The organism is Streptomyces sp. NPDC051320 (genome assembly GCF_040682175.1).
Classification (GTDB): domain Bacteria; phylum Actinomycetota; class Actinomycetes; order Streptomycetales; family Streptomycetaceae; genus Streptomyces.
On record NZ_JBFBAL010000003.1, the window covers coordinates 171,685 to 226,890 of the forward strand.

Below are 55,206 nucleotides of genomic sequence, written 5' to 3' on the forward strand. Positions count from 1 at the left end.
TGTGCGAGGCGAGGGCGAGCACCGGCGCCATCGAGCGGTGGGCGTCGAACAGGCCGTTGATCAGATGCAGATTCCCGGGGCCGCAGGAACCGGCGCAGGCGGCGAGCTTTCCGGTGATCTGGGCCTCGGCGCCGGCCGCGAAGGCGGCGGCCTCCTCGTGTCTCACCTGGATCCAGTCGATGGCGGGGTTACGCCGGATGGCGTCCACGACGGGATTCAGACTGTCACCGACGACTCCGTAGAGGCGCTGCACGCCCGCGCTGACGAGGATGTCGACGAACTGCTCAGCGACGTTCTGTTTGGCCATGGCTCCATCAACCCATATCCGGGGCCGTTGCGCCCGCATTGGTACGCCTCTGCACGAGGTGCGCAGACATGAGGTGCGCAGACATGCGGTGCGTTCCTATCGCTCCCATACCGCGGCGGCCGTCCGGTCGTCCGCGTACCCCTTCACGCGCAGCTGGGTGTCGGCGAGGAACGCGGCGAGGCCGGGGGCCTCGGCGGGTCCCCAGCGCCCGGCCAGTTCGTCGGCCAGCGCGGGCTCACCACGCAGCGGTTCGGCGAGCCCGGCGCTGCACAGCAGCAGGGTGTCCCCGGGACGCGCCACGGACGCACGGAAGCGGAACGGTTCGCTGGGTGGCGGAGGCGGGCTCTCGACGTACGGGGACGAGGGTGTGGTGATGGCGAGGTCCATCGTCAGCCGGTCGCCTTCGGGGGTCTCGGCAGGTTCCGAGCCGAAGCCGACGACGGCCGCCCCGGTGACCGCGGAAGGTGCCGGGAGCTGTGGCTCCAGATCGTGCCAGGCACCGTCACGCAGGCGGAAGAGTCCACCGCCGCCGACCCCGAAGAAGACCCGGGTGCGGCAGTCCGGGTCACCGGAGAGCAACAGGCAGCGCAGCGTGGCGGTGTACTCGTCGGATGCCAGTCCGAGCTCGGCGGCGCGGGCCCGCAGTTTGCCGTAACCGCGTCCGGTGAGGCGGTGCAGACCTGATTTGAGGTCGCCCCTGCGGCCCGCCCTGATGTCCTCGGCGAGACGTAGCCGGCTGCGTCCGACGGCCCCGCCGATCCAGCGGCAGGCGTCGGCCGCCGCCAGATGGGCCCCGTCAAAGACGCGCGCACCGCTGGCCACCGCGATCAGCACCAGCGCGTCGGCGCCGCTGCCGAACCGGGCGGTCAGCAGGGCGTCGCGGCGGGGCTCGCCGCGGTAGCGGGCGGAGTCGCCGCGCACCGATGCGGCCCGCAGGGTGTACGAGCCGTAGCTGGCGCCGTCCAGCACGGTGTCGGCGGTCAGCCCGCCGAGAGTGTCGGGGTGCGCGGCGGGGAGCGCGGTGGGCTCGGCGTCGTAGGTGGGTGGGCCGTCACCCACATGGTCGACCGCCAGCCGTGGGGAGGAAGCGTGCCCGGTGGCCTGCAGCGCGGGTGGGGACACCGCTTCCGGCGCGGGGGGCCGTGGGCGGTCCTGTGCGGTGCGGCGTACGGGCAGGCCCGGCGGGAAGGAGCGGGGTGGCTGTTGCGTACCGGCAGGCGGCTCCCACGGAGCACGCGCCCGGGGCACGGCGGGCGGCAGGGGGACTTCGTCCTCGAAGGCGGATGCTCCTCCGGGCGGCGACTCCGGCGCTGAGTTCACCGTGTCGGCCACGGAGTCGAAACGGTCGTCGAGGCTGTCACCCGTGGCGGCGGCCCCTTGGTCCTCGGCGGTCTCGTCGTACAGCCGGCTCCACCAGTCGTCGTCGGCGGCCGGCCTCTCCCCCTGCTGACTCATGACCCTATTGTCCATCGATGCAGTGGTCCCGGTACAGGGCGCGCGATATTGGCCCCCGCGCCGTGGCGGGTTCTCCGATCACCCCAACGCGACCGTCCATCACGGGAGTTGCACACCGGTGCGGTACGGGAAGGGCGGGACCGGTCGCCACCTGCACTTGCAGCAGGTCGGACGCCGTGCTGCGGGACCCAGCCGCTTCCGGCACGCTGGTCAGATGAGTGGGTGGCAGCTGGTCGCGGTGGGCCTGGTGATGCTGCTGGGACTGATCGGGGTGCTGATTCCCGGGGTGCCGGGCCAGGCGATCGTCTGGGCTGCGGTGGCCTGGTGGGCGCTGACCGACACCACCGGCGTGGCCTGGGCCGTGCTGGCAGGGGCCACCGCCGTACTGCTGCTGAGCCAGGCTCTGCGCCTCCTGCTCGCCCGGCGGCCCCGGCAATCCGGGGCGCCGCGCCGGACCGTCCACATCGGCGGGGCGGCCGGAATCGTCGGCTTCTTCGTGGTGCCGGTGGTGGGCGGCATCGCCGGGTTCGTCGGCGGGATCTACGTGGCGGAACGAGCGCGGCTCGGCAGCCACCGCGCCGGCCGCGCGTCCACCCGGACCATCATGCGGGGCATCGGTACCTCGCTGCTGGTCAGGCTCTTCGCCTCGCTGCTGGTCGTGGGCGGCTGGCTGGGTGCGGTGTTCCGGGGCTACTGAGCCGAGCCCGGCGACTCCGGCGCGTCCTTGCGCGATGCTGGGTCCATGAGCGAATTCACCGAGGCCGAGCGCGACTATCTCGCCACCCAGCGCGTGGGACGGCTGGCCACCGTCGACCCGCGGGGGCAGCCGCAGGCCAATCCGGTCGGTTTCTTCCCACAGCAGGACGGCACCATCCTGATCGGCGGCTACGCCCTGGGGACGACCAAGAAGTGGCGCAACCTGCAGGCCAATCCCAAGGTCGCGCTGGTCGTCGACGATGTGGTGAGTGTGCGGCCGTGGAAGGTGCGCGGGGTGGACATCAGGGGCGAGGCCGAGCTGCTGACCGGACCGCACGATCTGGGCCCGCACTTCAGCGAGGAACTGATCCGTATCAAGCCGCAGAAGATCCACAGCTGGGGGCTCGACCCGGACTGATCGCGGGTCAGGCCGGAACTGAAGACCGGAGAGGGTGCTGCGGGTTGCCCGTCGGCGGCCGGTCGTCCAGCCAGATGTGCCGCACGGCGTACGAACGCCAGGGGCGCCAGCTGTCCGTTTCCGTCTCCCCCACCGGGGCCACATCGGGGTCCCCCAGCGCTCGCATCCGGATCAGCGCCGCCGCGACCGGAGTCATGCCGGGCAGCGCGGCAAGGGCCCGCTCGCTCTCGTCCCGGTCAGCGCCGGGATCGAGCCGTACGCCGGCCACCGCGCCCAGTGAGGGCTCGTCCGCCAGCAGGTCGGCGGGCGCGGGGAAGAGGTGGGTCAGGCCGCCGCACGGCTGGTCGAGCGGCGTCCCGTACCGCTCCGCGAGCCATTCGGACTTCGCCCGGCCGGCCAGCGCCCGTACCGCGAACTCCTCGGGCTCCGCGGCGCCGGGCGAGCGCAGCCCCGGCCGGCGGGAGACCAGGGGGGCGAGCCGGGGATCCGCGGAAAGCCGCTCGTCGATGGCCCGGGGATCGGCGTCGAGGTCGAAGAGGCGCCGCAGACGTTGCACCGCGGTGGTGAGGTCCCGCAGGTCGGTCAGCTGGATCCGGGCGTCCAGCCAGCGACCGGCGGACCGCTCGGCGACGGCGACGATGCCGGAACCGTACGGCAGCCGCAGGGTGCGCCGGTAGGTACGGGCGCCGGACACGCCCAGCATTTCCTCGATGCGCGGGATGGCTTCCCTGGCCAGCAGATCGAAGACCTCACGCGCCGCATAGGGTCCGCGGTAGGCGAGCCGCAGCGGGATACCGGCCGTGGTGCGCGCGACGGGCACCGCGGCTTCGGCGCGGAGTTGGCTGGGGGTACGGGCGTAGATCTGCCGGATGGTGTCGTTGAACTGCCGCACGCTGGCGAAACCGGAGGCGAAGGCGATCTCGGTGACCGGCAGGCCGGTGGTCTGCAGCAGCACGCGTGCGGTGTGCGCGCGCTGGGCCCGCGCGAGAGCCACCGGTCCGGCCCCGAGTTCGGCGGTGAGCTGCCGCTGCACCTGCCGGGTGCTGTATCCGAGCCGGAGGGCAAGACCCGGCACCCCTTCGCGGTCCACCACCCCGTCACTGATCATGCGCATCGCCCGTCCCACCGCGTCGGCACGCACGTTCCAGGCGGACGAGCCGGGCACGGCGTCCGGCCGGCAGCGGCGGCAGGCCCGGAACCCTTGTCCCTGGGCCGCCGCCGCGGTCGGATAGAAGCAGACGTTGTGGCGTTTGGCGGTCACTGCCGGGCAGCTCGGCCGACAGTAGATCCCCGTGGTGCGCACCCCGAAGAAGAACTCGCCGTCGAAGCGCGCATCCCGGCTGCGCACCGCTCGGTAAGCGGTCTCGTCATCCATCACAGGACCAGTGTGCGTCCGGATCCGGTCGTGGACCAGCGGGATTCGGACAACCAGCTGCTCGGCCGGCCGCCGGTTGCTCGTTCGGTCGGCCGGCTGTTCGGACGACTGCCTGTCCGGACCGGTCTCAGGAGCGGCGGGTCCTGCCGCGCTTGGCCTCCATGTTCGCCCGCCCCTCCGCTCCCTTCATCTTCCAGTCCCGCCGGATCTCGGCGCGCAGCCTGGCGTCCGTCTTGGCGATGATGCGCTGGTTCTCGCGCAACAGCTTGCGATAGCTCTCGAGCCGGCGCACCGGCAGCGAACCGTCCTCGATCGCCGCGAGCACCGCGCACCCCGGCTCGGCCTCATGGGCGCAGTCGTGGAAACGGCACTCCCCGGCCAGCGCGTCGATCTCCGAGAAGACCTGGCCGACTCCGCTCGACGCGTCCCAGAGCCCGACGCCGCGTAGTCCCGGCGTGTCGATGAGCACGCCTCCGCCGGGCAGCACCAGCAGATTGCGGGTGGTGGTGGTGTGCCGGCCCTTGCCGTCGACGTCGCGGATGGCCTGCACCTCCATGACGTCCGCTCCGATGAGGGCGTTGGCCAGGGTGGACTTGCCCGCGCCGGAGACACCGAGCAGCACGCTGGTGCCGCCCGCCACGATGGCGGCGAGGACGTCGATGCCCTCGCCGGTGGCCGAACTGACGGGCAGCACCTGAACGCCGGGCGCCGCGCTCTCGGCATCCGCGACCAGGTAGGAGAGCCCGGTGGCGTCCGGGACCAGATCCGCCTTGGAGAGGACGATCAGCGGTTCGGCGCCGGACTCCCACGCTAGCGCGAGGAAGCGCTCGATCCGGCCGAGGTCGAGCTCGACGGACAGCGGCACGGCGATGATCGCGTGATCGACGTTGGCCGCGAGGACCTGGCCCTCGGAGCGCTTCGAGGACGTCGACCGGACGAACGCGGTGCGGCGCGGCAGGAGTGTCCGGACGAACTGCGGATCGCCGGCCGGATCGACAGCCGCCCAGTCACCGGTGCACACCACCCGCATCGGATCGCGCGGAACCACGTACTCGGTATCGGCCCGTACGGTGCCGGCCGGGGTGACGACATCGCAGAGACCGCGGTCGACCCGTACGACCCGGCCGGGCAGCAGTCCCTGCTCGGCGTACGGGAGAAACTCCGCCTCCCAGCGCTCGTCCCAGCCGTAACGGGACAGCGGGTGCAGAGCAGCGGAGGTCGAAGGGGAGGAGGACAGGAACGAGGAAGACAAGGGGGTGACCCTTCGCATGGACGGGCCCCGGCGGCGCGCCGACCGCGCGCGGAAGTTGAGTGAGTGTCAGCCGGAGACCACAGGGGTGGGAACGATGAACTTCTGCATGCGGGCAGCGCCCGTCACCATGACCGTCATCAATGTCCTCACCTCCGGTTTCCTCGACGAACCGACGTGCCTTCCGTCCGGAAGCGGCGCTCGGCCGCGTCCGGGAACGTGCAGACTCTAACCCCGTCCGGCGGCCGGTGCCAGCCATTTATCGGGCGTCCGGCAGCCGTCCACCCTGTTCCCCCTTGCCCTGTGCGGCCTTGCCGTGCGTGGCTTTACCCGGTGCGGCCTTGTCCTGTGGCGTTTTGCCCTGTGCCGCCTTGCTCTGTGTCGCCTTGCCCTGTGCCGCCTTGCCCTGTGGCTTTTTGCCCTGTGGCTTTTTGTCCTGTGCTGCCTTGCCCTTCGCTCCGCCCTTGCTCTGCGCCTTGGCGTGCTTCTCCGCTCCCTGCGCTGCCTTGGCGCCGTGCCCCTGCGATGCCCCCGGTCCGGTCGGCTGGGCGGAGGTACCGGCGGCCGAAAACAGGATGTGGGCGCAGTACGCGTCCACGGAAGCCGGTCCGCCTGCCGCTGCCGCCAGGCGGCCGTAGGCAGCTCCGTGCCGGGTCCGGTTCCCGTGCAGCAACGCCTTGCACAGCCCGGCCTCGGCACGGCCGGGTGCCGTCGTGCGAGGAGCCGTCGGCACGGGTCGGTGCGGACGTGCCGACGGCGCCGGGGTTTCCGAGGTGGTTGCTGCCGGACCGGGACCGGTGGCCTTGGGCACGGGGTCGGGCCGGTGGGCGGGGTCGCTGTGCCGGTGGAAGGGCTGAGGAAGAGATCCCGTTCCGGCGGCCAGTGCCACCCCGCCCACTACGACGCCGGCGAACAGGGCACCGAGGACGGCTCTGGCAGGCAGGCCGACGCCGAGGCGCCGGCGGACCGGGCGCCAGTCGTCGCGTCGGCGTCGCGGGCCCTCGGCGGCGGCCAGGCGGGCCTCCCGGTAGGCGGATACGGCCGCGTCCTCGCCGGGCTGCCCCGCCGCACCCTCGCGTCGCAGCGCGGCGGCGAAAGCTTCCAACTCGGGCACCGGGTAATCCTCCGCAGCCCACCTGTCTTCGCGTCTCATGTCTCGTTCCTCTGCGTCCGGAGCGCCCCGGCCGTCATTCCTGCCGCGCTCGCCCCGAGCTTCGCTGCCAGTTGCTTGAGCCCCCGGTGCGACGCCATTCGTACCGCCCCCGTCCGCTTGCCCAGGACGCGAGCCGTGGCGGGTCCGTCCAGTCCGACCACCACCCGCAGGAGCACCGCCTCGGCCTGGTCCTGGGGCAGCGTGGCGATGGCCGACAGCACCCGGCCGGTTGACAGGTTGTCCAGCGCGTCCGCCGCGGTGTCGTGGCCGCCGGGGAGTTCGAGCACGTCCTGTTCGATGAGCGCGGTGAGCGGTCTGCGCCGGCTGCGGCGGAGATGGTCCAGTGCCCGGTGGCGGGCGATGGTCGCCGTCCAGCCACGGAAGCCCGCTCCGTCACCGCGGAATCGCCACAGGTCGCGTGCGATCTCCAGCCAGGCATCGGACGCCACATCCTCCGCCTCCTCCCCCACGAGTCCTCGTAGGTAACCGAGGAGCCCCGGATGCACCAGCCGGTAGGCGGCAGCGAAGGAGCTCTCATCGCCCCGCTGCGCACACGCGACAGCGAGGGTCAGTTCCGCGTCGCGGTCCGGCGCGTCACGCTGTTCCCCGCCTCGGATCACACTTCCCTCTTCGTGCCCGGCCTTTTTCGTGCCCGGCCTTCTGCCTACCCGGACCTGTGCACCCCGCCCCCACAGCGACGTCCCTGGAGCCTAATCCACCGCCGCCGGGTCCCGCCCCGGTGGGCCGCAGTGACGTTTCGCTCCGGGAACACGCTGGATAGGCCAGAAGCGCCCCCGGAACGGCGCACCGTACGTGAAATCGTCTGAGGGGTGGGGCAATTGAGTCCGCGCACATCATCCGGGCAGTGGTCACTGAGGGGGAATCTCCGGTGAGCCGTGCCTACCATCTGCGATCGGTGTCCGCTGCCGCGCTCACCTATGACCCCGACTGGCTGGCCGCCCAATTCGCGGACGACTGGGACGATTTACAGTCACTGTGCGCGGCGCATCTGGCCGGTGTACTGCAGCAGGACTTCGCCGACGTGGACCGGCTCTACACGGCGCCCGGACAGGACCGTGCGGGCAGCCTGCCGGTGCTCGGCGGCCGCACGGTCCCGCACCACGACGGCCGGCTGCCACCCTTCGCCGTGCTCACCCCGCCGGGGGTGAAGGAGGCCGCTGCCTTTCTGATCGGCGTCTCCTTCGACTCGCTGTGGCAGGCGGTACGCACCGAGCTCACCGCCCCGTACGGCTCGCGGGTCTCCGAGTCGGAGGTGCGCGACCACTTCTCGCGCACCCACGAGGGCCTCGCCGGCTTCTACGCGCGAGCCGCGCACGAGGAGCGTTCCGTCGTGAAGTGGCTGCTGCTCTGAGCTGCGGCGCGGACGCTAGAGAGTCCCCGCCGTCTGCTGGGCCCCCGTCGCGCTGTCCTGGAGCCACTTCGACCAGGTCAGATTGAACGCCGCATAGCCGTTGTCCCCGTCGGCCTTACCGCGCGGCGACCCGGTGATGGTGACGGGGTCGCCCTGCTTGACGAAGTCGTAGAACCACTTGGAGTCGGCCAGCGACAGGTGCACACAGCCGTGTGAACCGTAGCTGTGGCCCGGGTAGGGGTCTCCGGTGGAGTAGTGGATGTAGGTGCCGGAGTTGGTGAGGTGCACGTCCCAGGGCAGGGTCAGATCGTAGAAGTTCGGGCTGCCCTTCGTGCAGCTGATGTGGACGCTGCAGGAGGTCATATGGACCTCACGCGCTTTGTCCATCACTGCCATGGTCCCGTCCCAGGACGGGAAGCTCGGGCTGCCCGCGTCGATGGGCAGAGTGCGCACCAGCTTGCCGTCGCGCAGCACCTTCATGGAGTGACCCGGCACCGAAGCGGTGGCCTCGACATCGTCGCCGATGGTGAAGGTGTGCTGGTAACCATGGGTGCCGTAACGGCCGTTGCCGTTGCTCACGTCCTTCAGGTCGGCGTCCAGTTTCACCTTGGTGCCGGGCTTCCAGTAGTCCTTGGGCCGCCAGTCCACCCGCTGGCTGCTGAACCAGTGCCAGGCTCCGGTGACCGGCACCGAAGAGGTCACCTTGAGGTGCTTCTCGATCGTGGAACGGGCCGATGCGCCCACCGGATTGCTGAACACCACCGAAATCGGCATGGCCACTCCGACGGTGGCACCGGACTTGGGTGCGATCGAATCCAGCAGCATCGGCGGCCCCGCCGGGTGCGTCGGCGTGGGATGCGCGGTCGCCTTCGCATTCACGGAAGCTTTCGCGCCGGTAGGCGTCCCGGTGGCCGCTGCGTTCCCCCCGCAGGCGCTCGTGGCCGCCAGCAGGGCGCCGACCACCCATGCGATTCCTATGCTTCCCCTGACCCCGCCCATGCCCATGCTCCGCTCAATCACTTCCGAAAGCCGACATCCCTAGAGACAAGGGCGCCGCGGTGACGGTTGCACCGCTTGTGCAAAGCGCAGACCAAGTCTGCAGTTCCAGGGAACGGAATCTGAGAGCCCGGCCCCCTGACAGACATCACTCTCGAGGAATCGGACACACGCATGGATATGACCACGCCAGAGACCGAACCAGCCGAAAACGCAGAGCCGGCCGAGGACGACCGGGTGGGTACCCGCTACCGCTCGGAGGTCGAGGCGGCCTACCGGAAGTCGGCGGCATCGGCCGAGGAGCCGGCTCGGCAGACCCAGCTCGCCCGCGGTCTGCTGACCGGCTACCGCTGGGCTTTGGGCCATTCCGCCGTGGCACCGGTCACCGGTGGCGCGACCAACGGGCCGCCCGGCCTCGGCCAGCTGACCGCGGAGGTGGACGCGGCGACCGTGCAGTTGGAGGGGGCAGCGCAACGCGGCGTTTCCCAAGACCACACCCAGGGGGTGTACGACGCCCTCGCCTGGGTCTGCGGCCAGCTCGAACAGCGCCCGTGACCCGGCGGGTGACCGATTCGTACAAGACCGCGCGTGACCGGTCCGCCTACGGTGCCGTCATGACTCCACGACTCGATGCGATCGGCCTGGTCGTCGCCGATATGGCGGCTTCCCTCGCCTTCTACCGCCGTCTCGGTCTCGACATCCCCGCAGCGGCCGACAACCAGCCGCACGTCGAAGCGGCGATGCCCGGGGGCCTCCGGGTCCTGTGGGACACCGAGGAAGTGGTCCGCTCCTTCGATCCCGACTGGCAGCCGCCGCGGTCGTCCGGGCGGACCGGGCTCTGTTTCGTCTGTGCGTCTCCGGCCGAGGTCGACGCTACCTACGCGGCACTCATCGGGGCGGGTCACCAGGGCCACCTCGAGCCGTGGGACGCGGTGTGGGGGCAGCGCTATGCGACGCTGCTCGACCCCGACGGCTGCGAGGTGTCGCTGTTCGCCGCTGCCACGTAGGCGCTCATCGGCATCCCGGCGAGATCGCGCATCTCACGGGCGAGATGCGCCTGATCGGTACAGCCGGAACGCAGCGCCGCATCGGCGTACGGAGCGCCCCCGGTGACCAGGGCGAGCGCACGCTGCAGGCGGAGGATCCGGCCCAGCGTCTTGGGGCCGTATCCGAAGGCCTCGAGCGAACGTCGGTGCAGCTGCCGTGGGCCGAGACCGACCGCCGCCGCGGTGGCCGCCACCGAGCGGCCCGCACCGAGCTGCCGTGCGACGGACCTGAGCAGTGGATCCGGTGGTTCGGCACCCGCCGCGCGGCGCAGGGCGAGCGCCTCCAGCGCTGCGGCCGGATCGGCGGCCGTGTCGATCCGCTCGGTGTGCCTGCGGGCGTCGGCAGCGGGCCACAGGTCGGTCAGCTCGACGCGTCGGTCGCGCAGCTCGTACGCCGGTACGCCCAGAATCGCCGGCCCGGCCCCCGGTGCGAAGCGCACCCCGGCGTACCGGATGACGGAGGCGGTGTCCGTCGCGTGGGCGTGGGTGTCGGGGCCCGCGACCAACAGGGTGCCGTCGGTCCAGAGCAGATCCATGCACCCGTCGGGCAATACCGGACAGGCGTGAGGCCCCTGCACCGTGCGCGTCCAGACGACGGCACCCTCCAGCCGGGACGGCCACTGTGCGTACACACCGCCAGCCTATCGCCGGCGCTCCAAGTCCGGCCGGCTCAGTCGTGGTCCGGCCTGCTGCGTTCGTCTGTGCGTCTTTCGTCGGGCTTTCTGGTGCGCAACCGGGACGTGACGTCCTCCGGGGGCAGGAAGCGCGACCAGCGCTCGGGGAATTCGGAGGGCATGTCCGACCCGGCGTCGTCCTCGCCCTCGTCGGCTCCGCGGTCCCGGGCGCCCGGGGGGCTCGGTATGCCCAGGCGCCCGGACCCGGGCCGGGGGACATGGGCGGCGCGGGCGGCGGCGGTGGCCACCGAGGGCCAGACCCGGTCGATGGCGGCGTTCACCGCCGCGCCGACCAGCACCGCGAAGGCGGAGATGCCGATCCACAGCAGCACCGCGATGGGCGCGGCGAGTGAGCCGTAGATGGTCGGGCCCTCGACCTCACCGGTCAGATAGATCCGCAGGAGGAAACTGCCCAGGAGCCACATGCCGAGCGCCACCAGGGCGCCGGGGATGTCCTCTATCCAGGGTGACCGTACCGGCACCGAGACGTGATAGAGCGTGGTGAGGAAGATGATCGACAGGACGACGAGCACCGGCCAGTACAGGATCGCGACGACTTCCTCGCCGCCGGGAATGAACTCCACCACCCGGTCGGGGCCGACCACTGCCAGCGGCAGCACCACCGCACCGATCAGCAGCGCGACCATGTAGAGCAGCAGCGAGAGCAGCCTGGTCATGACAATGCCGCGCCGGCCGTCCAGGCCGTACATCACGGTGATGGTGTCGATGAAGACGTTGACCGCGCGGGAGCCGGACCACAGGGCGAGGGCGAATCCGATGGAGACCAGGTCGGGGCGCCTGCCGTGGGTGACGTCCTCCAGCAGCGGTTTCGCGAACTCGTGAACACCCCGGTCGGAGAGGACCGTACTGGCGGCGTTGAGGATGTTCTGCTCGAGGCTCGCGACGGTGTGCGTGTCCGTCCAGCCGTCGACGTAACCGAGCAGGGCGATCAGACTGAGCAGCAGCGGCGGCAGCGAGAGCAGCGTGAAGAACGCCGCCTCCGCCGCGAGTCCCAGAATGCGGTACTCCATGCATGAGTTGACGGTGTCCTTCACCAGCAACCAGGCCATCTGACGCTTGGAGACGTTGCGATAGAGGACTCTCGCGCGGTGGAGCAGGCCTGAATGCCGCTCCCCTGTTTCATTTGCTGCCTGCACGTCCTTACCGTAGCCCTATGGCAGCCATCACCCACACCGTGACCAACCAGCCTCCGCCCCTGGTGGGGCATGACGTCTTCGCCTCCGACCTCGCTCTGGCCGAGGCGGTGCAGCGGCATACCCCGCCGGAGATCCTCGAAGGCGTCCAGGAGGAGCTCGGTGTGCTCGGCCGGGCCGCTGGTTCGGCGCAGGTCCAGGAGTGGGGGGTGCAGGCGAACGATAACCCGCCGAAGCTGCGCACTCACGACCGGTACGGGCACCGGATCGACGAGGTGGAGTTCCATCCCGCGTGGCACCGGCTGATCGGCAAGGCCGTCTCCGCCGGGCTCACGGATGCCTGGGGCAGGCCGGGCGGCCATGTGCGGCGCGCGGCCGGGTTCCTGGTGTGGACTCAGGCCGAGGCGGGGAACGGCTGCCCGCTCTCCATGACGCATGCGGCGGTGCCCGCGCTGCGCGCCGATCCGGCGCTGGCCGCGGAGTGGGAACCGCGGCTCACCTCGCACGTGTACGAACAGGAGCTGCGGCCCGCCGGGCTGAAACCGGGCGCCCTGTTCGGGATGGGCATGACGGAGAAGCAGGGCGGCAGCGATGTGCGTGCCAACACCACGGCCGCGGTGCCGATCGACGGCGAGGGCGAGTATCTGCTCACCGGTCACAAGTGGTTCTGCTCGGCGCCGATGTGCGACGGCTTCCTGGTGCTGGCGCAGGCGCCGGGCGGTCTGACCTGTTTCCTGGTGCCCAGGGTTTTGGCGGACGGCACCCGCAACGTCTTCGCCCTGCAGCGTCTCAAGGACAAGCTGGGCAACAGGTCCAACGCGTCGAGCGAGGTCGAGTTCGACGGGACCTGGGCACGCCGGGTGGGCGAGGAGGGCAGGGGGGTGCGCACCATCATCGGGATGGTGGCGGCGACCCGGCTCGACTGCGCGGTCGGGTCCGCGGCCCTGATGCGGCAGGCGGTGGCGCAGGCGGTGCACCATGCCGGTCACCGCAGCGCGTTCGGTGGGGAGCTGATCGACAAGCCGCTGATGCGCAATGTGCTGGCCGATCTGGCGCTGGAGTCCGAGGCGGCCACCACGCTGGCCCTGCGGCTGGCCGCCGCGTACGACACCGATTCGGACGAGGAGCGGGCGCTGTTGCGGCTTGCGGTGCCTGCCGCGAAGTACTGGGTCACCAAGCGGTGCACCCCGGTGGTCGCGGAGGCCCTCGAATGCCTGGGCGGCAATGGCTATGTCGAGGAGTCGGGGATGCCCGGCTTGCTGCGTGAGTCGCCGCTCAACTCGATCTGGGAGGGCTCGGGGAACATCCAGGCGCTGGACGTGCTGCGGGCTCTGCAGCGGGAGCCGCAGGCGCTCAACGCATTCCTGCAGGAGGTCGGCAAGGCCCGCGGCGCCGACCACCGGCTCGACCGGGCGATCAAGGATCTGCTCACCGACCTCGCCGACCTGGAAGGCGTCGAGGCGCGGGCCCGTCGGCTGGTCGAGCGCATCGCGCTGGTTCTGCAGGGTTCGCTGCTGGTGCGCTGGGCGCCGCCGGCGGTGGCCGACGCGTTCTGTGCGTCGCGGCTGGGCGGTGACTGGGGCACGGCGTTCGGCACCCTGCCGCACACCCTGGATCTGGCGTCGGTCGTCGACCGGGCCGCCCCGTCGCGGGGCGCGTAACAGCCGGGGTCGATGCTGCGCCGACACGGCACCACCCCGGCTGGTGACCCAGGCTCGTCCAACCGGCCGTCCGGGCGCGAGGGTTGCAGACGGTTGCAGACGGTTTCGGACGGCAGGACGCGGACCGGAGCGGACGGAAAACGGCCGGACCGGATCTGCCGAGTGCCGTGCATCGCGGCCGTCGGGGATGCACCATGAACCACGGCACCTCGACGGTCCGCGCACCATCCCCAAGGAAGCCGCCCCGGAAAGAAGCCGCCCGGAAGGAAGCTGTCCAGAAGGAAGCCGGGAGACCTCATGAGGACCGGAGCCGCGAACGCCGCTGGTCCGACCGCCCCGCACACCCGGGAGACGGCGCGCGTCCTGCACGGCCAGTATGAAGCTGCGCTGTCGGGTGACCGCTCCGGTGCGGCGCCGCGTCCCGTCATCGATGCCTCCTGGCAGCGGATGCTGCGGATCGGCGTCGACCCCGACGGGGGCACCAGCAGCGCACTGCTGCGCCGGGAGGATCTGGAGCACCGTCGCAGAGCCACCCCGCTGGGCGAGGTGCTGCCGGCGCTCAGCGAGGGGCTGCGCTCGGCCGCCGACGCCTCGAGGCAGATCGTGGTCGTCACCGACGACGAGGGCCGGGTGCTGTGGCGCGACGGCAACAAGGCGGTCATCCGCCGGGCCAACGGCATCCACTTGCAGGAGGGCGCCGCCTGGAACGAGGAGTCAGCGGGCACCAACGCGATCGGCACCGTGCTGGCGGCCGGCCGACCCGTGCAGGTGCACTCGGCCGAACACTTCATCCGTACCCTGCACCACTGGACCTGTTCGGCCGCGCCCGTCCATGACCCGCGGGACGGGCGGCTGCTCGGCGTGATCGATGTCAGCGGGCCCGACTCGTCGTTCCACCCGTCCTTGCTGGCGCTGGTCGATTCGGTGGCCCGGCTGGCCGCCGCGGAGCTGCGCAACCGGCATCTGGCCTCGGTCGACAGGCTCCGCTCGGTGGCGTCGCCGATCCTGAGCCGGGTGGGCGGCCGGGCCCTCGCGGTGGACGTCTACGGCTGGCCGGCAGCGGTGACCGGGATGCCCCCCGTCGGCCGGCTGCCGTTGCCCAAGTCCTTCGCCGCGGGCCGGATGTGGCTGCCGTCGCTGGGCATGTGCGCGGTGGAGCAGTTGCCCGGCGGCTGGCTGATCCGGGTGGACGACGACAGGGCGGATGACGGGGTACAGGCCGGGCAGGTGGTGCTCGACCTGAGTGGCCGGCGGCGCTGGTCGGTGACCGTCTCGGGGCCGGCGGGTGACTGGACGCAGGAGCTGACACCGCGCCACGCGGAGCTGCTGTACGTATTGAGCCTGCATCCCGAGGGCCGTACGGCCGCCGAGCTGGCCGGCGACCTGTTCGACGATCCGACGCGGACGGTGACGGTGCGCGCTGAGATGTCGCGGGTCCGCCGCCGGCTGGCCGAGGTGCTCGCGCACCGTCCGTACCGTTTCACCGAGGGGGTGGAGGTCCGGGTGATCCGCCCCGAGCACCCGGCGGATCTGCTTCCGCACTCGACCGCCCCCGCAGTACGCAGGCAGGGCCCGCCCCCGGGCTGACGCCGGCCGCCGTGACGTTCCGGGGCCCCGCATGATTGCCTGGCTTCCATGAGCACCGTCACCGTGACCACCTGGTACCTGGAACAGACCTCGCCCGACGATCTGCGGTCGGCCGCCGAGCCGGATGGCGACATCCGGATCGTCCGGGCCGAGGTCGCGTCGCCCGAGTTCAGCCGGTTCCTCTACGCCTCGGTCGGCGGTGACATCCGCTGGACCGACCGGCTCGGATGGTCGTACGCGCAGTGGCAGGAACTGCTGGACCTGCCGGGCACGGAGACCTGGGTGGCCTACGACCGGGGCACTCCGGCCGGCTTCGTGGAGCTCGCACCGCACGATGACGGCGCCGTGGAGATCATGTACTTCGGGCTGCTCCCTGCCTTCCGGGGCCGCCGGATCGGCGGCCACCTGCTGACCTACGGTGTCCAGCGGGCCTGGGACCTGGCCGACCGCACGCCGGCACGGCCCGCGACGAAGCGGGTCTGGGTGCACACCTGCAGCAAGGACGGGCGCTACGCGATGGACAACTACCTGCGCCGCGGCTTCCGGCTCTTCAGGACCGAGACGGAAGAAGAAGCGGAGGTCGAGACTCCGGGCCCCTGGCCGGGGTCAGGGGTGTGACGCGGAGGCGGCCCCCGCCCGCTTCCCGCGTGACCAAGACCACACCGTCTCGCGATTCGGGACCATCTCGTCCATATAGTGGATAGTGGTGGACTGGCACGAGACCGTCGTGACACGCTTCCGTCATGTCTGGAACTGGAATTGCCTTGATTAGTCGACGCCACGTCGACCTCGGCCGCATGTCCAGCGCCATCTGTCCGGCGCGCTGATCCACACCAGCCACGTCGTTCCACCGCCGTCCCCGTCGTTGCGGACGCGCGAAGTATCCCACTGGGTCCACGCACCCCGCAGCCGCCGTGTCCTGCCATGAACGGGCAGGTCACAGGGGTACCTTCCGCCTGATCCGTTGCCCCCATGAGCCGCCACAGAAGGACCAACCACCATGGCCGCCAGTCCGGAAACACCTGCTTCAGCCACGCCGCGCCGCAAGGTGAGCCGTCACCGTGGTGAAGGCCAGTGGGCCCTGGGGCACTTCACCCCGCTGAACGGCAACGAGCAGACCAAGAAGGACGACGACGGTCTCAATGTGCGGACACGCATTGAGACGATCTACTCCAAGCGCGGCTTCGACTCGATCGACGGTGCGGATCTGCGCGGCCGGATGCGCTGGTGGGGTCTGTACACCCAGCGCAAGCCCGGGATCGACGGAGGCCGTACCGGCTTCCTGGAGCCCGAGGAGCTGGACGACGAGTACTTCATGCTCCGGGTCCGGATCACCGGTGGCCGGCTCACCACCGAGCAGCTGCGCGTCATAGGCGAGGTCTCCGAGACGTACGCGCGCGGCACCGCGGACATCACCGACCGGCAGAACATCCAGCTGCACTGGATCCGGATCGAGGACGTGCCGGCGATCTGGCAGAAGCTGGAGGCGGTGGGGCTCTCCACCACGGAGGCCTGCGGTGACACCCCGCGAGGCATGCTGGGCTCTCCGGTGGCGGGGGTGGCCGAGGACGAGATCATCGACGGCAGCCACGCACTGGACGAGATCGCCCGCCGCTACATCGGCGACCCGCAGTTCTCGAATCTGCCGCGGAAGTTCAAGACCGCGGTCTCCGGGTCGCCCCGGCTGGACGTGGCGCACGAGATCAACGACGTCTCCTTCGTGGGTGTCGTCCACCCCGACCACGGCCCCGGCTTCGACCTGTGGGTCGGCGGCGGCCTGTCCACCAACCCGAAGTTCGGCGTGCGGCTCGGCGCCTGGGTTCCGGAGGCCGACGTCCCCGACGTGTGGGCCGGTGTCTGCTCCATCTTCCGCGACTACGGTTACCGCCGGCTCCGCAACCGCGCGCGGCTGAAGTTCCTGGTCGCCGACTGGGGACCGGAGAAGTTCCGTCAGGTGCTCGAGGAGGAGTACCTGCACCGCAAGCTGCTCGACGGTCCGGCCCCCGAGCAGCCCACCCAGCAGTGGCGCGACCACATCGGCGTGCACCGGCAGAAGGACGGCCGGTTCTACGTCGGGTTCGCCCCGCGGGTCGGCCGGCTCGACGGCTCGCAGCTCGCCAAGGTCGCGGAGATCGCCGAGGTGCACGGCTCCGGCCGGGTGTCCACCACGGTCGAGCAGAAGCTGATCATTCTGGACGTTCCGGAGGACCGGGTCACCTCGCTGGTCGACCGCCTCGAGGCGATGGACCTGCGGGTCACCCCGTCGCCGTTCCGGCGCGGCACCATGGCGTGCACCGGGATCGAGTTCTGCAAGCTGGCGATCGTCGAGACCAAGGAGCGCGGCAGCGACCTCATCGACGAACTGGAGCGCCGCCTGCCGGAGTTCGAAGAGCCGATCACCATCAACATCAACGGCTGCCCCAACGCCTGCGCCCGGATCCAGACCGCCGACATCGGTCTCAAGGGCCAGCTGGTCACCGACGCCGACGGCAATCAGGTGGGCGGCTACCAGATCCACCTCGGTGGTTCCCTCGGTCTCGAAGCGTCCTTCGGCCGCAAGGTCCGCGGACTGAAGGTCACATCGGCAGAGCTGCCGGACTACATCGAGCGGGTGCTGAGGCGTTTCCAGGCCGAGCGTGCGGACGGCGAGCGGTTCGCCGCCTGGGCGGCGCGCGCCTCCGCCGAGGCGCTCTCGTGAGCGAGCGTGCCGCGCCGTTCTTCTGCCCGTACTGCGGGGACGAAGATCTGCGCCCCCACGAAAGCGGTCCCGGCGCCTGGGAATGCGCGGCATGCAATCGCGCATTCCAGTTGAAGTTCCTCGGGCTGCTGGCCCGTGGGCTCCAGCGCAACTCCGCGGAAGACGTTGAAGGGGACGGGATATGACGAACACTCTGGAGACCGACGATCCGAAAACGCTCGCCGAGCGGGCCGGCCGCGAGCTCGAGGGCGCGTCCCCGCTGGAGATCATCAAGTGGGCCGCGGACACCTTCGGCAAGCGTTTCTGCGTGACGTCCTCCATGGAGGACGCGGTCGTCGCACACCTCGCGTCCCGCGTCGTCCCCGGTGTCGACGTCGTCTTCCTCGACACCGGCTACCACTTCCCCGAGACGATCGGCACCAGGGACGCCGTGGCGGCGGTGATGGACGTCAACGTCATCACCCTGCTGCCCTGGCAGACCGTCGAGGAGCAGGACGCCGAGTACGGGCCGAAGCTGCACGACCGCGACCCCGACCTCTGCTGCGCCCTGCGCAAGGTCAAGCCGCTCGAGGACGGGCTGAAGAACTACGGCGCGTGGGCCACCGGCCTGCGCCGCGACGAGTCCTCGACCCGGGCGAACACCCCCGTGGTCGGCTGGGACGAGAAGCGGCAGAAGGTCAAGATCTCGCCCATCGCCCGCTGGACGCAGGACGACGTCGACGCGTACGTCGCCGAGCACGGGGTCCTCACCAACCCGCTGCTGATGGACGGCTACCCGTCGATCGGCTGCGCGCCCTGCACCCGCCGGGTCGAGGAGGGCGAGGACGCCCGGGCCGGCCGCTGGGCGGGACGGAACAAGACCGAGTGCGGACTGCACGGCTGATGACCACGGCTCAGAAGGACGAGGAGAACGAGATGACGACGGACCAGGGAGCCACCATCTGGCTCACCGGTCTGCCGAGCGCGGGCAAGACCACCATCGCCTACGGACTCGCGGACCGGCTGCGCGGCCAGGGCCACCGGGTGGAGGTGCTCGACGGCGACGAGATCCGCGCATTCCTCTCGGCCGGTCTCGGTTTCACCCGCGAGGACCGGCACACCAACGTCCAGCGGATCGGCTTCGTCGCCGAACTGCTGGCGTCCCACGGCGTCAAGGCGCTGGTCCCGGTGATCGCCCCCTACGCGGACAGCCGCGAGGCGGTCCGCAAGCGCCACCAGCAGGCGGGCACCGCCTACCTGGAGGTCCATGTCGCCACTCCGGTCGAGGTGTGCTCGGAGCGTGACGTGAAGGGTCTGTACGCCAAGCAGGCGGCGGGTGAGATCTCCGGGCTCACCGGGGTCGACGACCCGTACGAGGCGCCGGAGAACCCGGACCTGCGGATCGAGTCGCACCAGCAGACCGTGCAGGAGTCCGCCGCCGCGCTCCATGCGCTGCTCACCGAGAGGGGCCTCGCCCGATGACGACCGTTCCCGCCGCCACCACTGCCACTGACGGCACCGCAGGCGCCGAAGGCACCGACAGCCCGTACGCGCTCAGCCATCTGGACGCGCTCGAGTCCGAGGCGGTGCACATCTTCCGCGAGGTCGCGGGCGAGTTCGAGCGGCCGGTGATCCTCTTCTCCGGCGGCAAGGACTCCATCCTGATGCTGCACCTCGCGCTGAAGGCGTTCGCGCCCGCGGCCGTGCCCTTCTCGCTGCTGCATGTCGACACCGGGCACAACTTCCCCGAGGTGCTCGCCATCCGCGACCGTCTCGTCGAGCGGCACGGACTGCGGCTGCACGTCGCCTCGGTGCAGGAGTACATCGACGCCGGGAAGCTCCGCGAGCGGCCCGACGGGCTCCGCAACCCGCTGCAGACCCTGCCGCTCACCGAGAAGATCCAGTCCGAGCGCTTCGACGCGGTCTTCGGCGGCGGACGCCGCGACGAGGAGAAGGCCCGCGCCAAGGAGCGGGTGTTCTCGCTCCGCGACGAGTTCTCCCAGTGGGACCCCCGCCGGCAGCGCCCCGAGCTGTGGCAGCTCTACAACGGCCGCCACGCGCCCGGCGAGCACGTGCGGGTCTTCCCGATCTCCAACTGGACCGAGCTGGACGTCTGGCAGTACATCGAGCGCGAGCAGATCGAGCTTCCCGAGATCTACTTCGCCCATGAGCGCGAGGTCTTCAAGCGCTCCGGGATGTGGCTGACCGCAGGCGAGTGGGGCGGCCCGAAGGACACGGAGAGCGTCGAGACCCGCCAGGTCCGTTACCGCACCGTCGGCGACATGTCCTGCACCGGTGCCGTCGACTCCCGGGCCACCACCCTGGACGCCGTGATCACCGAAATCACCGCCTCCCGCCTCACCGAGCGGGGTGCGACACGCGCCGACGACAAGATGTCCGAGGCCGCCATGGAAGACCGTAAGCGCGAGGGGTACTTCTAAATGACCACACGTACCGTCCAGTCGGCCGAGGAGTCCTCGGCCACCACGCTGCTGCGATTCGCCACTGCGGGCTCCGTCGACGACGGCAAGTCCACCCTGGTCGGGCGGCTGCTGCACGACTCGAAGTCGATCCTCACGGATCAGCTCGAGGCGGTGGAGCTGGCCTCGGCGGGCCGCGGTCAGGAGACCCCCGACCTGGCTCTGCTCACCGACGGGCTGCGTGCCGAGCGCGAGCAGGGCATCACCATCGATGTCGCCTACCGCTACTTCGCCACCCCCCGCCGCCGGTTCATCCTCGCCGACACCCCCGGCCATGTGCAGTACACCCGCAACATGGTGACCGGTGCCTCCACCGCCGAGCTCGCCGTGGTGCTGGTCGACGCCCGCAACGGGGTCGTCGAGCAGACCCGCCGCCACGCCGCGGTCGCCGCGCTGCTGCGGGTCCCGCACGTCGTACTCGCCGTCAACAAGATGGACCTCGTCGACTACGCGGAGCCCGTCTTCGCCGCGATCGCCGAGGAGTTCACCGCGTACGCCGCCTCGCTGGGCGTTCCGGAGATCACCGCCATCCCGATCTCGGCGCTGGCCGGGGACAACGTCGTGACGCCGTCCGGCCGGATGGACTGGTACGGCGGTCCGACCGTCCTGGAGCACCTGGAGACGGTGCCCTCCAGCCACGATCTCAGCCACTGCCATGCGCGGTTCCCCGTCCAGTACGTCATCCGCCCGCAGACCGCCGAGCACCCCGACTACCGCGGTTACGCGGGCCAGATCGCCTCGGGCGCGCTGCGCGTCGGCGAGGCCGTGACGGTGCTGCCCTCCGGCCGTACGTCCACGATCGCCGCGATCGACGTGCTCGGGAAGAGCGCGGACATCGCCTGGGCCCCGCAGTCGGTGACCGTGCGGCTCACCGACGACCTGGACATCTCGCGCGGCGATCTGATCGCACCCAGCGGCGACGCACCGGTACCGACGCAGGACGTCCTGGCGACCGTCTGCCATGTGGCCGACTCGGCGCTCGCGGTGGGGCAGCGGGTGCTGCTCAAGCACACCACCCGTACGGTCAAGGCGATCGTCAAGGACATTCCCTCGCGGCTGACCCTCGACGACCTCTCCCAGCACCCGGACCCCGGGCAGTTGATCGCCAACGACATCGGCCGGGTCGTCATCCGCACCGCGGAGCCGCTCGCGCTCGACGCCTACGCCGACTCCCGCCGTACCGGTTCCTTCCTGCTGATCGACCCGGCCGACGGCACCACGCTGGCGGCCGGCATGGCGGGCGACGCCTTCGCCGTCACGGCCGAGGCTGTGGCCGAAGCGGTGTCGGTGCAGGACGAAGCGGGATGGGACTTCTAGTCGTGTCCCTCGACATTTTCGACATCTACGGCACCTTCGCGAAGGAGGGCGGCCGCATCGGCAGTGGCGCCTTGGGCTGCGGGCAGGGCGGGGTGGCGCGATGTGCGTGCTGACGTACGCGCACTGCCCGCGCGCCCGGAAGCCCCGCTCGCCGTACCCGTACCGACGAAGACCTGCCGACTGCCCGGACGCGCCCTGACGGACGCCCCGCCCCGGGCCACCGAGAGGAAGACCTCCCGTGCCTGCCACTCTCCCGCCACGCCCTGGCCGGCTGCGCCGCAGCCTCGCCGTCGCCGCCGCCCTCCCGCTGCTGGCCGTGGCGCTGACCGCCTGCGGTTACGGATCCCAGGCCGCCAAGGACGAGACGGGGAAGGTGCAGGTCGCCGCCGGGGCGAAGAAGCTCTCCGCCGACACGGTGCGGGTCGGCTACTTCCCGAACCTCACGCACGCCACCGCGCTGGTCGGCGACCAAGAGGGTCTGCTGCAGAAGGAACTGGGCGGAACACAACTCAGGGCATCGACCTTCAGCGCGGGCCCTTCCGAGATCGAGGCGCTCAACTCGGGCTCGATCGACATCGGCTGGATCGGCCCCTCCCCGGCCATCAACGCCTACACGCAGTCCAAGGGCAAGAGCCTGCGGATCATCGGCGGTTCCGCGTCCGGCGGGGTGAAGCTGGTCGTCAACCCGAAGAAGATCAAGACCCTGGCCGACGTCAAGGGCAAGAGGATCGCCACCCCGCAGCTCGGCAACACGCAGGACGTCGCGTTCCTCAACTGGATCGCCGACCGGGGCTGGAAGGTCGACGCGAACAGCGGCAAGGGTGACGTCTCCGTGGTCCGTACGGACAACAAGGTGACCCCGGACGCCTACTCCTCGGGTTCCATCGACGGGGCCTGGGTGCCGGAGCCGACCGCTTCGAGGCTGGTCCAGCGGGGCGCGAAGGTGCTGCTCGACGAGAGCAGCCTGTGGCCGGACAAGAAGTTCGTGATCACCAACATCGTGGTGTCGCAGAAGTTCCTCGGTGAGCACCCCGACGTCGTCGAGGCGGTGCTGCGCGGCTCGGTGAAGACCAACGCCTGGATCAAGGCCCATCCGGAGAAGGCGAAGGCGGCGGCCAACGCGGCGCTGAAGAAGCTCTCCGGCAAGGGGCTGCCCGCCGATGTCCTGGACCCGGCGTGGAAGTCCATCGAGACGACCGACGATCCGCTCGCGGCGACCCTCAACACCGAGGCGGCGCACGCGGTCAGGGCCGGTCTGCTCGACAAGCCGGACCTCGAGGGCATCTACGACCTGCAGCCGCTGAACAAGGTGCTCAAGGCCGCCGGACGGCCCGCCGTCCCCGACGCCGGCCTCGGCGTCAAGTAACCCGTATCCCCGTTCTGTTTCCCAGGAGGTGACGACCATGGCAACCGCACTCGCCAAGGCCGACGTCCGCACCGCGGTGACGCACGCGGCCCGTATCGAGCACGTGTCGAAGTCCTTCGGCGGACCCGCAGGGCAGCAGCTCGTCCTGGACGACATCACCCTCGATGTCGCGCCCGGCGAGTTCGTCACGCTGCTGGGGGCGTCGGGATGCGGCAAGTCCACCCTGCTCAACCTGGTCGCCGGTCTTGACCGGCCGACCACGGGGTCCATCGAGACCCCGGGGGGCCGGCCCGCGCTGATGTTCCAGGAGCACGCGCTGTTCCCGTGGCTGACCGCGGGCAAGAACATCGAGCTGGCGCTGCGGCTGCGGGGCACGCCGAAATCCGACCGGCGCGGCGAGGCCGAGCGGCTGCTCGGCCTGGTACGCCTCGACGGGGCGTACGGGAAGCGGGTGCACGAGCTGTCCGGCGGCATGCGGCAGCGGGTCGCGCTGGCCCGCGCGCTGGCACAGGACAGCCAACTGCTGCTGATGGACGAGCCGTTCGCGGCGCTGGACGCCATCACCCGGGACGTGCTGCACGACGAGCTGACCCGCATCTGGAGCGAGACGAGCGTGTCCGTCCTCTTCGTCACCCACAACGTCCGGGAGGCGGTGCGGCTGGCCGAGCGGGTGGTGCTGCTGTCCTCGCGTCCGGGCCGGGTGGCCCACGAGTGGACGGTGGACATTCCGCATCCGCGCCGGATCGAGGACACCGCGGTGGCCGAGCTCTCGGTGGAGATCACTGAACAACTGCGTGGGGAGATCCGCCGCCATGGCCAACACTGACGTCAAGGCCGACGAACTGGCCGGCCTCGAAGCGGGCCTGGACGCCCTGGACACGGTACGGATCGACCGAGTGCCGGTGCGCGAGGTGCTGGTGCGCAAGGTGCTGCCGCCGGTGATCGCGGTGGTGCTGGTCCTGCTGGTGTGGCAGGTCCTCATCTGGGCGCATGTCACCGACGACTACAAGCTGCCGTCGCCGTCCCAGGTGTGGGGCGAAGTGACCGACGCCTGGCTGCAGGGCACCCTGCTCGGTTACATCTGGACCAGCGTCTCGCGCGGTCTGCTCGGCTTCCTGCTGGCCCTGGTCATCGGGACACCGCTGGGCCTGCTGGTGGCACGGGTGAAGTTCGTACGGGCGGCCATCGGCCCGATCCTGTCGGGCCTGCAGTCGCTGCCGTCCGTCGCGTGGGTGCCGCCGGCCGTGATCTGGCTGGGGCTCAATGACACCATGATGTACGCGGTGATCCTGCTGGGGGCGGTCCCCTCCATCGCCAACGGCCTGGTCTCCGGTGTCGATCAGGTGCCGCCGCTCTACCTGCGGGCCGGCCGGACGATGGGCGCCACCGGCCTCCGTGGCACCTGGCATGTGGTGCTTCCCGCCTCGCTGCCGGGCTACCTGGCGGGGCTGAAGCAGGGCTGGGCCTTCTCCTGGCGCTCGCTCATGGCGGCCGAGATCATCGCCTCGTCACCCGATCTGGGCGTGGGCCTCGGCCAGTTGCTCGAACAGGGTCGGGAGACCAGCAGCATGTCGATGGTCTTCCTCGCCATCTTCCTGATCCTGATCGTCGGCATCGCGATCGACCTGCTCATCTTCAGTCCGCTCGAACGGCGGGTGCTGCGTAGCCGCGGCCTGCTGGTCAGGAGCTGAGACACGCCATGTACGACCCCCGTCCGGTGCTGCTGGTCATCGCCCACGGCAGCCGCGATCCCCGGCACGCGGCGACCGTGCACGCGCTCACCCGGCGCGTGCGGTCGCTGCGGCCCGGGGTGCGGGTGGAGACCGGCTTCCTGGAGTTCAACGCCCCCGCGGTCCCGCAGGTACTGGACCGGCTGGCCGCGGAGGGCGTCCGGGACGTGGTGGCGCTGCCGCTGCTGCTGAACCGCGCCTTCCATGCGAAGTCGGACATCCCCGCCGTGCTGCGCCAGGCTCGTCCCCGGCTGCGGATCCGTCAGGCAGAGGTACTCGGCCCCGCACCGCTGCTGCTGACGGCGCTGGAGCGGCGGCTGTACGAGGCGGGGCTCAGCCCCTCCCACAAACGCTCGACCGGGCTGGTACTGGCCTCGGCGGGCTCCACGGACCCGGAGGCGATCGCAGTGATCGCTGAAATTGCGCGGGAGCTGCGGCACACCGGTTGGTGCGCCGTGCGGCCTGCGTTCGCCTCCGCTGCTCTGCCCCGTACCGACGACGTGGTACGGGAGTTGCGGTCGACCGGCGTCGACCGTGTCGCGGTGGCCCCGTACGTCATCGCGCCGGGCCGCCTCCCCGACCGCATCGAAGCGGGCGCGAGGGCGGCGGGCGCCGACGTACTGGCCGCGGTGCTCGGCCCCTCGGCGGAACTGGCGCGGGTCCTGCTCACCCGCTACGACGAGTCGCGCGCGGCGCTGCCGCTCGCGATGACCGCCTGAGACACCGGACCGCGCACCCGCGCGGCCAGTTCCCCGAACGGCATCGAGCCCGCGGGCCGCCGATCACGCGCGAACTCGCCGGCCACCCGTTGCAACTCCGCGTTGACCGGGGTGGGAACACCGTGCGCCCGGCCGATCAGCACGATCTCGCCGTTGAGGTAGTCGGTCTCGATCGTGCCGGTACCCCTGCTGAGGCTCTGCCAGGAGGAGCCGCCGCCACGCGGATGCCCTTCCAGCGGCTGCGGATCGACCTTGTGCCCGCGGGCTTCCCGCTGTTCCTCGTCGCTCACGGCCTCGATACCGGCTGCCGCGAAGGCGGCCCGTCCCTCGGCCACGGCCCGATCCAGGAGCTCTGCCCGGGCGTCGGCTCCGGCCGTCCCGCACACCGCCCCCAGTGCGTTGCCCAGGTTGGCCAGGAGTTTGGCGTACTTCCAGCGCATCACGTCCGGGACGACCGGCGCCTCGAAGGGTGCCTTCTCCAGTGCCCCGGCAATGTTCCGGGCGGTCTCATCCATGCCCGCCGGGTAGCGGCCGATGTGCAGCAGTCCGCTGAGCGGGGCACAGGCGGCCACGACCACCCCCGGTTCCAGGAAGTGCGCGGGCAGCCAGACACACATGCCGTACACCCGGCTGAAGCGCCGCAGGGCCAGCCGTTCGCTCTCGACGCCGTTCTGCGCGCAGACCAGCGGCAGTACCTCACCCGCGGTGGCGCCATCGGTACCGGCCACCTCGCGCGGGGCCCAGGCGTCCAGGGCGGCGATGCTGTCCTGGGTCTTCACGGTGAGGACCAGGACGTCGCCGGCGCGCAGCTCGACCGCTTCCGGGCCCTCGGCCACCGGCAGCCGGTGGGTGCGGGTGCCCTGCGGGGTCACCAGCCGCAGGCCATGGTCGCGCAGTGCCTCGTAGTGGGCGCCACGGGCCACCAGGAGCACGTCGCTGCCACTCTCCGCCAGCCTGCCGCCGATGGCGCCGCCGACGGCTCCCGCTCCGATGATGATGTGGCGCACCGCGACTCCATAGCTGTGTCAGCAGGTCAGGGGAGCCGACCGGGAAGAGACCGGCACGCGTCCAGCATAGGTCGGCCCGGTCAGCGCGAACCCGGCACTCGGAGGGGCGGCGCGAACCTCAGCTGGGCCGAATGGGTCCTTTTCGTGGAAGGTGCGTCCCGCTTCCTTCGCTTTTGGCCGTGCTTATGACATGCAGTCAGATAGCAGTGATTTGTACGACAATCATCTCGGCTTGAAGGAGCCCCGCGTGATCACCACCTCCTCCACCCACTCCCCCGTCATCCGCACGGGCATGGCTGCTCTCGCCGCTCTGGCACTCACGGGGATCTCTCTGGTGGGAGCGACGTCCGCTGCTGCCGCTCCCGGCGACAGCGGTGAGCTACGCATCCACAAGCCAGGTACCAGCGCGTCCGACACCCGGGACGAGACCACGGTCTGCAGATTCAATTTGGCCGCGTCCAACTTCGCACCGGATCTGGCGACGATCCCCTGGACGATCAAGCCGGCCCCGCCGAACCCGAACCTGCCCTCCCTGGTGAGCAGCCTGCCGGTGCTGAACGGCACGGGGACCACCACGAACCTTGCCCTCCCCAACGGCCAGTACCAGCTCACCTGGACCGCCCCCGGCGCCGTCCCGAAGAGCTTCAAGGTCGACTGCCCGCAGACCGGCACCCACGACCCGGGGCACGACGACAGGCCCCAGTGGCAGGCCGGCGGCGACCACGAGTGGCAGGCCGACGACAACGGCCGGCCGTCCGGCGCGGTGCACGCCGGCGGCGGCGGTGTTCCCGACATCCAGAACACCGCTGACAGCGGCTCGCCCGTCGGACCGCTGCTCGTCACAGGTGCGCTCGGAGCAGCCGGACTGATCTTCGTCCGCCGTGCCCGCCGCCGCGCCCATGGTGCGGCGTAACCCGCCCTACCGCCGCCGACGGGGACCGAGTCGCGCCTGCCGCCTCTCCATCACGGTAACGGTGACTCTGACACTGGTGACCGGTATCGTCCGGGGGTGCGGCCATTCGCCCGCCGGTCCGCCGGTCACCAGTGCGGCCGGAGCACCGCACGCCGGGCCGTCCGCGGCGTCGAAACCCGCCCCGCTGCCGCCGACCGCCCCGACGAAGCTGGCCATTCCGGCCCTGGTGATCGAAGCGCCGGTCGTCGGTCTGGAACTCAACCCGCAGGGGCAGCTCAACACCCCGCCGATGAGCAAGCCCCACGAGGTCGGCTGGTACCGGGACGGCCCCAGCCCCGGCGCCGAGGGGACAGCGGTGATCGTCGGGCACCGGGACACCCGGACGGGACCCGCCATCTTCCTGAACCTCAACGCCCTGCATCCGGGCGACCTGATCAACATCACGCGAGCGGATGACCGGACGGCGGTCTTCAGCGTCGACTCGGTGAAGACCTACAAGAAGAAAGACTTCCCCGACGCCAAGGTCTACGGCGACAACGGCCGACCGGAGCTGCGGCTGCTGACCTGCGGCGGTCACTTCGATCCGAAGACCGGTTATGGCGCCAATGTGGTGGTGTTCGCCCATCTCAAGGAGCTCAAGAAGACCTGATGCCCCGCTGCGGAGCCGGTGGCCGTGGCCCCTCAGCCGGATACCCGTCGGCTGAGGGGCTTCCGGCATGAAGGTAGGGTCGACTGCACCGCTCCGCACACCATCCCGCCGACCGGCGGACCTACTGACGTTGCCGCACCGCTCACCTGCTCTGCTGCCGACGCCCGGCAACGACATGAAGGAGCTGAACGGCCTGTGAGCACGGTGGTGATCCGAGCGGACGACGTCGACGTCGTCAGGGACGGCAGTCTGCTGCTCGACTCGGTCTCGATGACCGTACGCAGCGGGGAGCACTGGGCACTGCTCGGAGCGAACGGTGCGGGAAAGTCCACCCTGCTCGGGCTGCTCGGTGCGGTGACCCATCCGACGCGCGGGACCGTACAGATCCTCGGGCGCACGCTGGGCCGGGTCGACCTGCGGGAGCTCCGGTCCCACCTGGGACACATCAACCCCCGCCACCCGCTGCATTCGCCGCTTCGGGTGCGCGAGGTCGTACTGACCGGACTGACCAACTCCATCGAGCCGGTCCCGCGCTGGTCGCCCACGGCGGAGCAGGTCGCGCGGGCCGAGCAGGTGCTGACCATGCTGGGCATGGGCGGCGACAAGACCGAGTCCCGCTGGCCGACCCTGTCCCAGGGCGAGCGCGGCCGGGCGCTCATCGCCCGGGCGCTGATGCCCAGCCCGCGTCTCCTGCTGCTGGACGAGCCGGCCACCGGGCTGGATCTCGCGGCCCGCGAGCAGCTGCTGAGCAGTCTGGACACGCTGCGCGGTGAGCATCCTGAGCTGGTGACGGTGCTGGTCACCCACCACCTGGAGGAACTGCCCGCTTCGACGACGCATGCGATGCTGCTGCGCGGCGGGCAGTGTCTGGGTTCCGGACCGGCCGACGAGGTACTCACCACCGACCACGTCAGCAAGTGCTTCGACCATCCGGTGCTGATCACCCGTACGGAGGGCCGCTGGGCGGCCCGTGCGGAGCGGGTCAGCCCGCGCTGACGCCGGTCATCTCCACCAGCTTGACGACCGTGTTCCAGTTGCGGGAGGTACCGGTGATGCCTCTGTTCACGGCGGGCCTGTTCAGCACCTCCGCAAGCTTGGAGCGCCCCAGACCGTCGGGCGCGTACAGGTAGAGAGCCCGGTCCCCGAGACGGAACTCCTCGGGCAGATAGGCCTCCGGATCGATCGCGGCGAACCTACCGAGGTCGACAGGTCCTGAGAAGTAGGTGACATGCAGCTGCTTCCCCGCCAACTCGGCGGCCGGAAACGGACATGCCTCGGCCACCGCACGCAGATAGCGTCCGTCACGCACCAGACAGGGCACGCTGAATCCGAAGTGGTTCTGGATGGCCTTCTCCAGGCCGGCCGCCAGCTCGTCCTGGTCGGTCGACTCGCTGCTGAAGACGGCATTGCCGCTGTTGAGGTGCGTACGGACATTCTGGTGGCCCAGCTCGGTGAGCAGTGCCCTGAGTTCCGCCATGGGCACCTTGTTGTGCCCGCTCACATTGATGCCGCGCAGCAGTGCCGCGTAGGTGATCGCCATGTGACGAAACATAGTCGGCCGCCGGACGCCAGGGGACCGCTGGAGCAGGCCATGACCCGGTACCGGACCCTTCAAGCGTGAGGGGCCATCATGCGGCTCCCTGGGGAACGCTCCTCCGCCGGGAGGAGGTAACGGTCCGCCGGTTCACCGGACAGCACGACGAGACGCGCTTATCACCGCTGTACCTTCGAGGTGGAGATGGCGGCGGCGCTCTGCCTCCGGTTCAGGGACCGCCTTACCGCCCGGCATGAAGGCCGGGATTTTCTGCGAAGATCAGAGGATGGACGAGGCAAGGGCCAGGGACGTACTGGCCGCGGCAGGGCTGGCGGGGGGCGCCGAGTTGCTGACGCTCGGTGAGAACGCGGTGTTCGCCGCCGGGGACCGCGTCATCAAGGTCGGCCGGGACGCCGAGCTGCTGGAACGGGCCGAGCGCGAACTGGCCGTCGCGGGCTGGCTGGCCGGGGCGGGGGTCCCCGCGGTCCGGGCGGCCGAGCCGACGCCGCGGCTGGTCGAGGGCCACCCGGTCACCCTCTGGCAGCGGTTGCCCGACGCCGTACGCCCCGCGGAGCCTGCCGACCTCGCGGCGCTGCTGCGCGCTGTCCACGCCCTTCCCTCCCCGGGCTTCCCGCTTCCCCGGCGCGAGCTGCTCGGCGGTGTCGAGCGCTGGCTGCGACTGGCAGGGGACGCGATCGACCGGGCCGATGCGGACTTTCTGCGGGCGCGCCGGGACGGTTTCGCCGACACGGCCGCAGCTCTGACGCCGGCTCTGCCACCGGGCCCGATCCACGGCGATGCGCTCCCCCGTAACGTCCATGTCGCATCCGACGGCCCTGTGCTGGTCGATCTGGAGACGTTCTCCTCGGACTTCCGTGAACACGACCTGGTCGTCATGGCCCTCTCCCGCGACCGCTACGGTCTGCCCGCACAGGCGTACGACGCCTTCACCCGCGCTTACGGCTGGGACGTACGCGAGTGGGACGGCTGCGCGATCCTGCGCGGTGCGCGCGAGACGGCAAGCTGCGCCTGGGTGGCGCAGCACGCGCCGAGCAACCCCGCGGCGCTGGCCGAATTCCGCCGCCGGGTGGCCTCACTGCGCGACAGTGATCCCGCGGTGCGGTGGTATTCGTTCTGAGGCGCCCCGCCCGCACTGTCCGTGGCGTCCGGCGTCGCCGGGTCCTTTTTTGCCGCTTACGCCCCCGACCGGGCGGCTGAAGCCACCGCGCGCAGCGGCCAGGCCGTCTCCACCACCGCGTCCGTGTTGCCCTTGCCGCGCAGGAACTCCTGGAAACCGGTGGCCCATTCGGCGTACCACTCGATCTGGTGGCGGTGCAGCTCCGCAGGGACCAGCGCGGCGACCTGTGCGTGCCGCTCGGCTATCGCGATCGCCACCAGGACCGCCGCCAGCGCGTCGGCCGCTGCCTGATGCGCGCTGTCCAGCACCACGCCGTACTCCGCGCAGGCCGCTTCGAGGGTCCGCTTGCCCTTGCGGTACCGGTCGACTCCCCGGTCTATGGTCAGCGGATCGATGACCGGACCGATCGGGCCGCCCAGCCGGTCGCTCAGCGAGGGCAGTCCGTGCCGGTGCAGCTCCGCAGTCAGCAGGGTCAGGTCGAACGCCGCGTTGTACGCGACGACGGGGATGCCCTGCGCCCAGTACCCCGTCAGCGTGTGGGCGATCTCGTCGGCCACTTCGGGCACCGGCCTGCCTTCGGCCACCGCCCGCTCGCTGCTGATGCCGTGAATCGCCGAAGCCTGTGCGGGGATGAGGATCCCCGGATCGGCCAGCCATTCCCGCTGTTCTGACGGATTGCCGTCCTTCCTGCTGACGACCGCTGCCGTCACGATCCGCGCTTCCAGCGGATCCGTGCCCGTCGTCTCCAGGTCGAAGCCGACCAGCGATCCCCGATGCCAGCTCATGGCGGCCCCTCCTTCGTGGTGCGTCCCCCAAGTGATGACCACCTTCGCACGCGCCACTGACAACGCGGGGCGGGGCTCAGGAGACGGGGCGGGAGTCCGTCCACACGGACTCGAATTCGTCCCGGTAGGTCTCGAAGAGTCCGTGCTCGGAATCCTGGCCGTGCCGGACCACCGCCCTGCTGCCACCGCGCAGCACCAGCACCGGTGCCTCCATCCCGCGGGCCTTGCGGAGATACGACTGGACCACCGCGAGGCCGTCGGTGCCGTCACCGTCGACCAGGCAGGCCATGAACCGCGGGGTCTCGTCGAAGACATGGATCTCGAACGCGCCCGGGTCCCGCAGCCGGGACCGCACCCGTCGCATGTGCAGGATGTTCATCTCCACCGTGCGGCTCAGTTCCCCCTTCTTGAGCCCCAGTTCCCGCTCCCGCCGTTTGACGGCGCTGCTCGCCGGGTTGAGGAACAGCAGCCGTACCCGGCAACCCGACTCGGCGAGCCTGACCAGCCGACGGCCGGAGAAGTTCTGCACGAGCAGGTTCAGGCCTATCCCGATGGCGTCGAGCCGGCGTGCGCCACCGAACAGGTCCTCGGCGGGGATCTGTCGCTGCAGGCGTACCCGGTCGGGATGGACGCTGATGACGTCCGCGTACCGGTCGCCCACCAGGTCCTCCACCGCGTCCACCGGGAGCCGGTCCGCGGAGGGGGCACCGGACCCGGCTCCCAGGATGTTCAGCAGCCGTGAGGAGGCCCGCTCGGCCTGGGCCAGTACGGCCTCGGACAGAGCGCGGTTGCGGGAGACGACGTTACGGGTGACCTCCAGCTCGTCCAGGGCGAGCTCCACGTCGCGCCGGTCGTCGTAGTACGGCTCGAAGCACGGCCAGTGCTGCACCATCAGCTCGCGCAGCTGTGGCAGCGTCAGGAAGCTGAGAACGTTGTCGTCCGCCGGGTCCAGCAGATAACCCTTGCGGCGGGAGACCTCGCGCACGGCCACCGCACGCTGCACCCACTCCTGGCCGGCCGGTCCGGCGGCCGCGACCACCCAGTCGTCCCCGTGCACCGGTTCGTAGATCGGACGCAGCACAGCGGCCACCACCGCGCGGAGCCGCTGCTCCACGAGGTTCAGCCAGATGTAGGCCCGCCCGGCCCGCTGGGCGCGCGTACGCACCTCGTTCCAGGCCTCCGCACCCCAGTCCAGCTCGGCCCCTATCTCCATCGGCCGGGCGAGAGAGACCGCTCCGGGTGGGACGTCTGTGGAGCCCCCGTCGTGACCTGAGTCACCTGGGGTCAGCTCCAGCCCTCCCGAGCCCACCCGCGTACCGCCTTTCGGTCCCCCTGCAACGATCAAGGAAGGGTACTCCGAGCGTGGGAGGCGGTGCAGCCGGATGCACAGGCTGATTTCACAACTCGTGCCGTCTTGCGGCCCGTTCCGGGGCGGTGCCTCCTCGCGGGTGAGGCGATTCATAGTGGTTCGCGGCGGGGACGCGCTGAGACGCATCACGGGCGGCCGGATGTGGAAGAGTCATCCCCATGCAGGTCTGGCCGGGACAGACGTACCCCCTCGGCGCCACGTACGACGGCGCCGGGACCAACTTCGCGGTCTTTTCGGAGGCCGCCGACCGAATCGAGTTGTGCCTGCTGCACGACGACGGTTCAGAGACGGCGGTGGAACTCCGGGAGACCGACGCCTTCGTGCGCCATGCCTACCTGCCCGGAATCATGCCCGGTCAGCGGTACGGATTCCGGGTGCACGGGCCCTACGAGCCGGAGAACGGACAACGCTGCAATTCGGCGAAGCTGCTCCTGGACCCGTACGCCAAGGCGGTGAGCGGGCAGATCAAGTGGGACGAATCGGTGTATGGCTACCACTTCGGCAAGCCGAACTCGCGCAACGACCTGGACTCGGCTCCGCACACGATGACCTCAGTGGTGGTCAACCCGTACTTCGACTGGGGCGACGACCGGTTGCCGCGCACGCCGTACCACGAGACGGTGCTCTACGAGGCGCACGTCAAGGGCCTGACGATGCTTCACCCGAGCCTGCCCGACGAGATGCGCGGCACCTATGCCGCGCTCGCCCATCCGGCCATCATCGAACATCTGACCGAGCTCGGCATCACCGCGCTGGAACTGATGCCGGTACACCAGTTCGTCAACGATCACCGGCTGGCCGACGCGGGACTGTCCAACTACTGGGGCTACAACACCATCGGCTTCTTCGCCCCGCACAACGCCTACGCCTCCTGGGGTGACCGCGGCGAGCAGGTGCTCGAATTCAAGCAGGCGGTGCGGGCGCTGCACGAGGCCGGGATCGAGGTCATTCTCGATGTGGTCTACAACCACACCGCGGAGGGCAACCACCTCGGCCCGACGCTCTCCTTCCGGGGCCTGGACAACGCCTCGTACTACCGGCTCACCGACGATCCCCGCTACTACATGGACACCACCGGCACCGGGAACAGCCTGCTGATGCGGTCCCCGCACGTGCTGCAGATGATCATGGACTCGCTGCGTTACTGGGTCACCGAGATGCACGTGGACGGTTTCCGCTTCGACCTCGCGGCCACCCTGGCCCGGCAGTTCCACGAGGTGGACCGGCTGTCGTCCTTCTTCGACCTGGTCCAGCAGGACCCGGTGGTCTCCCAGGTGAAGCTGATCGCCGAGCCGTGGGACGTGGGCGAGGGCGGGTACCAGGTGGGAAACTTCCCCCCGCTGTGGACCGAGTGGAACGGCAAGTACCGCGACACCGTCCGGGACCTCTGGCGCGGCGAGCCCCGCACGCTCGCGGAGTTCGCCGGCCGGCTGACGGGCTCCTCGGACCTCTACCAGGACGACGGACGGCGCCCGCTCGCCTCCATCAACTTCACCACCTGTCACGACGGCTTCACCCTGCACGACCTGGTCGCGTACAACGACAAGCACAACGAGGCGAACGGCGAGAACAACCGGGACGGCGAGAGCCACAACCGGTCGTGGAACTGCGGCGCCGAGGGTGACACCGACGACGCCGGTGTACGGGAACTGCGGAACCGGCAGATGCGCAACTTCATGGCCACCCTGCTGCTCTCGCAGGGAGTGCCGATGCTGAGTCACGGCGACGAGTTCGCCCGCACCCAGCAGGGCAACAACAACGCCTACTGCCAGGACAGCGAGCTGGCCTGGGTCGCCTGGCCGGAACCCGGGCCACGACGGTCGGAACCGGACGGTGAGGGCAGCCTCCTCGACTTCACCCGTGCGATGGTCGCGCTGCGCCGGGAGCATCCGGTCTTCCGGCGCCGGCGCTTCTTCCACGGCCGCCCGGTGGAGGGCACCCACGACGAGCTCTCCGACATCGCGTGGTTCACGCCCGAGGGCGGCGAGATGGGGCAGCGCGACTGGCAGGCCGCGCATGCCAAGGCGCTGACGGTGTTCCTGAACGGGAACGCCATCTCGGAGCCCGGGACCCGTGGTGAGCGGATCGCCGACGACTCGTTCCTGCTGATGTTCAACGCCGGCGCCGACGAGATCGACTTCCTGGTGCCGGTGAACCACGGCCGGCAGTGGGAGGTGGTCGTCGACACGGCTCGCCCGGACGGTGTGCCGCCGGGCCAGGGGCCGAAGGTGGACGCCGGCGACCGGATTGCTCTCATCGGGCGGAGTCTGACCGTGCTGAAACGGCCCGCCTGACGGCGAGTCCGCTTGCGGTGACAGGAGGCCGCCGAAACGGGGTACGTAGGTCCTCATGACGCCCACTGCGACGTACCGGCTCCAGATCCAGCCGGAGTTCCCGTTCTCCGCCGCCGAGAAAGCAGTCCCGTACCTGGCCGCCCTCGGCGTGTCGCACCTCCATCTGTCGCCGGTGCTGGACGCGGTGCCTGGCTCCACACACGGCTACGACGTCGTCGACCATGCGCGGGTACGGGACGAGCTGGGCGGCGAGAGGGGACTGCGGGGGCTGGCCAGGACGGCCCGCACGCACGGCCTGGGCCTGGTCCTGGACATCGTGCCTAACCACATGGCGGCCGCTCCGCGCTTCAACCGGCCGCTGTGGGAGGTGCTGCGTGAGGGACCCGGCTCGCCGTACGCGCGCTGGTTCGACATCGACTGGGAGGCAGGGGGCGGCAAGGTACTGCTGCCGGTACTCGGCCACCGGATCGGTGACGAACTGGAGCAGCTGACCGTCGACGGCGAAGTACTGCGGTACTACCAGCACGCCTTTCCGCTGCGCGAGGGCACCGCGCAACTGCCGTTGCAGGAGCTGCTGGATGCCCAGTGGTACCGGCTCGGCTGGTGGCGGCTGGCCCGCACCGAACTCAACTACCGCCGTTTCTTCACCATCTCCGACCTGATCGGGGTGCGGGTCGAGGACCCGGAGGTCTTCGCAGCGACCCATGCGAAGGTCCTCGAACTGATGGACGACGGCGTGGTCGACGGGCTGCGCGTCGACCACCCGGACGGGCTCGCCGACCCGGGCGCCTATCTGCGCCGGCTGGGCGAGGCGACGGGCGGCCGCTGGACGGTGGTCGAGAAGATCCTCACCGGCGACGAGCCGCTGCCCGCCGACTGGGCGGTGGCCGGGACGACCGGCTACGACGCACTGCACCGGATCGACGGACTCTTCACGGACCCGGCCGGCCTCGACGAACTCGCCCGGCATTACCGGGCCTTCGCCGACCCGCCGGCGGACCGTGGCGGTTACTGGGCGTCGACGGTGCGCCGGGCCGCGTACAAGGTGATCACGCACGAGCTGGCCGCCGAGACGACGTTCCTGGTCCGTACGGCCGAACAGATCTGTGCGGCGGACCCCGCCCTGCGCGACCATGCGCCCTGGGCGCTGCGGGTCGCGCTGCGCGAGCTGCTGGTGCGGGTGCCGGTCTACCGGCCTTACGTGACCGCCGGCGGCCCGACACCCGACGCCGCGGAGGCCACCCTGGACGCGGAGACGGTCCGGCAGGCGGCAGCGTCATTCACCGTCGCCGAAGAGGCGTCCGTGGTGGCCGTCGTGCGGGACCTCGCACTCGGCAAGCGGGGCAGCGGCCCGGCGCACGCCGCCTTCTGCGCACGCTTCGCACAGACCGCCTCCGCGCTGCGCGCCAAATCCGTCGAGGACACCGCCTTCTACCGCTACACCCCGCTGATCTCCGCCGGGGAGGTCGGCGGGGACCCCGGCACACCCGCCGTGAGCCCCCGGGAGTTCCATGCGTTCTGCACCCGGCTCGCCCGTGACTGGCCGGCCACCGGGACCGTACTGACCACCCACGACACCAAACGGAGCGCCGATGTCCGGGCACGGACCGCGGTACTGACCGAATGCCCCGGAGGGTGGGCCGACCTGCTGACGCGGCTGACCACCCCCGCGCCCGATCCGCAGGTGGCCTGGGTCGCCTGGCAGACGGCGTTCGGCTTCGGAGCGCCGGACGGGGAGCGGCTCGGCCCCGCCCTGCTGAAATCCGTACGTGAGGCGGGCCTGCTCACCAGCTGGACCGAGCAGGACCCGGCGTACGAGCAGGCGGTGGCCGATTTCGTCGCGGCGGGACCGGCCGGGCCGCCGCACGCCGCGATCGCCGCGTTCGCGGACGGCCTCGGTCCATACGTCCGCGCCAACGTGCTCGGCGCGACGCTGGTACAGCTGACGATGCCCGGCGTGCCGGACCTCTATCAGGGCACCGAAGGCCTCTATCTGGCCCTCATGGACCCGGACAACCGGCGCCCGATGCCACCACCGGCCGACCCCGGGGGCCGTTCGGGCCTGGAAGGCCTCTCGGCCGAGAAACTGGCCGTGACGACCACCGCGCTCCTGCTGCGCCGCGAATACCCGGAGCTCTTCGGCGAGTCGGGAACTTACGCACCGCTGGCCGCCCAGGGGCCCGCCGCCGACCACTGCCTGGCGTTCTGCCGCTCCGGTGAGGTCGTCACAGCGGTCACCCGGCTGTCGCTGCGACTCGCGGAGGCCGGCGGCTGGCGAGAGACCTCGCTGACCCTGCCGACCGGCCGGTGGAGCGATCTGCTCTCCCCCGAAAGGGAGTTCACCGGTACCGTCCGGCTCGATGAGCTCCTCGACCGCCGGCCGGTGGCGCTGCTCAAGCGGCTCGCACCGGCGGAGCTCCGAAATGCAGGCCTGGCGACCGCTGAGCGCGATCCTCGACCCGAAGCGGGTGCTCGGCCTTGAGCGGGGGCCTCACTCCGACGACAGCCGGAAGCCCATCCGTCCGAAGCTGACCGAGTCCCCGTCTCGCACCACCACCGCTCCGGTCACCCGGCGTCCGTTGACCGTGGTGCCGTTGGTCGAGCCGAGGTCGCGCAGCACCCACACCCCGGCTTGCACACCGAGTTCGGCGTGGACCCGGGAAACCGTCTCGTGGTTCAGCCGCAGGCCGTTGACCGGGTCGCGGCCGATGCGGAGCGGATACGGCCCGGGAGCGGGCAGCAGCAGTTTGGGCAGCCGCTCGGAGGTCCAGGCCCTGCGCAGCCGCTCCGAGAAGGCGGATATCTGGCCCACCGCGCCGAAGAACCGCTGCGACCAGCCGCGCTTGTTCTCCAGGTCGGCGGTGAGCACCGCCAGCTCGGCGGACTGGCGGGCAGCGAGCGCGAGTTCCATGCGGCGCATGAACGTGTCGGGCGACAGTTTGCCCTGTGCGGCGCCCTCCTTGAGTACGCCGAGGACACGGTCGCGCTCGGCGTCGGACAGCCGGGCGGGAGCCGTGTGGGGCTCGTACGCGGGGGACTCGTAAGAGGACGTCACACAGGTGATTGTCGGGCCGGGCGGGCGGAGGTGTCCAGACGGGCCCCGCGGCGCGATATCCACCTGACCGGCCCGGACGGCGATTGTTACGGTCTGCGGACATCACGCCCCCTCAGGAGCCGACAGCGGGCTGCGGCTGCTCGATACGGCGCTGACCCGGTTGTCCCCCGGCGGGGCGCAGCGTCCCGGGTTTCTGCGCTCTGTGCCGCCGGACTGGCGTACGGGCCAGGTGGCGAGGGATGCGGTCGAGGCACGGATGCGGGTCCTGGAGCGGACCGGGGCGCGGCTGCCGGTGCAGCGACGGCGGCTGGAGTGGACACCGGAGACGACTGTGCCCGGGAGCCGCGGCCCGCTGAGGTTCCGCGCCGTGCGGGACCGGGAGGATCTCATCGCGCTGATGTCCCTGGGAACTGCCACGCGGTCATCGCGTACATCGGTGTGCTGTCCGCCCACCGCGGCCGGGGACGCATCGACGAGATCCTCGCGGAGGGGACACGGGTGCCGGCCGCGCAGGACGTACCGCGTATCCGCGCGTCGACGGATCTCGCCAACGTCCCGATGGCGGCCGCCTTCGAGCGGGCGGGGTACGTCGGACTCCGAACGAGCGCTCAACCTGCTGTGGGACGGCTGAGGCCGTGCTGGGCCCGGATCACGTCCCGGTACCAGCGGTAGGAGTCCTTGGGCGTGCGCCGCATCGTCGGGTGATCGACGTGCACCAGGCCGAAGCGTTGTCCGTACCCTTCGATCCACTCGAGGTTGTCGGTGAGTGACCAGATGAAGTAGGCGCGGACGTCGATCCCGTCGGCCATCGCCGCGTGCAGGGCACGCAGATGACCGTCGATGAACGCGATCCTGCGGGTGTCCTCGATGCCGTCGTAGCCGCAGCCGTTCTCGGTGATGCGGATCGGCGGCAGGCGGTCGCCGAAGCGGTCCTTGAGGCCGACGAGCATGTCGCGCAGTCCCTCGGGGACCACCGGCCAGCCGAAGTCCGTCATCTCGTACCCCTCGATCTGCCGTATCCCGAAGGGCAGTTCGCCGGGCATGTCGAAGCCGGCGAACGAGTCGAGGGCCTCGGGTGCGGGCGCGCCGACCAGGGTGGGGTTGTAGTAGTTCACCCCGTACCAGTCGAGCGGGCTGGAGATGACCTTCAGGTCTTCCGCGACGGGGCCGGGCATCAGAGCCGCGAAGTTCTCGTCGGGGTAGGCGCCGGTGAGCAGCGGGTCGGCGAAGAGCCAGTTGTAGACCGAGTCGTACAGCTCCGCTCCGAACCGGTCCTCCTCGGTGTCACCCGCCGTACGGACGGGACTGTGCGACACGGCGATGCCGATCTCCGCGGCCGTGGCGGCGCGCAGCGCGCGGACGGCGAGACCGTGGGCGAGCAGCTGGTGGTGGGCGGCCGGCAGTGCGTCGAAGAGCAGCTTCCTGCCGGGTGCGTGCTCGCCCAGTGCATAGCCCAGCAGGGTCACCTCCGCGGGTTCGTTGATGGTGATCCACATCGGCACGCGGTCGGCCAGCCGCTCGGCGACCGTGCTCGCGTAGTCGGCGAAACGGTGGGCGGTGTCGCGGTTCAGCCAGCCGCCCGCCCGTTCCAGCGGCAACGGCGTGTCCCAGTGGTACAGGGTCGGCACCGGGGCGATGCCGTGCGCACAGAGTTCGTCGACCAGCCGGTCGTAGAAGTCGAGGCCGGCCGGGTTGACCGCGCCGCTGCCGTCGGGGACCACGCGCGGCCAGCTCACGGAGAACCGGAAGGCCCCGGCTCCCAGACCGGCGAGCAGTGCGACGTCCTCGCGGTACCGGTCGTAGAACCCGGTGCCGAGCGAGCCGTCGCTGCCGTCCTTGATCCGCCCCGGCTGCGCCGCGAACTCGTCCCAGCCGGAGGGCCCTCTCCCGTCGCGCGTGGCCGCGCCCTCGGTCTGGAAGGCGGACGCGGACACGCCCCACAGGAAGCCGGGCGGGAAGGCGGGCAGCGGGCCGGGCAGCGGCGGCAGCGTCATGCCTCGTGACCCTAATGGCCCGAGTTCCCTCGCTCCAGGCCCCGATCTTGCCAAGATGGGACGGATCGACTGTTGCAAGGACCGATGACCGAGGACGAGGGACCGTGGACAAGGGCCAGGGACCGTCGACAAGGGGGGACCGCGTGCTGTTCGAGGTATGGGCGCCGGAGAGGGAGCTGGTCACGCTCCAGCTGGCGGGCAGGACGCTGGCCATGGAGCGCGACCCGTCCCGGACCGGCTGGTGGATGCTCGGCGCGGAAGCCGCCGAGGGGGACCACTACGGCTACTCGCTCGACGGCGGGCCGGTGCTCCCCGACCCCCGCTCCCGCCGCCAGCCGGCCGGGCCCGACGGGCTCAGCGCGGTGCTGTCCGCGGACGCGTACGAGTGGCGGACGGACTGGCCGGGGCGCGGGCTGCCCGGCGCGGTGCTGTACGAGCTGCACATCGGTACGTACACCCACGAGGGCACCTTCGACGCGGCCGCCCGGCGGCTGGAGCACCTGGTCTCGCTCGGCGTGACCCATGTCGAGCTGATGCCGGTCTGCCCGTTCCCCGGCCGGCACGGCTGGGGGTACGAAGGGGTGTCGCTGTGGGCCGTGCACGAGCCGTACGGCGGGCCGGAGGGGCTCAAACGATTCGTCGACGCGGCCCATGCGCTCGGCATCGGGGTGGTGCTCGACGTGGTGCACAACCACCTCGGTCCTTCCGGCAACTATCTGCCCGCATTCGGCCCGTACTTCACCGACACCCATCACACGCCGTGGGGCTCGGCGGTCAATCTCGACGCACCCGGCTCGGACGAGGTCCGTGCGTATCTGCTGGGCAGCGCGCTGGCCTGGCTGCGGGACTACCGGCTCGACGGGCTGCGGCTCGACGCCGTCCACGCCCTGGCCGACAACCGGGCGCTGACCTTTCTCGAGGAGCTGTCGGAAGCCACCGACACGCTCGCCGCCGAGCTGGGCAGGCCGCTCTTCCTGATCGCCGAGTCGGATCTCTGCGATCCGCGCACCACCACGCCGCGCGCGGCGGGCGGCCTCGGGCTGCACGCCCAGTGGAACGACGACTTCCACCACGCTCTGCACACCGCGCTGACCGGCGAATCACAGGGCTACTACGGTGACTTCGCCCGCGCGCCGCTCGCCGCGGTGGCCAAGACGCTGGCCCGGGTCTTCTTCCACGACGGTACGTACTCGACCTTCCGGGGCCGTACGCACGGCCGGCCCGTGCACCGCACATCGACGCCCGCGCACCGTTTCCTCGGCTATGCGCAGACCCACGACCAGGTCGGCAACCGGGCGCTCGGCGACCGCCTTTCGGCCACCCTCTCCCCCGGTCTGCTGGCCTGCGCGGCGACCTTGGTGCTGACCGGTCCGTTCACACCGATGCTGTTCATGGGCGAGGAATGGGGCGCCCGCACCCCCTGGCAGTTCTTCACGGAGCACACCGACCCGGAACTCGCCGCGGCCGTGAGCAACGGCAGGCGGCGGGAGTTCGGGCAGCACGGGTGGTCGGAACAGGAGATCCCCGATCCGCAGTCCCCGGCCACCAGGGAGCGGTCCTGTCTGGACTGGTCGGAGCCGGAGCACGGCCCGCATGCCCGGCTGCTCGGGTGGTACCGGGAGCTGATCGCGCTGCGCCGCACCCAACCGGACCTCGTCGACGCTGATCTCGCCGCCGTGAAGGTGGCCTTCGACGAGGAGGCCCGCTGGCTGGCGTTCCGGCGAGGCGATCTGCGGATCGCGGTCAACCTCGGCCGGGACGTCGCGGAAATCCCGTTGAACGGCCGGGACACGCACGTGCTGGCCGCATGGGAGCAGGTCCGCCCCCCGGGCGACGACGGCGCGTTGTCGCTGCCGCCCGAGTCCTGCGTCGTGCTGGCCGACTCCTGAGGCGACACGTCGTTGAGCGGGCCCGCGCTACTCGACGAGCGCCATCTCACGGGAGGTGTTGTTCAGCCGCCGGCCGCCGTCCTCGGTGACCGTGACGATGTCCTCGATCCGGACGCCGAAGCGGCCGGGCAGATAGATCCCCGGTTCGACGGAGAAGCACATCCCGGGCATCAGCAACTGCTCCTCCCCCTCGATCATGTAGGGGGGTTCGTGGGTGGTGACCCCGATGCCATGGCCGGTGCGGTGGATGAACCGCTCGCCGTATCCGGCCGCGTCGATGACGGCGCGCGCGGCCCGATCGATCTCCTGACAGGCGATGCCGGGCCGCACCGCCGCACATCCGGCCTGCTGAGCCTCCCGTACGACCTCGTGCACCTGCCGCTCCTCGGCGGTCGGCTCGCCGACGTGGACGGTACGGGAGGTGTCGGAGCCGTAACCGTGCTTGAGGCCACCGAAGTCGAGCACCACCATGTCACCGTCGACGATGACCCGGTCGCCCGCTTCGTGATGCGGATTGGCGCCGTTGGGACCGGAGCCGACCACCGTGAAGTCCACCTGGGAGTGGCCGAACTCCCCGAGTAGGGCGGCGAGGTCGGCTGCGATGTCCGACTCCCTGCGGCCGGCGAACGGGACCCCGAGGATCTTGTCGTACACCGCGTCGGCCGCGGCGCCGGCCGCCTCGATGCGAGTCAGTTCGGCCGCGTCCTTGACCGCGCGCAGCATCGGCAGCGCCTCGGTCAGTGCGGTGTACGAGGTGTCCGGCCGCGCCTTCTGCAGTCCCAGCAGGTGCATCGCCCAGGCGTTGTCGCTCACCGCGAACCGGCCGCCTCCGCCCAGCAGGGGTGCGGTGACGGCGTAGGGGTCCCGGCCGTCGGTCCAGTCCAGCAGGGTCAGGGCGGGCGCCCCCGCGGAGTGTTCGGCGTCGGGGGCCTCCAGCGTGGGCACCACGAGCACCGGTTCCCGGCCGGCGGCGATGACCAGCAGGGTCAGCCGCTCGGTGGAGATGGGCCGGTAGCCGGTGAGGTGGACCAGATCGGGTCCCGGCGCGACCAGCACTCCGGCGAGTCCGGCGTCCGCGGCGCTTCGCGCGGCGCGGTCGATCCGGGCTCGGTAGTCCTCAGCGGTGAACGGGGCGGGTTCGAAAGACATGGCCCCATCCTGCCGGGCGCGGGCCGCGTGTGCGACCCGCGCGCGACCTTCGTGTGCGACGCACGCCTGCGCTCTCCGGTGCGGCCTCGGGTGCGCGGCCTACGGGTGCGACACGATCAGGTCGGCCAGGTCCCGGCCGGCCTCGATGAGCCGGGCGTTGGCCTCGTCGGACCGGTTCACCCAGCGTTCGGCGGCCTCCTGGCTCCTGCCGTGCCGCACATGCCGCTCGACGAGTCTGCGGACGCGCTCCCGGTCGTCCGGCGCGAGGAACCACGTCTCGTCGAGCAGCACCCGGGCGCGCGGCCAGTGCAGCAGATAGTTGCCCTCGGTGATGACCAGCGGTACGTCCGCCGGGACCGGAACGGAACCCGCGAGCGGCTCCTCGAGTGTCCGGTCGAAAGCCGGCGCGTAGACCGTGTCACTGCCGGCTGCGCGCAGCCGGGCGAGCAGCGCCACGTAGCCGGACATGTCGAAGGTGTCGGGGGCACCCTTGCGTTCGGTCCTCCCCAGGCGGCGCAGTTCCCGCTGGGCGAAGTGGAAGCCGTCCATCGGGACGACCACCGCGCGCCCCTCGAACCGGGCGGCGAGTTGACGCGCGAGGGTGGATTTACCCGCCCCGGGTGGTCCGGTGATGCCGAGGATCCGCCGGCGCCCGGACGCGGCGAGGCGTCCGGCCCGGTCCATGAGGTGCTGCGACGTCATGGCCCGCATTGTTCCCTGTTCCTCGCGCCTCCGCTTCGGCGTGTCGGGTGCTACCTATAACCTCTCTGCCATGTCTCACATCGCCCTGATCAGCCTGGTCGTCCGGGACTACGACGAGGCGATCGCTTTCTACACCGGTGCGCTCGGCTTCGGTCTGGTGGAGGACACCGACCGCGGTGACGGCAGCCGCTGGGTCGTGGTCACTCCGGCCGGTGGGCGGCCGGGCACCGGTCTGCTGCTCGCCCGGGCGAAGAACGACGCCCAGCGGGCAGCCGTCGGGGCGCAGGCCGGCGGCCGGGTCGGCTTCTTCCTGCACACCGATGACTTCGCCGGTGACCATGCCAGGATGCTGACCGCCGGCGTCCGCTTCCTGGAGGAGCCGCGCCACGAGCCGTACGGCACGGTCGCCGTCTTCGAGGACCTGTACGGCAACCGTTGGGACCTGTTGCAACCGGCGTGAGAGTCATGTCGGACATGGCTGTTACGTTTCCTCTATGACGGTTTCCGGACATGCCATCGGCCTGCTGAGGGCGCAACCCGTGCCGGCCGAACTGGCTGCCCGCTCCTTCGGTTTCGACCTGGACCGGGCCGGGCGCGGCGAAGCCGTGCGGCTGGCGTCCGGCGCCTCGCTGGACCCGCTGGCCGGGGACGGGGCGGGCGGTGCGTACTTCGTGTGCGGCGGAGGCCCGGTGCTGTACGCCTCGGCCGCCGGCGCGGCTGGGCTGATCGGGGCCGATCCGGACGAGGCGCTGGAGATGCTGATCGGGCTGCCGGCCTGGCGCGATCTGCTGCAGCTGGCCCCCGGCGCGGGCGAGCGGCAACTGCTGGCCGCCGTTGCCGAGTCGGAGAAGGAGCTGCGCGCGCGTGTCCCGGATCTCGACGCCGGGCGGAGCGAGCTGCGTGACGCCCTGGGGTTCGCCGAGCGTTCCCCCGTCGAGTTGGTCGCCCGGCTGCACACGGCGCTGCTGCGGACCGAGCCCGGGCATGTGCTGCTCGATACCGCCACCGGGCGTGCCCATGGGCTGCTCGACCCGCATCCGCGGACGCCGCTGCGGGAAACCGTGCTGGCGCCCGGCCGGGCGGATCTGGCCCGGCTTCGCGACGACGCCTCGGCGCTGCCCGCCGTCGCCGAGGACGGGGCACGGCGGGCCGCGGTCCTGCGGGCCGCGCAGTTCGACCGGCGGGACACCGATCTCCCGCTGCTGCGGCGGCTGCTGGCGTACGAGGCCGCAGCCCCGAGGGCGGGCGAGGAACTGCGGCTGGCCGCCGTACTGGTGGGGCTGCACGGGTGCGCCGCCGACGTGCCGCTGCTCCGCGAGATCGGAGCGTCGAAGCCCGCTGCCCGGCGGGGGACGCCCGCGATACCCGAGGCGCCGGCGCCGCTCGCCGCCTGGGCACGCGCGGCCGACGAGGCGCTCTTCGGTGATGACCCGGCTCGTCAGCCCGAGCTGACCTGGATCCGGCTGGCCCGGCGGCAGGGCCGTACCGAGCATGCCCGGGTGGCGCTGCTGCGCATGCTGGACGGCGCCGGGACTTCGGCCGATGTGCTGCGGATACTGAGCGCCGAACTCGAAGCGCTCGGCGATCACTTCCAGGCTGCGCGGGCCCAGTCGGGTTACGCCGCGCTCCTGGACAAGCCCCGCGAGCGGGCGCTGGCCGCACGCAAACTCACCGAGCTTCAGCGGCTGACAGGCGATCTGCCGGCCGCCTGGCGGACCCTGCAGCAGGTCGCCGGCATGCTGGACGCGGACGAGTCCGGCCGCCAGTGGCGGCGTCTGGGCCTCGGCCGGCTGATCACCGCCGAGCACTTCGAGCTCGCGCTCGCGGCGGCCAGGGCGAAGCTGACCCGGATCGCCCGTGAGTCGCTGTCGGCCGGCGCCGAACTGCAGTCCGGGATGGGCAAATCGGCACATCGGAGCCTGGGGATGCTGTCCCAGGAGGCCAAGTGGGCCGTGGCCCGGCTCATCAAGTAACGCGCCGGCCGCTGCCCCTCCCTATCCGCCGGCAGCCGCTGCGAGCAGCGTGATCAGGCGGCCCGCTGTCTCCGCCATGGCCCGTCGGCCGGCCTTGAGATATTTCCGCGAGTCGACGGCCTCGGGCTGGGCCGTCAGTACCTCCCGGATCGCCGCGGTCATGGCGAGGTTCAGCGCCGTGCCGATGTTGACCTTGGAAATGCCGCCGGCAACCGCTGCTGTCAGTTCGGCGTCCGGCACCCCGGAGGAGCCGTGCAGCACCAGTGGCACGTCGACTGTTTTCCGTAGCCGGCCGAGGAGTTGGTGGTCCAGGATGGCAGTGCGCGAGGTCATCGCATGGGAACTGCCGACCGCAACGGCCAGTGCGTCCACCCCGGACGCGGCCACGAAGGCGCACGCCTCCTCCGGGTGGGTACGCGCTCCCGGGGCGTGCGCATCCAGTGGCGCGGCCCTGTCCTTGCCCCCGACCTCGCCCAACTCGGCCTCGATCCAGAGCCCCTGGGCGTGCGCCCAGTCGGCCGCGGAGCGGGTCGCGGCGAGATTCTCCGCGTACGGCAGGTGAGCGGCGTCGTACATCACCGAGCTGAACCCGGCGTCGGCCGCCTGGCGCAGCAGTCGGTCGCTCTTCACATGGTCCAGATGCAGTGCGACGGGCACCGAAGCGAGCCGCGCCGCTTCGGCCGCTGCGCGGGCCAGCGGCAGCACCTGCCCCTGGCGGTAACGCACCGCGTTCTCGCTGATCTGCAGGATGACCGGAGCTCCGGCGGTCTCGGCCCCGGCGATCACCGCTTCGGCATGCTCCAGGGTGATGATGTTGAACGCGGCCACCGCGCCGTTCCGCGCGGCGGCGTCGGCGACCAGCGGGCCGCTGCGCACCAGGGGCATCGCTCAGCCCTCGTCGAGGATGACGGAACGGGTGAGGTGGCGCGGGGCGTCCGGGTCGAGACCTCGGGCGTCCGCGATGGCGACGGCGAGGCGCTGCACCCGTACGAGCTCGGCGAGCGGGTCGAGCCGGCCGGCCACCCAGCTGCCTCCGGTGGCCCCGACCTGCTCGTCGAGGCCCACGGGAGCGTCGCCGAACATCCAGGTGGCGGTCCCCTCGGTGGTGATGCTGATCGGGCCGTGGCGGTATTCCATGGCCGGATACGCCTCGGTCCAGGACAACGATGCCTCCCGCATCTTCAGCGCGGCCTCCTGCGCGAGGCCGACGCTCCAGCCGCGTCCGAGGAAGGTGAACTGCGAGCAGTCGACCAGTCCTTCGGGCAGGGGATCGGCGAGCGCGGTGCGCGCGTCCGCCACGACGGTCGCGCTGTGCAGACCGAAGTGCGCGCGCAGCAGAGTGAGCGCGGTGGTGGCGAACCGGGTCTGGACGACGGACCGCTCGTCGGCGAAATCGAGCACCACGAGATCGTCGGCGGCTTCCATCACCGGGGTCCTGGGGTCGCCGGTGATCGCGGTCGTCCGTGCCTTCCCCCGCACCTCGGAGAGAAGTTCGAGCACTTCGGTCGTGGTGCCCGACCGGGTCAGTGCGATCACGCGGTCGTAGGCACGGCCGGAGGGGAACTCGGATGCGGCGAAGGCGTCGGTCTCACCCTGTCCCGCGCCTTCCCGAAGGGCGGCCACGGCCTGCGCCATGAACCACGAGGTCCCGCATCCGACGATCGCTACGCGCTCCCCCGGGGCCGGCAGTGCGGCCGCATGGCTACCGGCCTGACCGGCGGCGCGCTCCCAGCAGTCGGGCTGACTGGACAGCTCCTTCTGGACATGGCTCATGCTGGATTCCACCCCTCAGATACCTACTCCGCGTGCATGCTCATTGATGCAAGATACTGCCATGTTTCAAGCAGAATCAAGCACACAGAGGTCTCTGGGCTAAGGTCACTGCGATCGGCCGACGAGGGCCGAAGAGGAGAGCGCGAAAGATGTCACAGTCCCGCGACGCCCGCTGGAAGGAACTCCTGGAACTGCTCGTCGAGCAGGGCCGCCTCGACGTCGAGGAAGCGGCCGTCGCACTGAATGTCTCCGCCGCCACCATCCGGCGCGATTTCGACCAGCTCGCACAACAGCAGATGCTCGTACGCACCCGGGGCGGCGCGGTCGTCCACGGCGTCAGCTACGAACTCCCGCTCCGTTACAAAACGGCTCGGCGGGCCTCCGAGAAGCAGCGCATCGCCCAGGCGGTCGCCGAACTGATCACCACCGGGGAGGCGGTCGGCCTCACCGGCGGCACCACGACGACAGAGGTCGCCCGCGCTCTCGCTCTACGCCCGGACCTGGCATCCGGCACCCCGGCGCTCACCATCGTGACCAACGCGCTCAACATCGCCAACGAGCTCGCCATCAGGCCGCAGTTCAAGATCGTGATCACCGGCGGGGTGGCCCGTCCGCAGTCGTACGAACTCATCGGTCCGCTCGCCGACGGCGTCCTCGGCCAGATCACCATGGACACCGCCGTGCTCGGCGTGAACGCCTTCGATGTGGTCCACGGCGCCGCAGCGCACCACGAGGACGAGGCCGGAATCAACCGGCTGCTGTGCGAGCGCGCCGAACGGGTGGTCGTCGCGGCCGACTCCACCAAGCTCGGCACCCGCGCCTTCGCCCGGATCTGTACCACCGATCAGGTGGACACCCTGGTCACCGACACCGGAATCCCGCAGGAGATGGCCGGCCTCTTCACCGATGCGGGTGTCGAGGTCATCACCGTGTGAGTGTCCGGTCGCGCTGCCGACCCGACGCGGCGCAAGCCGCGTCACCGGCTCCCTGCGGGGCGGTTCGCCGTACAGCATGGGGTCCGCCCCTGGCATGGACGTGCGAGGCGGAGCCGCCGGCCAAGCCGTGCACCACGTCGATGTCGCGCACTCGGCAGGCATGGTCGCGGGCATGCTGCTGTCAGAGGCCGACAGCGACAGCCGTACGAATCAGCCCGTCACGCACCGCCCACCTCCCCTCGAAACCGGCCGGCCGGCGCCCATCCAGCAACGGCCCCGGCACCAGCAGCCGGGCCGAAAACGTACCCGCGACCGGATCCACCGTGATGGCGGCCTCGTCGAAGCCGAGCCAGCGACGGGTCATCGGATACCAGGCCTTGTACACGCTCTCCTTGGCGCTGAAGACCAGGCGTTCCCAGCACACTTCGGGATACTCCGCGGCCAGCGCCGGCAGCCACGCCCGCTCCTCGGCAAGCGTCACCAGCAGCAACTCACCAGCGCCCGGCATCGGTTCGTTCGGCTCCGCGTCCATACCGATCGACACGACTTCGTCCGCACGGGCCACCGCCGCGGCCCGGAACCCGTCGCAGTGCGTCATGGTGCCAACGATCCCGTCCGGCCAGCGCGGCTCGCCCTTCGGACCACGCAGGATCGGAACCGGCGCCACGCCCAGCCTGCCCAGCGCCGTACGGGCACAGGCCCGCACCGAGGCGAACTCGGCCCTGCGCTTGTGCACCGCCCGGACAACGAGCAGTTCCTCCTCGGGGAACAGCGGCGGCAGCACCGCGGGCTCGCCGAACGACTCAACCGTCACCACCGGGCTGGGCAGCAGGTGTTCCATTCCCCCTCGCCGGTCTTCACCTCTCGTCGCGGATGCGGACGTCTTCTCGGCCGTCTCGGGGTTCTCGGTGCCCTCGGGAGCGCTCATGGCGGTCATTCTCCGTGGTCCGCCGGCGGCGAAGCCGGTACATGGTCGATTTGGCGCTTTCCAGCCGATACGGAAGCTCCGCCATCCTCAGTCAGACGGGTAACTCAGCGCATCCGTCCCGTCAACCGCGTGTGATTCTTCGCATTGATGCCTCCTCTGGCACTCCGCATCCCTCTGCGACAGGGTCTGGGCATACGACCCCGGGACGGGGAACGGCGACGAGAGTGGGGCACCCATGCAGAGCACCTACCGGAAACCGAGCATGTTCCTTGCCGCTTTATTCGGCACGACGCTCCTTTTCGCCGGCCCGGCGCCCGCCGACGCAGCCACGCAGGCTTCACACAACAGCTCCTCGCAATCTGCCGCCGCAGCCAATCCCTGCAAGCGGCAGAACTATCGGAAGGTAGTCTTCACCTTTTATCGAGGACCCCAAAAGGTGCTGCTGCGATGCGGAACAAAGAGCTGGGGCTACAACCACATCGCCGCACACGGACGGTGGAATCAGAGTTTCAAGAACAAGATTGCGGACACCTTGTGGAAGGGGTATCAGACCTCCCCCGGCGTGATCTACAGGTACAAGCCGTCGAACACCTGCAAGCCCAAGCCCGTCAAGAACTTCAAGGTGGTCATGAATTCCGGGCCCTACGGAGGCGGCGGAAACGTAAGCCCCCAGGGAATCATCACCGCCACGTACGAATACACGTCCTTCGCGCCGTCCACGACGCGCACGGTGAAATGCTGAGACTGACGTATGGCCACATCGGAACAGGTAGAAGAACAGCTTGCCGCTCGTATGTCGGGAACACAGAGGCAAGGGCCGGGCGTCCCCATCGACGTCCTCGCTGTTCGCGTGCACTCGGTCCATCCGGCGTTGCTCATCGAACTAGATGTGCGCGCGTCCGAGGAAACCTGGCAGGTGTCGTTCACCTACGACGGACCTGACGCGAGCCTTGTGAGCGGAGACCTCAGCGAGGGAGCCATGCAGACGCTCGAACTCCTGGTGCGAACCAACCTGTTCGATTGGTGGCACACCAAGGACAGGGAGAAAGCATCCGCACGCAGGGGAAGGCGGATTGCTTGAGCTCCGCGCCGGGGGCCGGTGTGACGCGTGCGTCGCACCGGCCCCGCGGCCCCCGCGCTTCCGGGTGGTGGCCCGCACGTCGGAGCCGGGACGCCCCCACCCTGCCGAGAGGTGCCGGCTCAGCCGGCCTTGGTGTCCTCCTTGACCCGGGTGACCAACTGCGTCGGGTTGACGTAGCGCAGCGCGATCACCAGCAGCACCAGCATTGACGCCGTGTACATCACGGCCATCGCGTCGATCGACTGCTGGGTGCGGATCCCCGCGGAGAACGCCGCGTAGTACAGCGCGACGACGAGCGTCTGACTGTCGGGTCCTGCGGTGAGGAAGGTCAGCTCGAACATGCCGACCGTCCTGACCAGGACGAGCACGGACGCGGCCAGGATGCCGGGCACCAGCAGCGGCGCGAGGATCCGCAGCAGCACCGAGGTCGTCCCGGCCCCGCACATCCGGGCCGCCGCCTCGATCCGTGGGTCGATCTGCTCGATGAACGGCGTCATCGTGAGCACCACGAACGGCACCGATGGCACCAGGTTGGCCAGCACCACACCGGTCAGGGTGCCCGCCAGCTGGAACTTGTAGAGAACGGTGGCGAGCGGAATGCCGTAGGTGATCGGCGGTACGAGGATCGGCAGCAGGAAGAGCAGCATCACGAGCCGCTTGCCGGGAAACCTTCGCCTGGCGAGCGCGTACGCCGCGGGCACGCCCACGATCACCGAGATGGCGACCACCAGAACAGCGGTCAGCGCGGTGCTCCAGAAGACCTGACCGAGGGAGAACTCCCCCCAGGCCGAGCCGTACCACTTCGTGGTCCAGCCGTCGGGCAGCCAACTGGTGAACCAGCGCGTGCCGAAGGAGTCGACGAGCGGCACGCCGATGACGCCCGCGAGGTTGATGAAGAAGAAACCGAAGACGAGCGCCGTCACCCAGGTGACGGGCCGTCCGAAACGGCGTCCCGCGCGCACCGGTGTCCCCGGGGTGGGTGTGGGTGTCGTCAGTGGGTCGTGTGTGCCGTGCGAGTCCAGTACGTCGGCCATCTCAGCCCTTGCCTCCCGTCGAGCCGCGGTACAGCATCGAGCGCCAGGCCAGCACCAGGAGTACGACCGCCATCATCACCGCGGCCATCACCATGGCGATCGCCGAACCGAGCGAGTAGTCGAACTTCTGGAAGGCCGCCTGGTAGGCCTCGATCGAGATCACATGGGTGCTCCCCCGCGGGTCGCCGACGAGTTGCGCGGACGGGAAGACGGCGAAGGCCAGTACGAAGGAGAGGCAGAAGGTGACCGCGAGACCGGGTGCGAGCAGCGGGACCATCACATGGCGGATGCGCTGCCGCTTGTTCGCCCCGAGCGTGGCTGCCGCCTGTTCGAGACTGGGGTCGATGCCGGTGAGGTAAGAGAGAGTGAGCAGATACGCGAAGGGGAAACCGGTGATGACCAGCGAGGCGAACACACCCCAGTAGTTGTGCACCAGGGCCAGCGGCTGGTCGATGAGCCCGATGTCCATCAGGGCCTTGTTGAGCCATCCGTTGGGGCCGAGATAGCCGAGCAGGCCCTCCGCGGTGAGCACCGTGCCGAGCGTGATCGGCATGACCAGCAGCGTGGTGACGAGCCGCCGTCCGCGAAAGGCACCGCGGGTCCGGAAGGCCACGGGCACCGCGGCGAGGCAGTTCACCAGAGCGACGGGCACGGCCAGTCGCAGGGTGATCCAGATCGTCTCGCGCAGATAGGGATCCGAGAAGAACTGCCGGTAGTTGGCGAGGGCGCCGCCGCCCTTCTGCGGCTGGAAGGACAACTGGAGTCCGTACAGGAACGGATAGCAGAAGAGCACGACGAGCAGCAGCGCGCCCGGTACGAGCAGGATCAGGGTGCGGTCGACGCCGCGTTCGGCGAGCCGGTGGCGCAGCGCCGGTCTGGCCCGGACCGGCGCCGTCCCCCGGGCCGTCATGAGATCACCGACTTGCGCTGCGCCGGATCCGGCGAAGCGGCGGCGCCGGGGTTGTCCGGTGCGGCCTGTGTGTTCTGCCCGTCATTCCCGTCCCGTCCGTCGAAGACCAGTACCCGCTCGGCCGCGGCCGCGAGCCACACCCGGTCGCCCGGGGCGAGTCTGCTTCCGGTACGGAAGTGCACCGGCTGGCCGTCCGACAGCCTGGCCTGCACGGCGAGTTCACGACCGTGGTATTCCACGACCTCGATGGCCGCACTGACGGCGCCCGTGGTGTCCTCGTCCGCGACGTCCAGGTCCTCGGGGCGGATCGCTGCGACACCGCGGCCGCCCGCCACGAGGGCGTCCCGGCCGAGTCCGGTGAGCGGGGTGTCCGCGAGCCGGAGCACGAGGCGGTCGCCGTCCTGCGCAGCGGTGACCGTGACGTCCAGCATGTTGCGGTACCCCATGAAGCCGGCCACATAACGGTTGGCGGGCTGCCCGTAGACCTCCTCGGGGGTGCCGACCTGCTGCATGATTCCGTCCCGCATGACGACGAGCCGGTCCGCGAGGGAGAGTGCCTCCTCCTGGTCGTGGGTGACGTACACCGTGGTGAGGCCGAGGCTCTGGTGCAGCCGTCTGATCTCGGTGCGCATCTCCAGGCGGAGCGCCGCGTCGAGGTTGGAGAGCGGCTCGTCCATGAGCACCAGCCTGGGCTCCAGGACGATGGCGCGGGCGATGGCCACGCGCTGCTGCTGACCGCCGGAGAGCTGGCCGGGGCGCTTGTGCGCGTGCTCGGTCAGCTGCACCATCTCCAGCGCGCGGTCCGCTCGGCGGACCATCTCGGCCTTCGCGACCTTGGCCATCTTCAGCCCGAAGGCGACATTGCCGTGCACGGTGAGGTGCGGAAAGAGCGCGTAGTTCTGGAAGACCATGCCGAAGCCGCGGCGCTCCGGGGCGAGTTGGTCGATGCGCTCGCCGTCGATCCTGATGGCGCCGCCGGTGAGCGGGAGGAGCCCCGCCAGGCAGTTCAGAGCGGTGGACTTGCCGCACCCGGACGGGCCGAGGAGGGCGACGAACTCGCCGCCCGTGATCTCCAGTTCGAGCTCGCGCAGTGCCGCGTGCCGGCCGAAACTGCGGGATACCTTGTCCAGCCTGAGCGTGGCGAAACGGGACATCATTCCCCTACCGGCCCGCGACTTCGCGGTTCCATATGTCGAATGCCTTGACCTGCTGGGCTGCGGGCAGCGAGGGCTTCTTCGGGAACTGGTCGATCCACTGGTCGAATGCCGGGTCGCCGTAGTCCTTCAGTACCTGCTGCGACTTCTCCGGGGCCATGGAGACCGGCACGTTCTTCACCGCCGGACCCGGGTAGAAGTAGCCGTCGTCGTATGCCTTCGCCTGCTGCTCGGGCGTGAGCATCCACTTGATGAGCTGAAGCGCCGCGGACATGGTGTCGGCACTGACGCCCCGGGGAACGACCGCGTACTGCGCGTCGGTCACCCAGGTCATGTTGTCGAAGTGGCCGACCTTCATCTTCTTCGGCACGGTGCCGAGCGCCCGGGGATTGATGTACCAGCCGGTCGTCGACATCACCATGTCGTCCTGGCCGGATGCCAGGTTCTTCATCAGTTCGGCCGTGCCCGAGGGGTAGACACCGACGTACTTGTCGAGCTCCTTGAGGTACTTCCAGGTCTTGTCCCAGCCGTGCACCGGGTCGCCCGGGTCCTTGTCACCCAGCAGGTACGGCAACCCCATCAGGAAGGTGCGGCCGGGGCCCGAGTTGGCCGGGTCGGCGTACTGGAACTTCTTCGGGTGGGCCTTGGCCCAGGCGAGCAGGTCCGCGGGACTCTTCGGCGCGCCCGTCACCTTGTCGGGGTTGAACTCGACGAGCGGGCCCGAGGGGTAGTAGACGACGGCGGTGCCGTGGCCCTGGGCGAGCTTCTGCATGTCGGCGGCGGGCGCCAGGTAGTCCGGCGTACCGATCCGGGACTGATAGCCCGTCATGGAGCTCCACAGCTTCTGCGAGAGTCCTGCGGAGAGTCCGTCGGTGCCGGTGAGTACCAGGTCGATCTGGACCCGGCCCGCTTGCTGCTGCGCCTTGATCTTGCCGGCCAGATCGGGGGCGGGGGCCTTGGAGTAGGTGACCTTGCTGATGATGTCCGGGTGCTGCTTGACGAAGGCATCGATCATGCCCTGGGTGAGCTGGAGGTTGCCTGCGACGTCGAGGATGTTGAGCGTGACCGGCTTGGCGGGCTTCGCGGGGACCTGCTGCGGGGACTCGTCCTTGGAGTTCGAGCCCCCGGAGTCGGGTGCGCCGCATGCTGCGGCTGCCACCACGAACAGCAGTCCCGCGAGTGCGATCCTTGCCGAACGGCGGTGCAGTGGACGGGACATGGAGACTCGCACCCCTCTGATGAGATAGCGCTTTCTCGGCCTGGTGTCGCGAACAAGCTCCACCCCGTCAGGAGCCCTGTCAAGACGGTGCACCGGTCGAACTGCGAACCCGCAGCTCAACCGGTACGGTCTCCGGCTCGATGTGCTCCTCGCCGGACATGATCCGGCCCAGCGTCTCGCCTGCGAGCCGCCCCAGCCGGTCCCGCGGAACCGCTACCGTGGTGAGCGACGGGGCGGAGAACCGGGCCATGTCGATCTCGTCGAAGCCGGTCAGCGACATGTCCTGAGG

56 protein-coding genes (2 of these 56 cut by a window edge) are annotated in these 55,206 nt (G+C 70.4%); 31 read left to right on the top strand and 25 right to left on the bottom strand.

Going from position 1 to position 55,206, the window contains the following annotated elements:
- Together AB0M87_RS08495 and AB0M87_RS08500 are read right to left on the bottom strand one after the other, a co-directional pair.
- Positions 1-307: the beginning of a pyruvate dehydrogenase gene (locus AB0M87_RS08495; protein ID WP_365851142.1), read on the bottom strand. Its footprint begins 1,436 nt before the window's first position; only the first 307 of its 1,743 coding nucleotides appear in the window; the start codon lies at positions 305-307; the stop codon falls past the left edge of the window.
- Positions 308-403: 96 nt separating this feature from the next.
- Positions 404-1,762 (bottom strand): protein phosphatase 2C domain-containing protein, encoded by a 1,359-nt coding sequence (locus AB0M87_RS08500; RefSeq protein WP_365851143.1) that lies wholly within the window; start codon positions 1,760-1,762, stop codon positions 404-406.
- Between the two features lie 214 nt (positions 1,763-1,976).
- On the opposite strand from AB0M87_RS08500, the gene AB0M87_RS08505 reads away from it, so the two are divergent.
- Both AB0M87_RS08505 and AB0M87_RS08510 read left to right on the top strand, forming a co-directional pair.
- Positions 1,977-2,459, top strand: coding sequence for a DUF456 domain-containing protein (locus AB0M87_RS08505; protein ID WP_365851144.1), 483 nt, complete (start codon positions 1,977-1,979; stop codon positions 2,457-2,459).
- A 45-nt stretch (positions 2,460-2,504) separates the two neighbouring features.
- Positions 2,505-2,876 (top strand): PPOX class F420-dependent oxidoreductase, encoded by a 372-nt coding sequence (locus AB0M87_RS08510; RefSeq protein WP_365851145.1) that lies wholly within the window; start codon positions 2,505-2,507, stop codon positions 2,874-2,876.
- Positions 2,877-2,883: 7 nt separating this feature from the next.
- Here the strand turns inward: AB0M87_RS08510 and AB0M87_RS08515 are convergent, their stop codons facing one another.
- From AB0M87_RS08515 to AB0M87_RS08530, 4 genes are all read right to left on the bottom strand, one after another.
- Positions 2,884-4,251 carry an AlkA N-terminal domain-containing protein gene (locus tag AB0M87_RS08515; protein WP_365851466.1) on the bottom strand — a complete coding sequence of 456 codons (1,368 nt, stop codon included), beginning with the start codon at positions 4,249-4,251 and terminating at the stop codon, positions 2,884-2,886.
- 127 nt (positions 4,252-4,378) lie between these two features.
- Entirely contained in the window at positions 4,379-5,521 is a 1,143-nt protein-coding gene (gene rsgA / locus AB0M87_RS08520) for a ribosome small subunit-dependent GTPase A (RefSeq protein WP_365851146.1), read from the bottom strand.
- 238 nt (positions 5,522-5,759) lie between these two features.
- Complete coding sequence (locus tag AB0M87_RS08525; RefSeq protein WP_365851147.1) at positions 5,760-6,653, bottom strand: hypothetical protein; 894 nt, start codon at positions 6,651-6,653, stop codon at positions 5,760-5,762.
- On the bottom strand, positions 6,650-7,273 hold the full coding sequence (locus AB0M87_RS08530; RefSeq protein WP_365851148.1) for an RNA polymerase sigma factor: 624 nt from the start codon (positions 7,271-7,273) through the stop codon (positions 6,650-6,652). Before AB0M87_RS08530 ends, AB0M87_RS08525 begins: the two co-directional genes overlap by 4 nt.
- 269 nt (positions 7,274-7,542) lie before the next feature.
- On the opposite strand from AB0M87_RS08530, the gene AB0M87_RS08535 reads away from it, so the two are divergent.
- Positions 7,543-8,025 carry a DUF1877 family protein gene (locus AB0M87_RS08535; RefSeq protein WP_365851149.1) on the top strand — a complete coding sequence of 161 codons (483 nt, stop codon included), beginning with the start codon at positions 7,543-7,545 and terminating at the stop codon, positions 8,023-8,025.
- Between the two features lie 15 nt (positions 8,026-8,040).
- Here AB0M87_RS08535 and AB0M87_RS08540 read toward each other — a convergent pair whose 3' ends face one another.
- A complete protein-coding gene (locus tag AB0M87_RS08540) occupies positions 8,041-9,024 on the bottom strand; it encodes a L,D-transpeptidase (RefSeq protein WP_365851467.1) in 984 nt (327 codons plus the stop codon).
- A gap of 177 nt (positions 9,025-9,201) precedes the next feature.
- Between AB0M87_RS08540 and AB0M87_RS08545 the strand changes: the two genes are divergently transcribed.
- Both AB0M87_RS08545 and AB0M87_RS08550 read left to right on the top strand, forming a co-directional pair.
- The gene (locus tag AB0M87_RS08545; RefSeq protein ID WP_365851150.1) at positions 9,202-9,576 is read left to right on the top strand and encodes a hypothetical protein; all 375 of its coding nucleotides are present in this window, start codon (positions 9,202-9,204) and stop codon (positions 9,574-9,576) included.
- A 59-nt stretch (positions 9,577-9,635) separates the two neighbouring features.
- Positions 9,636-10,028, top strand: coding sequence for a VOC family protein (locus AB0M87_RS08550; protein ID WP_365851151.1), 393 nt, complete (start codon positions 9,636-9,638; stop codon positions 10,026-10,028).
- Here AB0M87_RS08550 and AB0M87_RS08555 read toward each other — a convergent pair.
- Positions 9,968-10,699: a helix-turn-helix domain-containing protein gene (locus tag AB0M87_RS08555; protein WP_365851152.1), complete on the bottom strand. Its 732-nt coding sequence runs from the start codon at positions 10,697-10,699 to the stop codon at positions 9,968-9,970. The two genes, AB0M87_RS08550 and AB0M87_RS08555, sit on opposite strands and share 61 nt — an antisense overlap.
- A 38-nt stretch (positions 10,700-10,737) precedes the next feature.
- Positions 10,738-11,898, bottom strand: coding sequence for a YihY/virulence factor BrkB family protein (locus AB0M87_RS08560; protein WP_365851153.1), 1,161 nt, complete (start codon positions 11,896-11,898; stop codon positions 10,738-10,740).
- Between the two features lie 17 nt (positions 11,899-11,915).
- Here AB0M87_RS08560 and AB0M87_RS08565 point away from each other — a divergent pair, with 17 nt between their 5' ends.
- From AB0M87_RS08565 to AB0M87_RS08630, 14 genes are all read left to right on the top strand, one after another.
- Complete coding sequence (locus AB0M87_RS08565; RefSeq protein ID WP_365851154.1) at positions 11,916-13,556, top strand: acyl-CoA dehydrogenase family protein; 1,641 nt, start codon at positions 11,916-11,918, stop codon at positions 13,554-13,556.
- 297 nt (positions 13,557-13,853) lie between these two features.
- Positions 13,854-15,143 carry a GAF domain-containing protein gene (locus tag AB0M87_RS08570; protein ID WP_365851155.1) on the top strand — a complete coding sequence of 430 codons (1,290 nt, stop codon included), beginning with the start codon at positions 13,854-13,856 and terminating at the stop codon, positions 15,141-15,143.
- A 48-nt stretch (positions 15,144-15,191) separates the two neighbouring features.
- The gene (locus AB0M87_RS08575; protein WP_365851156.1) at positions 15,192-15,761 is read left to right on the top strand and encodes a GNAT family N-acetyltransferase; all 570 of its coding nucleotides are present in this window, start codon (positions 15,192-15,194) and stop codon (positions 15,759-15,761) included.
- A gap of 125 nt (positions 15,762-15,886) precedes the next feature.
- Positions 15,887-15,970: a putative leader peptide gene (locus tag AB0M87_RS08580; protein ID WP_365851468.1), complete on the top strand. Its 84-nt coding sequence runs from the start codon at positions 15,887-15,889 to the stop codon at positions 15,968-15,970.
- Positions 15,971-16,143: 173 nt separating this feature from the next.
- Positions 16,144-17,841, top strand: coding sequence for a nitrite/sulfite reductase (locus AB0M87_RS08585; protein WP_365851157.1), 1,698 nt, complete (start codon positions 16,144-16,146; stop codon positions 17,839-17,841).
- Positions 17,838-18,026 (top strand): hypothetical protein, encoded by a 189-nt coding sequence (locus tag AB0M87_RS08590; protein ID WP_365851158.1) that lies wholly within the window; start codon positions 17,838-17,840, stop codon positions 18,024-18,026. Before AB0M87_RS08585 ends, AB0M87_RS08590 begins: the two co-directional genes overlap by 4 nt.
- Positions 18,023-18,724, top strand: a complete 702-nt coding sequence (locus tag AB0M87_RS08595; RefSeq protein ID WP_365851159.1) for a phosphoadenylyl-sulfate reductase — start codon at positions 18,023-18,025, stop codon at positions 18,722-18,724. Before AB0M87_RS08590 ends, AB0M87_RS08595 begins: the two co-directional genes overlap by 4 nt.
- Positions 18,724-19,302 carry an adenylyl-sulfate kinase gene (cysC, locus tag AB0M87_RS08600; protein WP_365851160.1) on the top strand — a complete coding sequence of 193 codons (579 nt, stop codon included), beginning with the start codon at positions 18,724-18,726 and terminating at the stop codon, positions 19,300-19,302. The genes AB0M87_RS08595 and cysC overlap by 1 nt, the downstream gene beginning before the upstream one ends.
- Positions 19,299-20,261, top strand: a complete 963-nt coding sequence (cysD, locus tag AB0M87_RS08605; RefSeq protein WP_365851161.1) for a sulfate adenylyltransferase subunit CysD — start codon at positions 19,299-19,301, stop codon at positions 20,259-20,261. The genes cysC and cysD overlap by 4 nt, the downstream gene beginning before the upstream one ends.
- Entirely contained in the window at positions 20,262-21,617 is a 1,356-nt protein-coding gene (locus AB0M87_RS08610; RefSeq protein ID WP_365851162.1) for a GTP-binding protein, read from the top strand.
- Between the two features lie 238 nt (positions 21,618-21,855).
- The gene (locus tag AB0M87_RS08615) at positions 21,856-22,983 is read left to right on the top strand and encodes an aliphatic sulfonate ABC transporter substrate-binding protein (RefSeq protein ID WP_365851163.1); all 1,128 of its coding nucleotides are present in this window, start codon (positions 21,856-21,858) and stop codon (positions 22,981-22,983) included.
- Positions 22,984-23,020: 37 nt separating this feature from the next.
- The gene (locus AB0M87_RS08620; protein ID WP_365851164.1) at positions 23,021-23,809 is read left to right on the top strand and encodes an ABC transporter ATP-binding protein; all 789 of its coding nucleotides are present in this window, start codon (positions 23,021-23,023) and stop codon (positions 23,807-23,809) included.
- Entirely contained in the window at positions 23,796-24,674 is an 879-nt protein-coding gene (locus AB0M87_RS08625; RefSeq protein ID WP_365851165.1) for an ABC transporter permease, read from the top strand. Before AB0M87_RS08620 ends, AB0M87_RS08625 begins: the two co-directional genes overlap by 14 nt.
- A gap of 8 nt (positions 24,675-24,682) precedes the next feature.
- Positions 24,683-25,432: a sirohydrochlorin chelatase gene (locus tag AB0M87_RS08630; protein ID WP_365851166.1), complete on the top strand. Its 750-nt coding sequence runs from the start codon at positions 24,683-24,685 to the stop codon at positions 25,430-25,432.
- Here AB0M87_RS08630 and AB0M87_RS08635 read toward each other — a convergent pair.
- On the bottom strand, positions 25,387-26,439 hold the full coding sequence (locus AB0M87_RS08635; protein ID WP_365851167.1) for a 2-dehydropantoate 2-reductase N-terminal domain-containing protein: 1,053 nt from the start codon (positions 26,437-26,439) through the stop codon (positions 25,387-25,389). The genes AB0M87_RS08630 and AB0M87_RS08635 overlap by 46 nt on opposite strands.
- A 247-nt stretch (positions 26,440-26,686) precedes the next feature.
- Between AB0M87_RS08635 and AB0M87_RS08640 the strand changes: the two genes are divergently transcribed.
- From AB0M87_RS08640 to AB0M87_RS08650, 3 genes are all read left to right on the top strand, one after another.
- The gene (locus tag AB0M87_RS08640) at positions 26,687-27,352 is read left to right on the top strand and encodes a hypothetical protein (protein WP_365851168.1); all 666 of its coding nucleotides are present in this window, start codon (positions 26,687-26,689) and stop codon (positions 27,350-27,352) included.
- Positions 27,353-27,401: 49 nt separating this feature from the next.
- Positions 27,402-28,001 (top strand): class F sortase, encoded by a 600-nt coding sequence (locus tag AB0M87_RS08645; protein ID WP_365851469.1) that lies wholly within the window; start codon positions 27,402-27,404, stop codon positions 27,999-28,001.
- 195 nt (positions 28,002-28,196) lie between these two features.
- Entirely contained in the window at positions 28,197-28,997 is an 801-nt protein-coding gene (locus AB0M87_RS08650; protein WP_365851169.1) for an ATP-binding cassette domain-containing protein, read from the top strand.
- On the opposite strand, the gene AB0M87_RS08655 is transcribed toward AB0M87_RS08650, so the two are convergent.
- On the bottom strand, positions 28,984-29,541 hold the full coding sequence (locus tag AB0M87_RS08655) for a DUF1697 domain-containing protein (protein ID WP_365851170.1): 558 nt from the start codon (positions 29,539-29,541) through the stop codon (positions 28,984-28,986). The two genes, AB0M87_RS08650 and AB0M87_RS08655, sit on opposite strands and share 14 nt — an antisense overlap.
- Positions 29,542-29,821: 280 nt before the next feature.
- Between AB0M87_RS08655 and AB0M87_RS08660 the strand changes: the two genes are divergently transcribed.
- Positions 29,822-30,673 (top strand): aminoglycoside phosphotransferase family protein, encoded by an 852-nt coding sequence (locus AB0M87_RS08660; RefSeq protein ID WP_365851171.1) that lies wholly within the window; start codon positions 29,822-29,824, stop codon positions 30,671-30,673.
- A gap of 56 nt (positions 30,674-30,729) precedes the next feature.
- Here the strand turns inward: AB0M87_RS08660 and AB0M87_RS08665 are convergent, their stop codons facing one another.
- Both AB0M87_RS08665 and AB0M87_RS08670 read right to left on the bottom strand, forming a co-directional pair.
- Positions 30,730-31,458, bottom strand: coding sequence for a 3'-5' exonuclease (locus AB0M87_RS08665; RefSeq protein WP_365851172.1), 729 nt, complete (start codon positions 31,456-31,458; stop codon positions 30,730-30,732).
- A 76-nt stretch (positions 31,459-31,534) separates the two neighbouring features.
- Entirely contained in the window at positions 31,535-32,767 is a 1,233-nt protein-coding gene (locus AB0M87_RS08670) for an SAV2148 family HEPN domain-containing protein (protein ID WP_365851173.1), read from the bottom strand.
- A 218-nt stretch (positions 32,768-32,985) separates the two neighbouring features.
- On the opposite strand from AB0M87_RS08670, the gene glgX reads away from it, so the two are divergent.
- Both glgX and treY read left to right on the top strand, forming a co-directional pair.
- A complete protein-coding gene (gene glgX / locus AB0M87_RS08675) occupies positions 32,986-35,121 on the top strand; it encodes a glycogen debranching protein GlgX (protein WP_365851174.1) in 2,136 nt (711 codons plus the stop codon).
- A gap of 55 nt (positions 35,122-35,176) precedes the next feature.
- Complete coding sequence (gene treY, locus AB0M87_RS08680; protein ID WP_365851175.1) at positions 35,177-37,603, top strand: malto-oligosyltrehalose synthase; 2,427 nt, start codon at positions 35,177-35,179, stop codon at positions 37,601-37,603.
- Positions 37,604-37,612: 9 nt separating this feature from the next.
- Here treY and AB0M87_RS08685 read toward each other — a convergent pair whose 3' ends face one another.
- Both AB0M87_RS08685 and AB0M87_RS08690 read right to left on the bottom strand, forming a co-directional pair.
- On the bottom strand, positions 37,613-38,176 hold the full coding sequence (locus AB0M87_RS08685; protein WP_365851176.1) for a DUF1707 and FHA domain-containing protein: 564 nt from the start codon (positions 38,174-38,176) through the stop codon (positions 37,613-37,615).
- A 608-nt stretch (positions 38,177-38,784) separates the two neighbouring features.
- Positions 38,785-40,170, bottom strand: coding sequence for a GH1 family beta-glucosidase (locus AB0M87_RS08690; protein WP_365851177.1), 1,386 nt, complete (start codon positions 40,168-40,170; stop codon positions 38,785-38,787).
- A gap of 143 nt (positions 40,171-40,313) precedes the next feature.
- On the opposite strand from AB0M87_RS08690, the gene treZ reads away from it, so the two are divergent.
- Entirely contained in the window at positions 40,314-42,059 is a 1,746-nt protein-coding gene (gene treZ, locus AB0M87_RS08695; protein ID WP_365851178.1) for a malto-oligosyltrehalose trehalohydrolase, read from the top strand.
- Between the two features lie 27 nt (positions 42,060-42,086).
- Here treZ and AB0M87_RS08700 read toward each other — a convergent pair whose 3' ends face one another.
- Positions 42,087-43,208, bottom strand: coding sequence for an aminopeptidase P family protein (locus AB0M87_RS08700; RefSeq protein ID WP_365851179.1), 1,122 nt, complete (start codon positions 43,206-43,208; stop codon positions 42,087-42,089).
- A gap of 99 nt (positions 43,209-43,307) precedes the next feature.
- Positions 43,308-43,910: a nucleoside/nucleotide kinase family protein gene (locus AB0M87_RS08705; protein WP_365851180.1), complete on the bottom strand. Its 603-nt coding sequence runs from the start codon at positions 43,908-43,910 to the stop codon at positions 43,308-43,310.
- Positions 43,911-43,980: 70 nt separating this feature from the next.
- Here AB0M87_RS08705 and AB0M87_RS08710 point away from each other — a divergent pair, with 70 nt between their 5' ends.
- Positions 43,981-44,370: a VOC family protein gene (locus tag AB0M87_RS08710; protein ID WP_365851181.1), complete on the top strand. Its 390-nt coding sequence runs from the start codon at positions 43,981-43,983 to the stop codon at positions 44,368-44,370.
- A 34-nt stretch (positions 44,371-44,404) separates the two neighbouring features.
- Positions 44,405-45,883, top strand: coding sequence for a hypothetical protein (locus tag AB0M87_RS08715; RefSeq protein WP_365851182.1), 1,479 nt, complete (start codon positions 44,405-44,407; stop codon positions 45,881-45,883).
- A 21-nt stretch (positions 45,884-45,904) separates the two neighbouring features.
- Here AB0M87_RS08715 and AB0M87_RS08720 read toward each other — a convergent pair whose 3' ends face one another.
- Positions 45,905-46,768, bottom strand: a complete 864-nt coding sequence (locus AB0M87_RS08720) for a class II fructose-bisphosphate aldolase (protein ID WP_365851183.1) — start codon at positions 46,766-46,768, stop codon at positions 45,905-45,907.
- A gap of 3 nt (positions 46,769-46,771) precedes the next feature.
- Positions 46,772-47,656 (bottom strand): sugar isomerase, encoded by an 885-nt coding sequence (locus tag AB0M87_RS08725; RefSeq protein WP_365851184.1) that lies wholly within the window; start codon positions 47,654-47,656, stop codon positions 46,772-46,774.
- 149 nt (positions 47,657-47,805) lie between these two features.
- On the opposite strand from AB0M87_RS08725, the gene AB0M87_RS08730 reads away from it, so the two are divergent.
- Positions 47,806-48,591 carry a DeoR/GlpR family DNA-binding transcription regulator gene (locus tag AB0M87_RS08730; RefSeq protein ID WP_365851185.1) on the top strand — a complete coding sequence of 262 codons (786 nt, stop codon included), beginning with the start codon at positions 47,806-47,808 and terminating at the stop codon, positions 48,589-48,591.
- Positions 48,592-48,772: 181 nt separating this feature from the next.
- Here AB0M87_RS08730 and AB0M87_RS08735 read toward each other — a convergent pair whose 3' ends face one another.
- Positions 48,773-49,432: a 4'-phosphopantetheinyl transferase superfamily protein gene (locus AB0M87_RS08735; protein WP_365851470.1), complete on the bottom strand. Its 660-nt coding sequence runs from the start codon at positions 49,430-49,432 to the stop codon at positions 48,773-48,775.
- 322 nt (positions 49,433-49,754) lie between these two features.
- On the opposite strand from AB0M87_RS08735, the gene AB0M87_RS08740 reads away from it, so the two are divergent.
- Positions 49,755-50,261 carry a hypothetical protein gene (locus AB0M87_RS08740; protein ID WP_365851186.1) on the top strand — a complete coding sequence of 169 codons (507 nt, stop codon included), beginning with the start codon at positions 49,755-49,757 and terminating at the stop codon, positions 50,259-50,261.
- 9 nt (positions 50,262-50,270) lie between these two features.
- Positions 50,271-50,600, top strand: a complete 330-nt coding sequence (locus AB0M87_RS08745; protein WP_365851187.1) for a hypothetical protein — start codon at positions 50,271-50,273, stop codon at positions 50,598-50,600.
- Between the two features lie 119 nt (positions 50,601-50,719).
- Here AB0M87_RS08745 and AB0M87_RS08750 read toward each other — a convergent pair whose 3' ends face one another.
- The 5 genes from AB0M87_RS08750 to AB0M87_RS08770 form a co-directional block, all read right to left on the bottom strand.
- A complete protein-coding gene (locus AB0M87_RS08750; RefSeq protein ID WP_365851188.1) occupies positions 50,720-51,634 on the bottom strand; it encodes an ABC transporter permease in 915 nt (304 codons plus the stop codon).
- A gap of 1 nt (position 51,635) precedes the next feature.
- Positions 51,636-52,544, bottom strand: a complete 909-nt coding sequence (locus AB0M87_RS08755; RefSeq protein ID WP_365851189.1) for a sugar ABC transporter permease — start codon at positions 52,542-52,544, stop codon at positions 51,636-51,638.
- Positions 52,541-53,698 carry an ABC transporter ATP-binding protein gene (locus tag AB0M87_RS08760; protein WP_365851190.1) on the bottom strand — a complete coding sequence of 386 codons (1,158 nt, stop codon included), beginning with the start codon at positions 53,696-53,698 and terminating at the stop codon, positions 52,541-52,543. The genes AB0M87_RS08755 and AB0M87_RS08760 overlap by 4 nt, the downstream gene beginning before the upstream one ends.
- A 7-nt stretch (positions 53,699-53,705) precedes the next feature.
- Complete coding sequence (locus tag AB0M87_RS08765; RefSeq protein ID WP_365851191.1) at positions 53,706-54,917, bottom strand: extracellular solute-binding protein; 1,212 nt, start codon at positions 54,915-54,917, stop codon at positions 53,706-53,708.
- Between the two features lie 79 nt (positions 54,918-54,996).
- On the bottom strand, positions 54,997-55,206 hold the 3' end of the coding sequence (locus AB0M87_RS08770) for a LacI family DNA-binding transcriptional regulator (protein ID WP_365851192.1). The gene runs 792 nt beyond the window's last position; 210 of the gene's 1,002 nt are visible here — the last part of the coding sequence; the start codon falls outside the window, past its right edge; its stop codon occupies positions 54,997-54,999.

Bases quoted from the DNA above. Each gene is read 5' to 3' on its own strand.
- AB0M87_RS08500 (WP_365851143.1), bottom strand. From the start codon at position 1,762: ATGAGTCAGCAGGGGGAGAGGCCGGCCGCCGACGACGACTGGTGGAGC.
- AB0M87_RS08505 (WP_365851144.1), top strand. From the start codon at position 1,977: ATGAGTGGGTGGCAGCTGGTCGCGGTGGGCCTGGTGATGCTGCTGGGA.
- AB0M87_RS08510 (WP_365851145.1), top strand. From the start codon at position 2,505: ATGAGCGAATTCACCGAGGCCGAGCGCGACTATCTCGCCACCCAGCGC.
- AB0M87_RS08515 (WP_365851466.1), bottom strand. From the start codon at position 4,251: ATGGATGACGAGACCGCTTACCGAGCGGTGCGCAGCCGGGATGCGCGC.
- rsgA (WP_365851146.1), bottom strand. From the start codon at position 5,521: ATGCGAAGGGTCACCCCCTTGTCTTCCTCGTTCCTGTCCTCCTCCCCT.
- AB0M87_RS08525 (WP_365851147.1), bottom strand. From the start codon at position 6,653: ATGAGACGCGAAGACAGGTGGGCTGCGGAGGATTACCCGGTGCCCGAG.
- AB0M87_RS08540 (WP_365851467.1), bottom strand. From the start codon at position 9,024: ATGGGCGGGGTCAGGGGAAGCATAGGAATCGCATGGGTGGTCGGCGCC.
- AB0M87_RS08545 (WP_365851150.1), top strand. From the start codon at position 9,202: ATGACCACGCCAGAGACCGAACCAGCCGAAAACGCAGAGCCGGCCGAG.
- AB0M87_RS08550 (WP_365851151.1), top strand. From the start codon at position 9,636: ATGACTCCACGACTCGATGCGATCGGCCTGGTCGTCGCCGATATGGCG.
- AB0M87_RS08565 (WP_365851154.1), top strand. From the start codon at position 11,916: ATGGCAGCCATCACCCACACCGTGACCAACCAGCCTCCGCCCCTGGTG.
- AB0M87_RS08570 (WP_365851155.1), top strand. From the start codon at position 13,854: ATGAGGACCGGAGCCGCGAACGCCGCTGGTCCGACCGCCCCGCACACC.
- AB0M87_RS08575 (WP_365851156.1), top strand. From the start codon at position 15,192: ATGAGCACCGTCACCGTGACCACCTGGTACCTGGAACAGACCTCGCCC.
- AB0M87_RS08580 (WP_365851468.1), top strand. From the start codon at position 15,887: ATGTCTGGAACTGGAATTGCCTTGATTAGTCGACGCCACGTCGACCTC.
- AB0M87_RS08585 (WP_365851157.1), top strand. From the start codon at position 16,144: ATGGCCGCCAGTCCGGAAACACCTGCTTCAGCCACGCCGCGCCGCAAG.
- AB0M87_RS08595 (WP_365851159.1), top strand. From the start codon at position 18,023: ATGACGAACACTCTGGAGACCGACGATCCGAAAACGCTCGCCGAGCGG.
- cysC (WP_365851160.1), top strand. From the start codon at position 18,724: ATGACCACGGCTCAGAAGGACGAGGAGAACGAGATGACGACGGACCAG.
- cysD (WP_365851161.1), top strand. From the start codon at position 19,299: ATGACGACCGTTCCCGCCGCCACCACTGCCACTGACGGCACCGCAGGC.
- AB0M87_RS08610 (WP_365851162.1), top strand. From the start codon at position 20,262: ATGACCACACGTACCGTCCAGTCGGCCGAGGAGTCCTCGGCCACCACG.
- AB0M87_RS08620 (WP_365851164.1), top strand. From the start codon at position 23,021: ATGGCAACCGCACTCGCCAAGGCCGACGTCCGCACCGCGGTGACGCAC.
- AB0M87_RS08625 (WP_365851165.1), top strand. From the start codon at position 23,796: ATGGCCAACACTGACGTCAAGGCCGACGAACTGGCCGGCCTCGAAGCG.
- AB0M87_RS08630 (WP_365851166.1), top strand. From the start codon at position 24,683: ATGTACGACCCCCGTCCGGTGCTGCTGGTCATCGCCCACGGCAGCCGC.
- AB0M87_RS08655 (WP_365851170.1), bottom strand. From the start codon at position 29,541: ATGGCGATCACCTACGCGGCACTGCTGCGCGGCATCAATGTGAGCGGG.
- AB0M87_RS08660 (WP_365851171.1), top strand. From the start codon at position 29,822: ATGGACGAGGCAAGGGCCAGGGACGTACTGGCCGCGGCAGGGCTGGCG.
- AB0M87_RS08665 (WP_365851172.1), bottom strand. From the start codon at position 31,458: ATGAGCTGGCATCGGGGATCGCTGGTCGGCTTCGACCTGGAGACGACG.
- glgX (WP_365851174.1), top strand. From the start codon at position 32,986: ATGCAGGTCTGGCCGGGACAGACGTACCCCCTCGGCGCCACGTACGAC.
- treY (WP_365851175.1), top strand. From the start codon at position 35,177: ATGACGCCCACTGCGACGTACCGGCTCCAGATCCAGCCGGAGTTCCCG.
- AB0M87_RS08690 (WP_365851177.1), bottom strand. From the start codon at position 40,170: ATGACGCTGCCGCCGCTGCCCGGCCCGCTGCCCGCCTTCCCGCCCGGC.
- AB0M87_RS08700 (WP_365851179.1), bottom strand. From the start codon at position 43,208: ATGTCTTTCGAACCCGCCCCGTTCACCGCTGAGGACTACCGAGCCCGG.
- AB0M87_RS08705 (WP_365851180.1), bottom strand. From the start codon at position 43,910: ATGACGTCGCAGCACCTCATGGACCGGGCCGGACGCCTCGCCGCGTCC.
- AB0M87_RS08710 (WP_365851181.1), top strand. From the start codon at position 43,981: ATGTCTCACATCGCCCTGATCAGCCTGGTCGTCCGGGACTACGACGAG.
- AB0M87_RS08715 (WP_365851182.1), top strand. From the start codon at position 44,405: ATGACGGTTTCCGGACATGCCATCGGCCTGCTGAGGGCGCAACCCGTG.
- AB0M87_RS08720 (WP_365851183.1), bottom strand. From the start codon at position 46,768: ATGCCCCTGGTGCGCAGCGGCCCGCTGGTCGCCGACGCCGCCGCGCGG.
- AB0M87_RS08725 (WP_365851184.1), bottom strand. From the start codon at position 47,656: ATGAGCCATGTCCAGAAGGAGCTGTCCAGTCAGCCCGACTGCTGGGAG.
- AB0M87_RS08730 (WP_365851185.1), top strand. From the start codon at position 47,806: ATGTCACAGTCCCGCGACGCCCGCTGGAAGGAACTCCTGGAACTGCTC.
- AB0M87_RS08735 (WP_365851470.1), bottom strand. From the start codon at position 49,432: ATGGAACACCTGCTGCCCAGCCCGGTGGTGACGGTTGAGTCGTTCGGC.
- AB0M87_RS08740 (WP_365851186.1), top strand. From the start codon at position 49,755: ATGCAGAGCACCTACCGGAAACCGAGCATGTTCCTTGCCGCTTTATTC.
- AB0M87_RS08745 (WP_365851187.1), top strand. From the start codon at position 50,271: ATGGCCACATCGGAACAGGTAGAAGAACAGCTTGCCGCTCGTATGTCG.
- AB0M87_RS08750 (WP_365851188.1), bottom strand. From the start codon at position 51,634: ATGGCCGACGTACTGGACTCGCACGGCACACACGACCCACTGACGACA.
- AB0M87_RS08755 (WP_365851189.1), bottom strand. From the start codon at position 52,544: ATGACGGCCCGGGGGACGGCGCCGGTCCGGGCCAGACCGGCGCTGCGC.
- AB0M87_RS08760 (WP_365851190.1), bottom strand. From the start codon at position 53,698: ATGTCCCGTTTCGCCACGCTCAGGCTGGACAAGGTATCCCGCAGTTTC.
- AB0M87_RS08765 (WP_365851191.1), bottom strand. From the start codon at position 54,917: ATGTCCCGTCCACTGCACCGCCGTTCGGCAAGGATCGCACTCGCGGGA.